Raw genomic sequence first — 57,671 nt, forward strand, 5'->3', positions numbered from 1 at the left:
AAAAACAAAACCGCGGGACACGCGGGGATAGCCTGTTTTAGCTTTGCCTTAAAAGGCAATCGAGCAGGAAGCCCCCATTTCAAAATCGTAAGCTTTAAGTGGTGGGAGCATGTCACAAAGAATAGTTGAGATTTATTTTCGAAAATGCATTGACAAAAAAATGTCAATGTCATATAATATTTAGGAAAAATTTTCTCAGACATTTTATATAAGTGCCTTTCGTAATGGAAAGGATAATAGGGAAATAAGTGAGAAGCTTATGCGATGCCGTCACTGTGAAGGTTTCGCTTCCTGAGAGGCTCTTTGAGCCGCCACTGCATATGCGGGAAGGAGCAGGAAGCATAGGGCCGAAGCCAGGAGACCTGCTTATATAAGGTTAATTCTTTACGGATCATAAAGAATTGCACGGAGATTGTCACTCTTTTTCAGACTTGCGTGGTTTCCGCAGGTCCGTCTGTTTTTTTCTGTGTGATCCATGTTTCGATCGTTTTTGATATCTGATTTCCTGTTTTATAAGAGCTCTGTGTTTTTTTGAGCCTGAGCGGGCAGTCAGGATCAGTTCGGACAAGATCTGGTAAGAATCTATTTACATGCCCATATTGTTAAAAAATTAACAATATAAGAGAAAGGAGTGCTTATGAGCAGCAAAATTACTATCATTGGAGCAGGAAGCGTAGGATCAACCATTGCCTATAATCTTTCAAACAACGACCTCGCTTCCGAGATCGTCCTCATCGACATCAACAAGGAAAAGGTGGAAGGAGAGGTTATGGACATCGTCCAGGGTACCAGCTTCCGCAATCCTATTTCCATCGTTGCAGGCGATTATGAAGATGCCAAGGATTCTGATATTGTCATCATCACTTCCGGTATCGCAAGAAAACCGGGACAGACCAGAATTGAACTGACTCAGACCAATGTCAACATCCTAAAGAGCATTACCCCCCAGATTGTAAAAGAAGCGCCGAATGCCCTTTATATTATTGTAAGCAATCCGGTGGATATCATGACTTATGTATTCACCAAGATCTCTGGACTTCCGGAAAACCAGATCATCGGTTCCGGAACTCTTCTGGACACAGCAAGACTTCGTTTTGGCCTCTCCGAACATTTCGAGGTGGCTCAGAAAAATATTCACGCCTATGTATTCGGTGAGCATGGAGATACCTCCTTTGTTCCCTGGTCCTGCGCGGATGTTTCCGGAGCAAGCCTGGATGATTATGCGGAGATGATGAGACATCTCGGAAAAGAGCCGAAACCTCTTGATAAAGCAGGAATGGAAGAGTATGTACACAAATCCGGCGGAATTGTTATTGCAAAGAAAGGAGCAACCTTCTATGCGGTATCTGTCGCTGTATGCAAACTCTGCGGTATGCTTCTTTCCGCCTACGATTCCATCGCTACCGTTTCTTCCGTTATGCATGGCGAGTACGGCATCGAGGATGTTGCTATCAGCACACTGACGCTGGTAGGACCGAACGGCGTACAGGGAAAAGTCCCCTTAAAGCTTACGGATGAAGAGGTTGCAAAACTCCAGAAGAGCGCAAACTCTCTGAAAGAAGTAATTTCTCAGATTGAGCTGTAAAGACAAAAAGGCTTCTGCTGTTTGTACAGAAGAGGCAGAACCTTCCAGAAACCGCGGAGAAAAAGCTCCGCGGTTTTAAGAGAAAGAAAGGACAACGGAAACCATGAAGTACAGTTATTATCCAGGGTGTACCCTGAAGAACAAGGCGAAAGATCTGGATGCTTATGCCAGAGTTTCCGCCAGGGCGCTGGGTTTTGAGCTGGAAGAAATCGAAGACTGGCAGTGCTGCGGAGGCGTTTATCCCTTAGGCAGCGACGAGATCGCCACAAAGCTTTCTTCCGTCCGTGCTCTCAACGCGGCCAAGGAAAAAGGCCAGGACCTCATCACGGTCTGTTCCGCCTGTCATCATGTGCTGAAACGTGTCAACGACGATATGAAGAACGTGGAAGACATCCGGACCCGGGCAAATAATTACATGAAACTGGATACACCCTACGAAGGTGAGACAGAGGTTCTTCACTTCCTGGAAGTGTTAAGAGACCGCGTCGGTTTTGACAAGGTAAAAGAGAAAGTCGTCAATCCTTTCAAAGGAAAGAAGATCGGCGCCTACTATGGCTGTCTGCTTCTCCGCCCCGGAAAGATCCTTCAGTTTGATGATCCGGAGAATCCGAAGATCATGGAGGATCTGATTCGCGCGTTAGGCGGTGAGCCGGTGATCTATCCCTATCGGAACGAGTGCTGCGGCGGTTATATTTCCCTGAAAGAAAAAGAAATGTCCAAAAATATGTGCGATAAGATCCTTGAGAGCGCAGAAGGCTTTGGCGCAGACATGCTGATCACAGCCTGTCCCCTCTGCATGTACAATCTGAAGAAGAGCACAGTAAACGGAACACCGATCTATTATTTCACCGAGCTTCTTGCTGAGGCTCTCGGCGTGAAAGAGGAGGTGACAGAAGCGTGAGCGATAAAAACAGAGCGGAAGAGATCCGTGAAATCAGCGGAGTCGATCCTTATAAATGCATGAAGTGCGGCAAATGCTCCGCATCCTGTCCGTCCTTCAACGAAATGGATATCAAACCCCATCAGTTTGTCTCCTATGTACTCCGTGACGATATCGAGTCACTGGTACAGTCCAAGTCTCTCTGGAAATGCCTTTCCTGCTTTGCCTGTGTGGAGCGCTGCCCGAGAGATGTAAAACCCGGAAAACTCATTGATGCTGCAAGACAGATCGTGGAGAGGGAAAAAGGCGGCAATTATCTGAGTCCGGATGAGATTCCGTCACTCCTTGATCCGGAACTGCCCCAGCAGCTTCTGGTAAGTGCATTCAGACGATACAGGAGGTGAGAAAATGCAGAGAATAGGAGTTTTTGTCTGTCATTGCGGAAGCAATATCGCCGCAACGGTAGATGTGAAAAAAGTCGTGGAAGTCATCAGCCAGGAGCCTGGCGTGGTCCATGCAGAAGATTATCAGTATATGTGCTCCGAGGCCGGACAGGAGAAGATCATCCAGGCCATCAGGGAGAAAGAACTGACAGGCGTCGTTGTCTGTTCCTGTTCCCCGCGTATGCATGAAGCCACCTTCCGTAAGGCTGTGGCAAAAGCCGGCCTGAACCCCTACATGCTGGAAGTGGCAAACATCCGTGAGCAGTGTTCCTGGATTCACAAGGATATGGAAGAGGCTACCAAGAAGGCCGTGATCCTGGCCCGGGCAGCAGTTGCCAAGGTAAACCTGGACGCTCCCCTTCAGGAGGGCGAGAGCCGCGTAACCAAGAGAGCCCTGGTAATCGGCGGCGGTATCGCCGGTATTCAGAGTGCTCTGGATATCGCAGATGCCGGCTACGAGGTAGATATCGTGGAGAAGACCCCGAGTATCGGCGGAAGAATGTCCCAGCTGGACAAAACCTTCCCGACTCTGGACTGTTCCGCCTGTATCCTGACCCCGAAGATGGTGGAAGCCAATGCCCATGAGAAGATTCATATTTATACATACAGTGAGGTAGAAAAGATTTCCGGTTTTGTCGGCGATTTCACAGTGGAGATCCGCAAGAAAGCCAGAAGCGTGGATATGAGCAAGTGTACCGGCTGTGGTGTCTGTCAGGAGAAATGCCCGAGCAAAAAGATCCCCAGCGAGTTCAACAGAGGTCTCGGAAACCGTACGGCCATCTACACTCCCTTCGCCCAGGCCATCCCGAATGTTCCTGTCATCGACCGTGAGAATTGTATCAAATTTAAGACCGGAAAATGTGGCGTCTGCTCCAAGGTCTGCCAGGCCGGAGCCATCGACTACGACCAGAAGGATGAGATCATCAGTGAGAAGTACGGAGCCATCGTTGTGGCCACCGGTTTCGACACGATCAAGCTGGATAAGTACGATGAGTATGCTTACAGCCAGAGTAAAGATGTCATCACGTCCCTGGAGCTTGAGCGTATCATGAACGCAGCCGGCCCGACCAAAGGTCATCTGGAGCGTCTCTCCGACGGAAGAGCACCGAAGAACATGGTGTTCATCCAGTGCGTGGGAAGCCGTTGTGCAGATACCAGAGGAAAGAGCTACTGCTCCAAGATCTGCTGTATGTACACTGCAAAGCATGCGATGCTGATCCGTGATAAATATCCTGATGTAAACGTGACTGTCTTCTATATCGACGTTCGTACCCCGGGGAAAAACTTCGACGAGTTCTACAGAAGAGCCGTGGAAGAGTACCATGTAAACTATGTCAAAGGTCAGGTAGGAAAAGTCATTCCGCAGCCCGATGGACAGCTTCTCGTTCAGGGAGTTGATCTTCTGGACAATAAGCAGATCCTCGTGAATGCGGATATGGTTGTTCTGGCTACCGCCATTGAGCCGGATCCTTCCGTCAGAAAACTGGCTACCATGCTGACAGCCAGCATCGACAACAACAACTTCCTCACCGAGGCTCATCCGAAGCTTCGTCCTGTAGAGTCCCCCACCGCCGGTGTGTTCCTTTCCGGTGTCTGCCAGGGACCGAAGGATATCCCGGAGACCGTAGCCCAGGCCGGCGCGGCAGCAGTCAAAGCCATTGGCCTTCTCGCCAAGGATAAGCTCCGCACCAACGCATGCACAGCAAAACCGGATCAGCTGCTCTGCAACGGCTGCTCTACCTGTGCAAACGTATGCCCCTATGGAGCAATCTCCTATGAGGAAAAAGAAGTCAACGACCACGGAATCCGTGAGGTTCGCCGGGTGGCAGCAGTCAACAGCGCACTCTGCCAGGGCTGCGGTGCCTGCACAGTGGCCTGCCCGTCCGGAGCCATGGACCTTCAGGGCTTCTCCAACAGACAGATTATTGCGGAGGTGGATGCGATATGTCGATAGAATCAAACGAAGAATTCAGACCGAAAATTGTGGCGTTCTGCTGTAACTGGTGCAGTTACGCAGGAGCCGATCTGGCAGGAAGCAGCCGTCTCTCCTATCCGGCAGACGTAAAGATCATCCGTGTACCCTGTTCCTGCCGTGTCAACCCCATGTTCATCCTCCGGGCCTTTGAGAAAGGTGCGGACGGCGTGATCCTGTGCGGCTGCCACCCCGGTGACTGCCATTACACCACAGGAAACTATTATGCAAGAAGACGTATGACCCTTCTGTTCTCCATGCTGGACTTCATCGGCGTGGAAAACGGCCGTACCCGTGTGGAATGGGTATCCGCCGCTGAGGGCGTGAAATTTTCCCAGACCATGAACGAGTTTGTGGAAAAGGTACGTTCTCTCGGAAAGAATGTAAGACTGGAGGATTTAAGATGCAGGAACTGATCGAACGCGCAAAAGAGCTTCTTGGCGACGGCACCGTAGTTCGTGTGCTGGGATGGAAAGCCGGAGACCTGCCCTACAATCCGGAACCGGCTTACTTCGAGAACGAAGAAGACTTAAAAGATTTCGTATATAATGGCTTCTGCGGAGCCAACTTAAGCAAATATATGATCGAGGCATCCAAAAAGGAAGGAAAGACTCTGGTCTTCCTGAAACCCTGCGATACCTACAGCTTCAACCAGCTGATTAAAGAGCACCGGGTAGACCGGGACAAAGCTTACATCATCGGCGTTGGCTGTAAAGGAAAGCTCGACATCGAGAAGATCAAAGCCCAGGGAATCAAGGGAATCCAGAAGATTACGGGCGCTGAGATCTCCGATGAGTGCGAGACGCTTACCGTGGAGACTCTTTACGGAGAGAAGAGCGTTTCCTATAAAGATGCCATGCTGGGAAGATGCCATACCTGTAAAGGCAAAGAGCACAAGATCTTTGACGAGGAGATCGGCGAGTCCAAGGATACAAAGGATGCAGACCGTTTCGCAGAGATCGAGAAGATCGAGGCTATGAGCCCGGCTGAGAAGTTTGCTTTCTTCCAGAAGGAACTCAGCAAATGTATCCGCTGCAATGCCTGCCGGAACGTCTGTCCCGCATGCAGCTGTCGGAAATGTGTCTTCGACAGCGACAAGTTTGACAGTGCCCAGAAGGCAAATGTGGACTCCTTCGAGGAGAAGATGTTCCACATCATCCGCGCTTTCCATGTGGCTGGCCGCTGTACGGACTGTGGCGAGTGCAGCCGTGTTTGTCCCCAGGGTATTCCCCTTCATCTCTTTAACCGGAAATTTATCAAGGATATCGACAATTTCTATGGCGAGTATCAGGCAGGAGAGGATGCGGTAAGTCCGATGCCTCTGACCTCTTACACCACAGAAGATGTAGAGCCCAGCATTGTGGGAGAAAGGGGATAACGGATGTATAAGATCGCAAAAGAAAACCTTCAGACCCTTTACCGTGAGATCGCGAAAAATCAGGAACTGTTCCTTCCGGAGAAGATCGGCGAGCAGGTGAATTTCGCCCCCTACCGTGAAGAGCTTGAGACGGATCTGACTGTGCTCAAGACAGTCAAATCCCCCAAAGATGTATTTTTTCCTCAGAGTGAGAACCTCTATACCTGCGTAGAGAAGGACCGCAAGATCACCATCGAGCCCGAGAAGCTTCAGGAGCAGAAATTCGTGGTATTCGGCATGCGTCCCTGTGATGTGAAGGGCGTTCAGGTACTGGATAAAGTCTTCCTGGCAGATCCGGTGGATACCTTCTATGCAGCCAGAAGAGAGCACGGAACCATCGTTTCCCTGGCCTGCGGCGAACCCGAGGAGACCTGTTTCTGTAAGGTCTTCGGCGTGGACTGCACCGAGCCGGAGACGGCAGCAGAAGGTTTTGTGGATGTGGCTGCCTGGTTTGTTGAGGATACTCTCTATCTCAAAGCCGTTACGGAAAAAGGAACGGCTCTTCTGGAAGCTGTGAAAGATGTTCTCACAGAGGCAGAGAACACAGACGAAGCAAAGGTGGAGGCTCAGAAAGAGACTGTCCGCGCCATCGTGGAGAAACTTCCCTACACCCATCTTTCCCTGGAAGGCTGGAACGGGGATGACATGATGGAAAGATTCAATTCCCCTGTCTGGGAGGAGCTTTACCATCCCTGCCTGGCCTGCGGTACCTGCACCTTCGTGTGCCCTACCTGTCAGTGCTATGATATCAAAGATTACGATACCGGACATGGCATCCAGCGTTACCGCTGCTGGGATTCCTGCATGTACTCCGACTTTACGATGATGGCCCACGGCAACAACCGTAACAGCCAGATGCAGCGTTTCCGTCAGCGTTTCATGCACAAGCTGGTTTATTTCCCGGCAAACAACAACGGCATGTATTCCTGCGTAGGCTGCGGCCGCTGTGTGGAGAAATGTCCTTCATCCTTAAATATCGTAAAGGTCATCAAGGCCTTTGAAAAACAGGGAGGTGCCAAAGAATGAATGAATGTACCTGTCATACAAACTATACCCTGGACACCCTGATCCCGAAGGTTGGCGTGATCACCGATATCCGTCAGGAGACTCCGGATGTCAAAACCTTCCGCGTGGAAGCACCCGAGGGAGGCAAGCTTTTTGAGCATATGCCGGGCCAGTGCGCGATGATCTGCGTGCCGGGCGTCAGCGAAGGAATGTTTTCCATTACTTCTTCCCCGACGGTAAAAGAGTACCAGGAATTCAGTATCAAAAAATGCGGAAAGCTGACGGATTATCTCCACAGCCTCAATGTGGGCGATGAGATCACCGTCCGCGGACCTTACGGAAATCATTTCCCGGTGGAGACAGAGCTGAAGGGTCAGAACCTTCTCTTCATCGCCGGTGGTATCGGACTGGCTCCGCTCCGTTCCGTTATCAACTATGTGCTTCACAACAGAGAGAATTACGGTACGGTGGATATTTTATACGGTTCCCGTTCTGCAGACGATCTGGTTCAGTTAAAAGAGATCCAGGAAGTCTGGCAGAAAGCTCCGGGTGTCAACGTATACCTGACCATTGACCGGGAGCAGGAGGGCTGGGACGGCCATGTGGGCTTCGTTCCTTCCTATCTGAAAGAGATCGGCTTTTCAACGGACAAAACCGCACTTCTCTGCGGACCGCCAATCATGATTAAATTCGTGCTGGCCGGTTTAAAAGAGATGGGCTTCTCCGAGGAGCAGGTATACACCACACTGGAGCTCCGTATGAAATGCGGTATCGGAAAATGCGGCCGCTGCAATGTAGGCTCCAAATATGTCTGCAAAGATGGCCCCGTATTCCGTTTCGATCAGCTGGACGAGCTTCCGAATGAGTATTGATATAGAAAGGACTGGAACCCAAAATGGAAAATAATATGGTAAACGTATATTTTTTCGGTAAAAAATACAGTGTTCCCGCAGATCTCACCATCATGACCGCCATGGAGTATGCCGGATACACCTTAAAGAGAGGCTGCGGCTGCCGTCACGGCTTCTGCGGCGCCTGTGCAACCATCTACCGCATCAAGGGAGAAAATGAGCTGAAAACCTGTCTGGCCTGTCAGACCCAGGTACAGGAAGGCATGTATGTGGCAAGCATTCCCTTCTTCCCCACCGACAAGAGAACTTACAATATCGAAGATCTGAAACCCAACCAGCAGGTGATGATGGAACTCTATCCGGAGATCTACAGCTGCATCGGCTGTAATGCCTGTACCAAAGCCTGCCCCCAGGATCTGAACGTTATGCAGTATATCGCATACGCCCAGAGAGGCGAGCTTGAGAAATGTGCGGAGGCTTCCTTCGACTGCGTAAGCTGCGGCTGCTGTTCCGTGCGCTGCCCGGCTGGAATTTCCCATCCGATGGTAGGCCTTCTGGCCAGACGTCTGACCGGAAAATACATTGCTCCGGAATCAAAACATCTGACCAAACGTGTGGAAGAGATCCACGAAGGCAAGTATGATGATCTGATCGAGCAGATCATGCAGAAACCGATCACAGAAATGCAGGAACTTTACAACAGCAGAGAGATTGAGAAATAGGGAGGGCGTAAAACATGTATGCACCATATCCAGAAAATATGATGGAATCCATCAAAAAGGTAGAGGCTACAAGAGCGGAGCGTATGGCAACAGAGCCGAGACGTCTCACCGCTGAGGAGAAGGACGCTCTTCTTGAGAAATTCCATCCTGATTATAACCCGAATGCATTTGCAGAGATCAAAGTAGGTCCGAATAAAGGTCAGAAGGCTCCGTTGGAGCTGGCAGAAATGCTTCATTCCACCAGCCGTCTGATGAATGAGAAGATCGATCTTACAAAAATCGATTATGACGTGGATGTGCTGGTGATCGGCGGCGGCGGAGCAGGCTCTTCCTGTGCCATTGAGGCCCACAATGCAGGCACTGATGTTATGATCGTCACGAAGCTTCGTATCGGTGATGCCAATACTATGATGGCAGAGGGCGGCATCCAGGCAGCTGACAAGGAGAATGATTCTCCGGTACAGCATTATCTGGACTGCTTCGGCGGCGGCCACTTCGCAGCAAAACCGGAACTCGTAAAGAGACTGGTTATGGAAGCTCCGGATGCCATCAAATGGCTGAACGGGCTCGGCGTTGAGTTTGATAAAGCAGAAGACGGAACCATGATCACAACTCACGGCGGCGGAACCTCCAGAAAGAGAATGCACGCTGCAAAAGACTATTCCGGATCTGAGATCATGCGTACCATCCGTGACGAGGTCATCAACCTTGGCATTCCGGTGGTTGAGTTTACTTCCGCTGTCGAGCTTCTGAAGGACGAAAAAGGCCAGGTAGCCGGTGCGGTTCTTCTGAACATGGAGACCGGTGACTACTCCGTTGCAAGAGCAAAGACCGTTGTCATCGCAACCGGCGGCGCAGGAAGAATGCATTACCAGGGCTTCCCGACCTCCAACCACTACGGTGCAACCGCAGACGGACTGGTACTTGGTTACCGGGCAGGCGCAGGCCTTCTTTATCAGGATTCCATCCAGTACCATCCGACAGGCGCCATTTATCCGTCCCAGATCCTTGGCGCTCTGGTAACGGAGAAGGTTCGTTCCGTTGGCGCACAGCTGGTCAATGCAAACGGAGAAGCTTACATTCATCCGCTGGAAACCCGTGACGTCAATGCTTCCGGCGTTATCCGTGAGTGCCAGGAAGGCCGCGGCGTGGAAGTACCGGGCGGACTTAAGGGCGTATGGCTCGATACTCCGATGATCGAGATCCTCGGAGGCGAGGGAACCATCGAGAAGAGAATCCCGGCTATGTTCCGTATGTACATGAACTACGGCATTGATATGAGAAAAGTTCCCATCGTGATCTATCCGACCCTTCACTACCAGAACGGTGGCCTGGATATCGACGGAGACGGCTTCTCAACCGCAATCCCGAATCTTCTGGTTGCAGGAGAGGCAGCCGGTGGAATCCACGGAAGAAACAGACTGATGGGCAACTCTCTTCTGGATGTCATTGTATTCGGAAGAAATGCCGGTAAGAAAGCAGCTGCAAAATGCAAAGAGGTAGAACTTGGTACCCCGAACTTGAATCATGTGACAGAATATGCAGAGGAGCTGAAAGAGGCAGGCCTTGACACCCATAAGGTATCTCCGATGCTGCTTCCGAACTATGCCCGTCACGAACAGCGCTAAAAATAGAAAAAAGAAGGGAGCTTACCAAAATGCGTGAAGTAGAAGTAAGCAGACTTACAGATGTCATCGAAAAACTCTGTATCGAAGCAAATGAACATCTTCCCAAAGACGTAAAAGACGCCATTACAACCTGCCGTGCCTGCGAGGACGGCGAGATTGCCAAAGGTGTTCTGGACGATATCATTAAAAACTTTGACATTGCAGATCAGGAGTGTGTACCCATCTGCCAGGATACAGGAATGGCCTGTGTTTTTCTGGAAATCGGACAGGATGTACATTTCGTTGGAGGAGATCTCACCGATGCCATCAACGAGGGCGTACGCCGCGGATATACAAACGGCTACCTTCGCAAATCTGTCGTAAAAGACCCGGTTCGCCGTGGAAACACCGGCGATAACACACCGGCCATGATTTACACAGAGATTGTTCCCGGAGAAAATGTGAAAGTCACCGTTGGCCCGAAAGGCTTCGGAAGCGAGAACATGAGTATGATCCGTATGTTCAAACCCTCCGCTGGCCTTCAGGGAATCAAAGACTTCATTCTGGAAGTGGTAGAGACCGCAGGTCCCAACCCCTGCCCGCCGATGGTAGTCGGCGTTGGTATCGGCGGAACCTTTGATAAATGTGCCCTTCTTGCAAAGAAAGCACTGATGCGTCCGCTGGATTCCCACAATCCGGATCCGTTTTATGCAGATCTTGAGGATGAGATGCTTGAAAAAGTCAACCAGCTTGGTATCGGACCTCAGGGCTTTGGCGGAAAGACCACAGCCATCGGACTGAACATTGAAACCATGCCCACTCATATTGCCGGTATGCCCTGTGCAGTCAATATCAACTGCCATGTGACACGCCATAAAACGGAGGTGATCTGATCATGGAGAGAAGACATATCACTCTTCCTCTGACCGAGGAACTGGCTAAAACCCTTCACGCAGGAGATCAGGTGCTCCTGACAGGTACCATTTATACATCCAGAGACGCAGGCCACAAGAGAATGTGCGAGGCTCTGGCAAGAGGAGAGAAGATTCCCTTTGACCCGACAGACGCGACGATCTACTATGTAGGTCCGACCCCGGCAAAACCCGGCGCAGTCATCGGTTCCGCAGGTCCGACCACCAGCGGACGAATGGACGCTTACGCCCCCACCATGATGTCTGTGGGAGCCAGAGGCATGATCGGTAAGGGAGCCCGTCTTCCAGAGGTTGTGGAAGCCATGAAGAAATACAGCGGCGTTTACTTCGGAGCCATCGGCGGAGCTGGCGCTCTCCTGGCAAAATGTATCAAAAAAGCAGAGCTTATCGCGTATGAAGATCTGGGCGCAGAGGCTCTCCGTAAGCTTTATGTGGAGGATATGCCCCTGGTAGTCATCATTGACTGTGAGGGCAACGACCTTTACAAAGAAGGAAGAGAATCCTACTTGGCAAATAAGAAATAATCGGGTAAAATAAAAAAGCCTGGCTTCCCATTCGGCGGCCAGGCTTAAAAAAAAACAAATGATAGGAGTCTTTATTATGCAACAACATCCTCATCATCATTCGTATGATCCGCTTCATCTTTTTGAGGGGGAGGACGAACAGCAGATGTCCGAGGCTTTCCGAAACAGCGCGTTTCTGGCGCTTTCCGGCGGCTTTCAGGATGCCTACACCTACAATGTCCGAAATGAGGTATTTTCCAATGCCCAGACCGGAAACGTGGTGCTCATGAGCCAGCATCTCATGGCAGGAGAGTGGATGAGCGGTTTAAGGTATCTGCTTCCGCTGATATCTTTTGCCTTAGGCGTCTGGGTAGCGGAAAAGATCCAGGGAAAATACCGGTATGCGAGGAAGCTTCACTGGCGGCAGGGTGTCCTTCTGGCAGAGATCGTTCTTCTTTTTATCGTCGGTTTCGTGCCGAGAGAACTGGATATGCTGGCCACGATCCTGGTGTCCTTTGCCTGTGCCATGCAGGTGCAGAGTTTCCGTAAGGTTCACGGCTATTCCTATGCCAGTACGATGTGTATCGGAAACCTGAGGGGCGGCACGGCAGCCATGTCCTCTTATTTCCGCGAGCACAGGCTGGAAGATCTCAGGAAAGCTTTCTATTACTTCGGCATCATTGTCCTTTTTGCAGTGGGAGCCGGTCTTGGCGGAAATCTTTCCATCCATTATGGCATCCAGATGATCTGGGTATGCTGCGCTTTCTTATTGATAAGTTTCCTCATGATGTTCTACGAAAAGATCTGAGAAGGCGAAAATTTTATAAATTGTTAAAAAAAAATCAAAAAAATTTTATTGCTTTTACGAGTTAAATATGTATAATATAAAAAGGGAAACGAGGGATTTCGTTTTCCGACAAATATTGAAAAACCTGCTTTTGTAGGTGGTCATATTACTATTAAAGAAAAGAGGTTAAATGTAAGATGGCAGAGATCAATTTAAGCAAGTATGGCATTACCGGAACCACAGAGATCGTATATAACCCCTCTTACGAGATGTTATTCGAAGAGGAGACCAAACCGGGTCTGGAAGGATATGAAAAAGGACAGGTCAGTGAGCTGGGCGCAGTAAATGTTATGACTGGCATCTACACAGGCCGTTCCCCAAAAGACAAATTTATCGTTATGGATGAGAACTCCAAAGATACCGTATGGTGGACTTCTGACGAGTACAAGAACGATAACCATCCGGCAAGCCAGGAAGCTTGGAAAGCAGTTAAGGAGATCGCACTGAAAGAACTCTCCAACAAGAAACTGTTCGTTGTAGATGCTTTCTGCGGAGCAAACAAAGATACCCGTATGGCAATCCGTTTCATCGTTGAGGTTGCTTGGCAGGCTCACTTTGTAACCAATATGTTCATCCGTCCGACAGAGGAAGAACTGAAAGACTTCGAGCCGGATTTCGTTGTTTACAACGCTTCCAAAGCAAAAGTAGAAAATTATAAAGAGCTGGGTCTTAATTCTGAGACCGCTGTTATGTTCAACATCACCAGCCGTGAGCAGGTTATCGTAAACACCTGGTACGGCGGAGAGATGAAAAAAGGTATGTTCTCCATGATGAACTACTACCTGCCGCTGAAGGGCATGGCTTCCATGCACTGCTCCGCAAACACCGATATGAACGGTGAGAACACCGCTATCTTCTTCGGTCTGTCCGGAACAGGTAAGACCACCCTTTCCACCGACCCGAAACGTCTTCTCATCGGTGATGACGAGCACGGCTGGGACGACAAGGGCGTATTCAACTACGAGGGCGGTTGCTACGCAAAAGTTATTAACCTGGATAAAGATTCCGAGCCGGATATCTACAATGCCATCAAGAGAAACGCTCTTCTTGAGAACGTAACTCTGGACGAGAACGGCAAGATCGATTTCGCTGATAAGAGCGTAACCGAGAATACCCGTGTATCTTATCCGATCAACCACATTAAGAACATCGTTCGCCCGATCTCTTCCGCACCGGCAGCTAAGAATGTAATCTTCCTGTCTGCAGATGCATTCGGTGTACTTCCGCCGGTATCTGTACTGACTCCGGAGCAGACTCAGTACTACTTCCTGTCCGGCTTCACTGCAAAACTTGCAGGAACCGAGCGTGGAATCACCGAGCCGACCCCGACCTTCTCTGCTTGCTTCGGACAGGCTTTCCTGGAGCTGCATCCGACCAAATACGCAGAAGAGCTCGTTAAGAAAATGGAGAAGAGCGGAGCAAAAGCATACCTGGTTAACACCGGATGGAATGGTACCGGCAAACGTATCTCCATCAAAGATACCCGTGGTATCATTGATGCAATCCTGAATGGAGACATCCTGAAAGCAGAGACCAAGAAGATCCCGTTCTTCAACTTCGAGGTTCCGACAGCGCTTCCGGGTGTTGATTCCCATATCCTTGACCCGAGAGATACCTACGCTGACGCTTCCGAGTGGGAGACCAAAGCTAAGGATCTGGCTGCAAGATTCGTTAAGAACTTCGCTAAATACGAAGGAAACGCAGCTGGTAAAGCTCTTGTTTCTGCTGGTCCGCAGGCTTAATGACAGATCAAACAAAATAGATGATATTTTACCGGGTGCGGAGTTTCCGCACCCGGATTTTGTTATGGCGACGAGGAAAATGCACGCACTTGTGCAAGTGAATTTGACGACCGCTAATCAGAAAGAAATTCGCGTAGCGTATCTCGTCTCTGCAATTGAGGAGGAATATGAAGAAAAAAGCGTTTCAGGCGGCTTTTCCATACACGCTGCCAATCTGTGTGGGCTTTCTCTTCCTGGGGATGTCCTACGGCTTTATGATGCGAAGCAAAGGTTTTTCCTTTCTCTATCCGTTGTTCATGAGTATGTTTATCTTTGCGGGTTCCATGGAATTTGTCACGGTAAATCTACTTCCTGCTGGCTGAGAAGAGAGGAGGGGACAAAAAATGACAATCTTACAGCAGATCATCACCATTGCGGCTGTGGTCCTGGGAGCCATGGTGACACGTTTCCTTCCTTTTATCGTTTTTCCAGAGGGAAAAGAGCCGCCGAAGGCCGTCCGTTATCTCGGAGGTAAGCTTCCCTATGCGGTCATCGGCCTTCTGGTGGTCTATTGCCTCAAAGACGCGCCGGCCAGCTCCACTCACGGTCTGCCGGAAGCCATTGCGATCCTTTTTGTGGGCCTCCTTCACAAGCGGAAAAAGAATACGCTCCTCAGCATCGCAGGAGGCACGATCCTTTATATGTTGCTGGTACAGATGGTATTTTAAGAAAACTTAAACATTAAGTGATAAAAAAACTCAACATCCTGTCTTCCATTGAAAAATAAAATGCGTTACACTGAGTTAGAAACAACTAACAAAAACCTGCACGGCCAGGAAGAGGGAGGATAAGATGTTTCTGGAAATACATGAGTTACGAAAGAGCTTTGGAGCGGGAGAAAACAGGACGGAAGTCCTGAAAGGACTGGATTTTTCTGTGGAAAAAGGCGAGATCTGCGTGCTTCTGGGACCCTCCGGTTCCGGTAAATCCACACTTCTGAATATCATCGGCGGTATTGACGAGGCCGACGGCGGCTATATCAGCATCGATGGGGAAAAGATGGAAGAGATGAAGGAGAAGGCGCTGACGGAGTACCGTCGGAGACACTTAGGGTACGTCTTCCAGATGTATAACCTGATCCCCAACCTGAATGTAAAGGAAAATATTGAGGTGGGCGCTTATTTGAGCGACAGGCCTCTGGACATCGACGAGCTGCTTCACACGCTGGGGCTCTATGAGCACCGTCATAAGCTGCCAAACCAGCTCTCCGGCGGCCAGCAGCAGCGGACCAGTATCGGCCGTGCCATCGTGAAAAATCCGGATATCCTGCTCTGCGACGAGCCCACGGGAGCTCTGGATTACCATACCTCCAAGGAGATCTTAAAGCTCATTGAGGATGTGAATCAGAAATACGGAAACACGGTCATCATGGTCACGCACAACGACGCCATCAAAAATATGGCGGACCGCGTGGTGAAGCTCCGTGACGGTCAGATCCGGAAAAACTATGTGAACGAGACAAAGATTGCCGCCGGCGATTTGGAATGGTGAGGCGGTTATGAAAAAGAAGATGAGAAATCCGCTCTGGAAGCGCCTCCCGCGAGAACTTGTGGGAGATATCGGAAAATATCTGGTGATCTTTCTTTTCATGACGGCCACAATCGGCTTCGTCTCCGGCTTTCTGGTGGCGGATGAGAGCATGCTGGAAGCCTATGACGAGAGCTTTGAGAAATACAGGATCGAGAACGGAAACTTCACGCTGGATAGTCAGGCTACGGAGGAAAAACTGGAGGAGCTGGAACAGGAAGGGGTGACGATCTACGAGAACTTCTACCTGGATGAACCGGTGGATGTGGATCTGGATGGAACCTCAGACGGCACCATGCGTATCTTCAAAAAACGGGAAGAAGTGAACCTGGTCTGCCTGATGAAGGGCACATTTCCGGAGACGGCCGACGAGATCGCCATCGACCGGATGTATGCGGACAATAACTCCCTTGCGGTGGGAGACACCATCACAGTAGGAGGAAAAGAGCTGAAAATCACAGGACTGGTGGCTCTTTCCGATTACAGTGCTCTGTTCTCCGATCCGGGAGATCTGATGTTTGACTCGGTAAAATTCGGCGTGTCCGTGCTGACACCCGAGGGCTTCGCAGCTTTCTCTGATACCCATATGAAATACTGCTATTCCTGGCTTTATGAGAAGGAACCGGCGGACGATACGGAAGAGAAAGAGATGGCCGATGATTTTCTGGAGGTTCTGGCAGCAAAGGCCGATATCAGCGGCTATCTGCCCGGATATCTGAATCAGGCCATCCGTTTCACCGGGGATGATATGGGCGGCGACAAAGCGATGGTGGAGGTTCTACTCTATATCTTGATCGCGATCATGGCCTTCGTTTTTGCCGTGACCACCAACAACACGATCCAGAAGGAAGCCGCTGTCATCGGAACCCTCCGGGCCTCCGGTTATACGAGGAGGGAGCTTCTGCTTCACTATATTTCCCTGCCGATTCTGGTGACGATCCTGGCGGCAGTGATCGGAAATATTCTGGGCTATACGGTATTCAAAGGGATTGTGGCAGACATGTATTACGGAAGCTACAGCCTTCCGACCTATGAGACCCGCTGGAATGCGGAGGCCTTTTATCTGACAACCCTTGTTCCGTTTGTGATCATGGCCATCATCAATGTGGTTCTGATCCGCGGAAAACTGAAAATTTCCCCTCTCCGTTTCCTGAGAAAGGATCTGGGAAGCACCCGGCGGAGCAAGGCTGTGCGTCTTCCGAACTTTAAATTTTTCAACCGGTTCCGCATCCGTATTCTGATTCAGAACCGGGCCAGCTATCTGACCCTTTTCATCGGCATTGTGTTTGCCAACATTCTGCTTCTTTTCGGTATGATGATGAGCCCGCTCCTTTCTCATTACCAGGAGGAGACCATCAACAACATGCTGGCAAAATACCAGTATATCTTAAGTGTTCCCGATGAACTGGATGTGGAGGAAAATTCCCTTCTGGGCATGGTGCAGAAGCTTCTGATGCCTTCCCTTGAGACGGAGAATGAAAATGCGGAAAAGTTCTGTATGGAATCTCTGAAAATGATCCCGGAAAAAGAGGGGAAAGACGGGGAAAGCATTACGATTTACGGCATCGAGCCGGACAGTAAGTATGTGGAAGCTGATTTTTCAGGCCTTTCGGAAAAAGGTGTGCTCTTAAGTGACGGTTTCCAGCAGAAATATGGCATTAAAACCGGCGACACGATCTCGCTGAAGGAACCCTATGGAAGCAAGACCTATGAGTTTCAGGTGGGTGGTTTCTATGATTATCCGGGCGCGTTGGCTTTCTTTATGCCGGCTGAGAATTTCCGGAGGCTTTTCGGTAAGAAAGAGGCCTACTTTAACGGGTACTTCTCTGATGAGGAACTGACAGACCTCGACGATGATTATGTGACCACCACGATCACTCAGGATGATCTGACGAAGGTTTCCCGCCAGCTGGATGTTTCCATGGGAGAGATGTTCCAGCTCTTCAACGTGTTCTCGCTGATCCTCTTTGCCCTGCTGATTTACCTGCTGACCAAGCTCATCATCGAGAAAAATGCCTCCTCGATCTCCATGGTCAAAATCCTGGGCTACAAAAACAGGGAGATCGTGAGCCTTTACCTGGTGAGCACCACCTGGGTTGTGATCTTTTCCGTGCTTGCGAGCTTCTTCTTCGCCACAGAGCTCATCAAAGATATATATATATTTATGATGTCAGAGTACAGCGGCTGGCTGACCCTCTACATCGAGCCGAGTATTTATGGAAAAATGTTTGCGCTTGGCATGCTGGTCTACGCTCTCGTGGCCGTCCTGCAGTTCCGGAGCATCAAGAAGATTCCGATGGATGAAGCACTGAAGAATGTGGAATGAATTGCAAAATAAAAGTTGACAAATCAAACAGATAAGTCTATAATATACATAACAAGGGAGCTGGAAGGTGACTGCATCTCACCTAATCCGGCGTTAATAGTTAAAAAATAGCCGTTGATCTCGCTACAGATTAGGACGGCTATTTTTTATGTGCGTATGTAAGTATGGCTAAGGGTTAAGCGGATATTCGAAATCCGCTTCGCTACTTGCTCATAACCAAATAACTGCAGAACAGTTATTTGGTTAAATTAGCGATGATTAAAATAATCATAAGTGTCTCGTAATCGCTCATAAACTTCACCTCCTCCATAAGGTGTCCGGATTAGGTAAAGAGCACGTCCCCCAGCTCCCTGGGTAAATGTATTATTTTGAATATGCAATGTAAAATTTTGTGTTTATAATATCATACAGGATAAAAATAATCAATGGATTTTTGGGGAAGAAGGATAGACTTTTGCTGTAAAAAGCAAGTAGTATATGATAGAATATATCTGTTATGATAGATCGAAAAAAGCAACAGGAGGATAAATTATGAGACAGATCACACTTGGAAGCACAGGGATCACGGTGCCCCAGAACGCTTTTGGCGCGCTGCCAATCCAGCGGGTAAGTACGGAAATGGCAGTGAAGCTGCTCCGCCGGGCCTATGAGGGGGGCATGCGTTTCTTTGACACGGCGAGAGCCTACAGCGACAGCGAAGTGAAAGTGGGCGAGGCCTTCGACGGCATGAGGGAAAAAGTTTTTATCGCCACGAAGACCGGCGCAAAGACACCGGAAGAGGTACGGGCCCAGGTAGAAACTTCCCTGAAAAATCTTCGGACAGACTACATCGATATCTATCAGTTCCACTGTGCGGATCAGTGCTATCGCCCGGGGGACGGCACGGGAATGTATGAGTGCATGGAAGAGCTGAAAAAAGAAGGAAAAATCCGCCACATCGGCATCACGGCCCATAAGCTCTACATCGCCGAGGAGGCTGTGGAGTCAGGTCTTTACGAGACCCTGCAGTACCCCTTCAGCTACCTTTCTTCTGAGAAAGAGATCGCCCTTGTGAAAAAATGCAAAGAGGCAAACATGGGCTTTATCGCGATGAAAGGACTGGCAGGAGGCCTCATCAACCGTTCCGAGGCAGCCATGGCTTTCATGTCCCAGTTTGACAATGCCCTTCCGATCTGGGGCATCCAGAAAGAAAAAGAACTGGAAGAGTGGCTGAGTTATATGGCTGAGACACCGACCATGAATGAAGAGCTGACCGCTTATATCGAGAAAGAGCAGAAAGAGCTCACCGGCGAGTTCTGCCGCGGCTGCGGTTACTGCATGCCCTGCCCCGCAGGCATCATGATTAACCAGTGCGCGAGAATGTCTCTGATGCTGAGAAGAGCACCTTCCAAGGCCTGGCTGACACCCCAGATGCAGGCAGAGATGAAGAAGATCGAAGTCTGTCTTCACTGCAACCAGTGTATGAAAAAATGTCCCTACGAGCTCAATACACCGGAGCTTCTGAAGAAAAACTATGAAGATTACAAGAAAGTGCTGGCCGGAGAAGTGAAGGTCCAGTAAAGATACGGAGGAGATTATGAGTCTGGCAGTTGTAACTTTAAAAAAAGGCGAAGGCCGCACCCTGAAAGCGGGCGGAGCCTGGGTTTTTGACAACGAGATCGCAAACATTCTCGGTTCCTATGAAAACGGAGATATCGTTCTGGTGCATGATTTTGACGGTTATCCCATGGGACGCGGCTTTATCAATGAACATTCCAAAATCCGGATTCGTATGATGACCCGTCATCAGGACCAGGAGATCGACGAGGCTTTTTTACGGATGCGGGTAAAAGACGCCTGGGAATATCGGAAAAAGACCGTGGACACTTCAAGCTGCCGCCTGATTTTCGGTGAGGCAGATTTCCTGCCGGGATTTGTGGTGGACAAGTTTTCCGATGTGATCGTGGTTCAGTCCCTGGCGTTGGGTATTGACCGGATGAAAGAGAACCTGGTGCGCCTCATCAAGGAAGTGCTGGCGGAGGACGGCGTGATCATCCGCGGCGTCTACGAGCGAAGCGATGCCAAAGAGCGCGAAAAAGAAGGTATGGAGAAGCGAAAAGGTTTCATCGGACCGGAGTTTGACACCGAGGTGGAGATTGTGGAAAACGGCGTCCGCTACGAGGTGGATGTCAAAGACGGCCAGAAGACCGGCTTCTTCCTGGATCAGAAATACAACCGTCTGGCTATCCAGCGCCTGGCGAAAGACGCGAAGGTGCTGGACTGCTTTACCCATACCGGTTCCTTTGCCCTGAATGCAGGCCTTGCCGGGGCAAAAGAGGTGCTGGGCGTGGATGCTTCCGAGCTGGGCGTTCATCAGGCGGAGAAAAACGCGGCCCTTAACGGCCTTTCCGATAAGGTGAAATTCCTCTGTGCCGATGTGTTTGACCTGCTTCCGAAGCTGGAGGCCGAGGGCGAGAAGTACGATCTGGTGATCCTGGATCCGCCCGCCTTCACGAAGTCCAGAAGCTCCGTGAAAAACGCCATCAAGGGCTACCGTGAGATCAATCTGCGCGGCATGAAGCTGGTAAAGGATGGCGGTTATCTGGCTACATGTTCCTGCTCTCACTTTATGAGCTATGAGCTCTTTACGGAGATGCTCCGTCAGGCGGCAAAAAGTGTCCATGTGCGTCTCCGCCAGGTGGAATATCGTACCCAGGCACCGGATCATCCCATCCTCTGGGCTGCGGATGAATCCTATTATTTAAAATTTTATATCTTCCAGGTGGTGCATGAGAAATAAGAACCATGTGGATCAATTCACCATCGTGGGATTTGATAAGAAGAACAGTTCGAACATAGGTATCGGCTGTTCTTTTTTTTCGAGCGTTAAAAGGGTGATGTTTTTCTTGTGTACAGTGGAACATGAGAGTATAATAAAATCAATATTTTTTCATAAATATAAAGAGATGATCAGCAAAGCAGGCGAAAGTCTGTGACGCAAAGCTACAGGGCCTGTAAAATGGCAGCCAGTTGCATGAAAGGATATGCACTGTCTGTTTGGCAGTGTTTTTTTATGGTAGAATGCTCGAATAAGTAATACAGAAGTATTTACTTCATTTGTACAGGCAGACAATTCTGCACGTTCCAATTATAGAGGGACAGGTCTTGGAATGGCAATCGTAAAAAATATGTGGATCTGATGGGCGGCAGCATTGAGGTGGAAAGCCAACCTGGAAAAGGAACCGTATTTACGGTTATGCTGATATATAAAAAGGCTTTTGATGCAGGCATGGATGGACACATTGCAAAACCGATTGATATCGAAAAGCTGGAAGAGGTCATTCTTTCTGTATTGAATAAACAGGAAACCTCACAGATCAGGAAGAACAACAGCAGGAATGGATCATAAGAGGGAATGAATGAACAGAAAGACAGAAAAACGGATAAGAAAAACAGACAGGAAAAAAAGATTCTATTTGAGCATTTTAGCATTTGTCATGCTGCTTTTTGTACCGGTTTTTGTTTATGCGTCGGAAATAAAAAGTGACGGGAAAACAACTCAGGCAATGGAGGAAGAAAATAAAACCGTGAGAGTCGGGTATTTCCCATATGCCAATTTTCAGGAAGGTGGTTTCGGGGAACATAAGCAGGGAGCCGGCTATGAGTATCTCCAGAAATTTCCTACATAACCGGCTGGAAGTATGAATATGTCTATGCTTCCTTTAAAGAGTGTCTGGATATGCTGGCAGATGGAGAAATCCCCCTGCTTATAGCAGAACAGGTACGGACGGAAGAGAATGAAAAGTTAAGGAAAGATATGGATTTACATGGCCTGCATGTTCTTTTGGCAGAGGACAATGATTTAAATGCAGAGATAGCGATCGCCCTATTGGAAGAAAAAGGGATGATTGTAACCAGGGCTGCCGATGGGAAAGCTGCCCTGACACAGTTTTGTAATACAGCTCCGGGGACGTTTGACCTGATTTTGATGGATATTATGATGCCGGAAATGAATGGGTATGAAACGACAAAAGCAATCAGAAATCTGCCGGACCGTCCGGATGGAAAAGAGATCCCCATTATTGCAATGACAGCAAATGCATTTACAGAGGATGTACAGGCCGCTTTGAATGCCGGAATGGATGACCATGTGGTGAAGCCGGTTGATATGAGTATTTTAATATCTGCCATCACAAAATATATCGGACGATGATTTTTTTGTTGTGCATAGTGGAGTGTGGAAGTATAATGAAATCGGTTTTTGGATAACCGTTCAGAACATCAGCGAATGAAGCGAGAGCGCATTGCGCAGACCTGTGGCCTGTTGTTTTGAACGGCCTGAACAGTTACCATTTACAGAAATATTAAACAGCAGCAGGAATGGAAGGAAAATGAAAGGAAAAAGAATGATCGCAGGCATTCTGCTTGCAGGAATTTTAGCTGGCACCCTGACAGGATGCAAAAACACGGATGTCAGTAAAAAAGAAACAGAAAAGCCTGTCATTACGCTCGGCAGCGACAGCTATCCCCCATACAATTATCTGAATGAGGATGGCATATCGACGGGCATAGACGTAGAACTGGCCACAGAAGCTTTCAGAAGAATGGGCTATCAGGTGGACGTTGTCCAGATCAACTGGGAGAAGAAAAAAGAACTGGTGGAGAGCGGAGAGATCGATTGTATCATGGGCTGTTTTTCCATGGAAGGGCGCCTTGACGATTACCGCTGGGCCGGACCGTACATAGCAAGCCGCCAGGTAGTAGCCGTAAATGAGAACAGTGATATTTATAAGCTGAGTGACCTGGAGGGAAAGAACCTTGCCGTCCAGTCCACAACCAAACCGGAAGGCATCTTTCTGAAGCGGACGGATGAAAGGATTCCCAAACTTGGCAATCTGATCAGTCTTGGACACAGGGAACTGATCTATACGTTTCTGGGGAAAGGATATGTGGATGCAGCTGCCGCGCATGAGGAATCTGTTGTCCAGTATATGAAGGATTATGATACAAGCTTCCGTATCCTGGAAGAACCTCTGATGATCGTTGGGATAGGAGTTGCTTTTGCAAAAGAGGATGACAGAGGAATCTGTGAGCAGATGGATCAGACCCTGGAAGAAATGCGTCAGGATGGCACCTCCCTGAAAATCATTGAAAAATATCTGGATGATCCCCAGAAGTATCTGGAGGTGGATGATCTTGGCTATTAAGAGAAAAACAAAAGAAAAACGGATCCAGGTGGTCGGTGGTCTGCTTGGGATCCTTGTGGCTGCAGTCTCTCTGTTTTATTTTTTCCATACGGAAAAGGCGGAAGCAGAGAAACGGATGGTGGAGATTGTAAACTATGTCAAAGTGCAGTGCTCCACTTACACCCATTATAATGAATCTTCGGAATCCAAAAGTCTCCTCCGTGCGATTGAAAGTGCCAGACAGATGAGTACAAATATTAAGATGGAAACAGAAAACGGCGGTCAGCTGAGCCGGGAGTTCCTGAAAGAAAATCTGCAGACTCTATGGGTGGACGGTATCCTTGTACTGGATACCGAAGGAAAGACGGACTGTGAATACAGTATGGATGAATCCCTGACCAGTGAGATCACGGAGTATCTGCAAAAAGACATCATCATGGATTTTACCGGATATGAAGAAAGAAGCTATTCGGAACGGTTTACCAGAGAAGACGGTTCACAAATCGACATTGCAGCCTGTGCCAGAAAAGATGCACCGGGTATCGTAGCGATCTACTATTACACATCTCCCGAATTTGCCAGAAACTATACCCTGACGATACAGGGGCTTTTAAAGGGTTACAATATCCAGAAAGACGGAACGATTATTGTTGCAGACAATGGGATCATTGTTGCCAGCAATGATGAGAAACTGCTGAGGCAGGATACAGCCGGCAACGAGGTCATTCAAGCAATGAAAAAGCATACAGACAGTCAGCACATTTATCATTTGAAGAATGAAGGAACCGGATGCTACGGGATCATGCTGAAGCAGCGTGATTATTATATCTATGCGTATCTTCCGAATACGGAAGTATTCTATAACCTTCCATTAAGCGTGGCAGGTGTCATTTCTCTTTATGTGCTGATATTCGGTATATTCTGGTTCTGTATATCCAGAACCAATCTGGAACATCAGAAGCAGGAACTGGAAAAAGAGGAAAAATATAAAGCAGAACTTCTGATAGCGGCAAAAAAAGCAGAAGCAGCCAACGAGGCAAAAACCGAGTTCCTTCAACGGATGAGCCATGATATCCGGACTCCGATCAATGGGATCTGCGGCATGCTCGATGTGGCAGACCATTATGCAGACGATATGGAGAAACAGATGGAATGCAGGGCAAAGATCAAAGAGGCATCCTATCTGTTACTGGAACTGGTAAACGAAGTCCTGGATATGAGTAAACTGGAGTCGGATGAAGTGATCCTGGAAGAAATTCCGTTTAATCTGAACTGCATTTCCAAAGAAGTGTTTGTTGTGATCGAACAGATTGCCGCAGAACAGAATATCCGGATCGTGTGGGAGAAAAAAGAAATCATACACCGGGATCTGATCGGAAGCCCGGGGCATGTGAAACGGGTGATGATGAATATCTTGTCGAATGCGGTGAAATATAACAGAGCAAACGGACAGATCTATATCAGCTGCAGGGAAATTCCATCCGAACAGCCGGGAATGACGACAATGGAATTTGTCTGCCGGGATACCGGGATCGGGATGACAGAAGAGTTTCAGAAACATATTTTTGAACCATTTGCACAGGAAGATGCCGGAAGCCGCACAAAATTTGCCGGAACAGGACTGGGAATGGCGATTTCAAAGAATCTGGTCGAGAAAATGGGTGGAACGATCACCTTTGAAAGTAAAGAAGGTACAGGGACTACCTTTGTGATCCGTGTCCCGTTCCGGATCGATACAGACAGGAGCGGCAGACCGGAAACCGGAGAAAAAACAGAAGTTTCTATCCGGGGACTGCATATTCTTCTGGCAGAAGATAATGAGCTGAATATGGAAATCGCAGAATTTCTGCTCCAGAATGAGGGAGCTGTCGTGACCAAAGCATGGAATGGCCAGGAAGCAGTTGAGATATTCGAAAAAAGCGGATCTGGTGAGTTTGATGTCATTCTTATGGATATCATGATGCCGGTCATGAATGGGTATGAAGCTGCAAAGCGGATCCGTTCTCTGGACAGAGAAGATGCACAGGTAATTCCGATCATTGCAATGACAGCAAATGCGTTCGTGGAGGACAGAATGAAGGCAAAAGAAGCAGGAATGAATGAGCATATTGGAAAACCGGTTGATGGAAAATTATTGGTAAAGGTCATTCATGAACTGGTGGAATAGAAGGAAACAATTTCGGAAGGGAGATTGTAATGAAAGAGAAAAAATGGCACAGAGTTTTGGCGGTATTTTTCGTGATGGTGACGGTCCTGTCACTTCTGTCAGGCTGTGGCGGGAAGAGCGCGGAAAAAGAAGATGCCGAAACGATCACGGTGTATTTATGGAGTACAAGCCTGTATGACAAATATGCACCATACATCCAGGAACAGCTTCCGGATATCAATGTGGAATTTGTAGTAGGCAATAATGATCTGGATTTCTACCGGTTTCTGAATGAAAACGGAGGGCTGCCGGATATCATAACCTGCTGCAGGTTTTCCCTGCATGATGCCAGTCCGCTGAAAGACAGCCTGATGGATCTTTCCACAACCAATGCGGCCGGTGCTGTCTATGATACTTACCTCAACAATTTTAAGAACGAGGATGGCAGCGTAAACTGGCTTCCGGTGTGTGCGGATGCTCATGGATTTATAGTGAACAAGGATCTTTTTGAAAAGTATGAGATTCCTCTGCCGACCGACTATGAAAGCTTTGTTTCTGCCTGCCAGGCGTTTGAAAAAGTGGGGATCCGTGGCTATACCGCAGACTATTATTATGATTATACCTGTATGGAAACCCTGCAGGGGTTATCTGCGTCAGAACTGTCTTCTGTAGACGGACGCAAGTGGCGCACGACTTACAGTGACCCGGATCATACAAAGAGAGAAGGTCTGGACAGTAACGTCTGGCCGGAAGCTTTTGAACGTATGGAGCAGTTTATCCAGGATACCGGCCTGAGCCGGAACGATCTGGATCTGAATTATGATGATGTGGTTGAGATGTACGGAAGTGGTAAGCTTGCTATGTACTTCGGCAGTTCTTTCAGTGTAAAAATGTTTCAGGATCAGGGCATCAACACAACCTTTCTGCCATTCTTCCAGGAGAACGGTGAAAAGTGGCTGATGACTACGCCATATTTTCAGGTGGCCTTAAACCGTGACCTGGCACAGGATGAGACACGCCGGAAGAAAGCAATGAAGGTGCTGGACACCATGCTTTCAGAGGATGCACAGAGCCGGATCATTTCTGACGGGCAGGATCTGTTGAGTTACAGCCAGGATGTGGATCTTAAGCTTACGGAATATCTGAAAGATGTGAAACCGGTGATCGAAGAAAACCATATGTATATACGCATTGCATCAAATGATTTTTTCTCTGTTTCCAGGGATGTGGTTTCCAGGATGATCTCAGGAGAATACGATGCAGCGCAGGCTTACCAGTCATTTAACACGCAGCTTCTTGAGGAAGAAGCTACTTCTGAGAATATCGTATTGGATTCACAGAAGTCCTATTCCAACCGCTTCCATAGCAGTGGAGGCAATGCAGCTTATTCGGTTATGGCAAATACGCTGCGCAGCATTTACGGGTCGGATGTGCTGATCGCAACCGGAAACAGCTTTACGGGAAATGTGCTGAAGGCCGGTTATACGGAAAAACAGGCGGGTAATATGATCATGCCAAACAGTCTTTCCGCTTACATCAGCAAGATGAGCGGGGCGGAACTGAAGGAGACGGTCAGAAACTTTGTGGAAGGCTACCAGGGAGGCTTCATCCCCTTTAATCGTGGTTCTCTGCCTGTAGTCAGTGGCATTTCTGTGGAGATTAAGGAAACAGAGGATGGTTATATATTAAAGAAAGTCAAAAAAGATGGAAAAACTGTTCAGGACAAAGATACTTTTACAGTAACCTGCCTGGCGATACCAAAACACATGGAAGCCTATCCGGCAGATGATACTGTGGTATTTGATGGAGCGGATACCACCGTAAAAAATACCTGGACAGGATATGTTTCAGATGGTGATGCCGTTCTTGCAGAGCCTGAAGACTATATAACTCTGAGGTGAGAAGAATGGACAGTAAAAAGCATAATGCAAAAAGAAAGAAGCGTGTTGTGAGGAAACGGGTAAGGATAGCTGTCTTTATTGCTTTCTTCATTGGAATTATTTTGTCTGTTTTCCAATATTTCAGATTTGTGTCGAAAACGGTTTATGAAGAAAGTGTTTCTCATCTGACGGAGATTTTTCACCAGTCTGATCATATGTTAAAGGAACTGACAGATAAGAACCTGACTTATCTTCATATGTGGGGAGAGTATCTAAAGAGCACTTCCGGTGAAAGCGAAATCCGTGATTATATAGAGAAAGCACAGGAAGATGCAGGTTTTTTAAATTTCTATTTTCTGTCAGCCGATGGCAACTATAAGATGGTGACAGGGGAAAACGGGTATCTCGGGTTACAGGAAAATATGGAAGAAGAGATCCGGCAGGGGAATGATGTGATCACAAATGTAGCGGTTCCCGGAAAATCCCAGATGCTTGTTTTTGCCACTCCAAGGGCTCATGGAAGCTATCAGGGCTTTGAATATGATGCGATCGCGATCGCCTATGAGAACTCTGATATCATAAAGGTACTGGATATCTCTGTTTTCAATGGAAATGCCCAGAGTTATGTTGTTCATCCGGACGGCCGTGTTGTGGTCGATCATTCTTCTGAGTCATGGGGGAAGGTATATAATTTCTTTGGCATTCTGAGAGAGCATTCCAATATGTCTGAAGAAGAGATCCTTTCCATTTCGGAGAAGTTTAATGCCGGACATACCGATGCGATGCTGGTAAATCTGGATGGAAGAAACTATTATCTGGTCTATGAAAAATCAGATATTCAGGACTGGATATTCTTAGGGCTTGTAAAGGCGGATATCGTCAATGCCAGTATGAACCGCCTGCAGCTTAGCACGATGCTCCTTGCCAGTGTGGTCGTGCTCTGTATCGCCGCCTTCCTGATCAGCCTGATCATTCAAAAAAGCAGGATAAACCTTAAGAAAAAGGATAGCGAGATCCTGTATCGGGATGAGCTGTTTCAAAAGCTGTCGATGAATGTGGATGATGTTTTCCTGATGCTGGATGCCAGAACCTATCAGACAGATTACGTCAGTCCGAATGTGGAAAAACTGCTTGGTATTACAGTAGAACAGATCCGGAAAGATATTTGTGTTCTGGAAAAACTGAATCCCGGTGACTCTGAAGATCCGGAGAAGAATTATCTGGAGGGGATCCGGGTAGATGAACAGCAGGAATGGGATTTTGAATATGTTCACCAGAAAACCGGGGAACAACGATGGTTTCATAACATTGCCATGGGCAGTGAAGTAAACGGAAAAAAGAAATACATCCTGGTTCTGTCGGATCGTACCTCTGACAAAAAAATGAATCAGGCACTTTCCGAGGCAGTTCATGCTGCGGAGACAGCAAACCGGGCAAAGAGTACCTTCCTTTCCAACATGTCTCATGATATCCGGACGCCAATGAATGCGATCATCGGCTTTACGACACTGGCTGTAAGCAATATTGATGATATAAAAAAGGTACGGGATTATCTGGGTAAGATCCTTTCGTCCAGTAATCATCTGCTCTCACTGATCAACGATATCCTGGACATGAGCCGTATTGAAAGTGGAAAGATCAATCTGGAAGAAACGGAGGTCAGTCTGTCGGATGTGCTTCATGATCTGAAGACGATCGTCAGTGGACAGATTCATGCGAAGCAGCTGGAGCTTTATATAGATGCCATGGATGTGACGAATGAGGATGTCTATTGTGATAAGACGCGGCTGAACCAGGTGCTGCTGAATCTTTTGTCCAATGCGGTCAAGTTTACTCCGGCAGGAGGAACGGTTTCTGTCCGGCTGAAACAGTATCCGGGTACAAAGAGCGGCTGTGAACGGTATGAGATCCGGGTAAAGGATAACGGAATCGGCATGAGTCCGGAATTTGTACAGAAGATCTTTTCTCCTTTTGAACGGGAGCGGACTTCCACTGTCAGCAGGACCCAGGGGACAGGGCTTGGCATGGCCATTACCAAGAACATCGTGGATATGATGGGCGGAACCATTGAAGTTCAGACGGAACAGGGCAAAGGCACCGAATTTATTGTCCGTCTGCCGTTCCGCGTCCAGCCTGAGAACCATCGTGTAGAGAAGATCGCAGAGCTGGAAGGCCTTAAGGCACTGGTGGTAGACGATGATTTCAATACCTGTGACAGTGTGACGAAGATGCTCGTAAAGGTCGGAATGCGTTCCGAATGGACACTTTCCGGTAAAGAGGCTGTTCTCCGTGCACGGCAGTCGATGGAACTCGGGGATGCCTTTCATGCGTATATCATCGACTGGCGTCTGCCGGATATGAATGGTATTGAAGTCACCCGTCAGATCCGCAGTCTTGGCGACGATACACCGATCATTATCCTGACTGCTTATGACTGGTCAGATATCGAAGTGGAAGCCAGAGCAGCAGGGGTAACTGCATTTTGCGCAAAACCTCTGTTTATGTCAGATATCAGAGAGACTTTGATGGCTGCTATCGGTCAGAAACAGGCCGAGGCAGAGCATCCGATCCTTCCGGCGGCAGGCTCGGATTTCAGAGGAAGGCATATATTGCTTGTGGAAGACAATGAGCTGAACAGTGAAATAGCAGTGGAGATCCTGAATGAATACGGCTTTCTGGTTGATACCGCAGAAAATGGAGCAGAGGCAGTGGAGAAGGTTCAGCATTCGAAACCGGGCGATTATGATCTGGTACTGATGGATGTGCAGATGCCGGTCATGAACGGATACGAAGCCACAAAGCAGATTCGTGCACTGGAGAATCCGGCTCTGGCGGGAATCACCATCCTTGCCATGACTGCCAATGCTTTTGACGAAGACAGAAAGAAAGCGCTGGAATGTGGTATGGATGGATTTTTATCCAAGCCGATCATTATGGAAGAACTGATCGGTACCTTACAGAAGAATCTGGAACATGGGACAGGAACATCAGAAAAACCACGCGGATAAGGGAAACAGAAAAAGGAACAAAAGGCAGAAACTACTGATTCGAACAGCAATGGAAATGATTCTGAGAAGTTGTGGAGAAAAGAACAATGTACAAAATTAGAGAAAGATCAGCCGTATTATGTATAGCGATATTCATGGTTTTGGGAATGTGGGGGATGTTATCAGCACACTGCCTGGCTGTTGAAACAAATAACGATGAAACACAGCCGCAGACCATCCGTATCGGTTCCTTTGAGGATACTTTCGATTATGTTGATCAAAACGGTGTCAGACGAGGCTATGGCTACGAACTTTTACAGGCTTTGGCAGGTTATACCGGATGGAAATTCGAGTATGTGAAATGTGACTGGTCCAACTGTTTTGATAAGCTTGAAAATGGCGAGATCGATATCATGGGTGATGTCTCTTACACCGATGAACGTGCGGAAAAGATGCTTTTTTCAGAGGAACCGATGGGTGAGGAAAAATATATTCTTTATGCGGATTTGTCAAATATGGACATTGAGATATCGGATTTCGAGTTCCTGGACGGGAAACGTGTAGGCGTGCTCTTAGGTACAGAGCCTGAAATCATGCTGACAGAGTGGGAAAACAGGAATGGGATACAGACAGAGCATGTAAATGTGTATAATAATGATGATGTCGAAAAGAAATTAGCAAATCATGAGATCGATGCTTTTGTATCTCTGGAGGAATCCTTCTGGTCTGAACAGGGAATCTCATCCGTTACCACGATTGGCAAATCAGGCATCTATTTTGCGATAAATAAAGAGCGCAGTGATATCAAGGAGGAGTTGGATCATGCGATGCGCCAGTTGGATCAGGACAGTCCTTTTTTCAAGGCAGATCTGTATAAGAAGTATTTTACACTTGATTACAAGCAGAGTCTTACTGGCAAAGAAAAGTCCTGGGTAGAGGAGCATGGTGGTATCCGGATCGGATTTTTGGACAATGATCCGGCAATCTTTTCCATGAGTGAAGAGACGGGAGAACTTACCGGTATGCTGGCAGAATATTTTTCCTATGCCAAAGACTGTCTGGGGAATCAGATACTGGAATTTCATGTGCAGGCATATGATGATTATGACGAAATGCTTCAGACTTTGCAGGATCGTGAAATTGACATGATTTTTTATGTCGGCAGAAATCCTAATCTTGCAGAAAAGAATGGCTATGCACTTACCAATACAGCCTGGACCTACAGCCTGATGGCGGTAACAGATGAAGAATATTTCAATGAGGACGAGGTGTATAGCGTAGCTGTGCCAAAGGAAAAAGAAGCCTTAAAACAGCATATTGCGTTCAGTTATCCCCAATGGAAGCTGGTAGATTATGAATCATTTGCGGATGCGGCAGATATGATCCTGAATGGAGAAGCAGACTGTTTTCTCATGGGAACCAGCCAGGCACTGAAATATGATAACAAACGAAATTTCAAAAGTGTACCACTTACAAAAACAATGGAAGCATGCTTTGCCGTCAAAGGCGGAGAGACCACTTTTTTATCGATACTGAATAAAACCTTAAAGGCCATGCCGTCTGATATGCTTACCAGTGCACTTGCTATCTATGACAGTACGGCAGATAAGGTGACACTTTCAGACTTTGTAAAAGACAATCTGGCTGTTGTTTTTGTCACTGCGGGATTATCTATGATCAGCATCCTTGGCATGATCCTTATACTTTTAAGAAAGGCAAGAAAAGCAGAAGCTGCCGCAAAGCTTGCAGCGAATGATACACAAAAGCTCAATGACAAGCTGGAGATCGCTTTGAAAAAAGCAGAGGATGCCAGTCTCGCAAAGACCCGTTTCCTTAACAATATGTCGCATGACATCCGTACTCCCATGAATGTGATCCTGGGCTATGCACAGCTTATGGAGGATGAACTGAAAGGAAAAGAGCTGCCGGAAGCTTCTGAACATCTGAAGAAGCTGCAGCAGGCTGGAAACCTTCTTCTGTCGATCATAAACAATGTGCTTGACATGGCCCGGATCGAGAGTGGAAGGATGGAGATTGATGAGAACTGTACCCGGATCGAGGATATCCGGCAGACTTTGTTTGAAATATTTGAGGATGAAGCAAAGAAAAAGAAGATTGCACTTCGTTGCACGGTAAACGTAGAGCATGAGCATATACTGACAGATATTACCAAGGTAAAGGAAATATTTGTCAATATCCTGAGCAATGCTATAAAATACACTCCGACCGGTGGCTCTGTTATGGTAAACATAGAGGAATTACCCTGCGATGAGCCGGGATACATGAGCGTGAGGACCAGGGTGAGCGATACCGGGATCGGTATGAGTCAGGATTATCAGACAAAGATTTTCGAAGCCTTCACACGTGAGCAGAATACCACAAAGAGCAAGATCGCAGGAACCGGACTGGGCATGTCGATCGTCAGGAAATATGTGGATCTGCTTGGCGGAACCATAGAGGTAGAGAGTGAGCCCGGGAAGGGCAGCACCTTTACTGTCACACTGAAACACAGGATAGCGGATGAAAGCTATTATGTAAAAAAGCACATGGAAGAGTCTGGAACAGGCAGAGAAATCCTTGAAGGCAGGAAGATCCTTCTGGCAGAAGACAATGATCTGAATGCAGAGATCGCGGAAGCAATCCTTGGGCGTGCCGGCATTGAAACAGAACGTGTGGAGGATGGCCTTCAGTGTGTAAAACGGATAACGGAAATGCCGGCGGGAACATATGATATGATCCTCATGGATATCCAGATGCCCCAGATGGACGGTTATAAGGCAACACGGGTGATCAGAGACCTGCCAGATCCGGAGAAGGCCGGCATACCGATCGTTGCCATGACGGCAAATGCATTTGAAGAAGATAAGAGAGAGGCTGCTGCAGCCGGAATGAATGCCCACATAGCAAAGCCGATCCAGGTCGAACAGCTGCTCTCGACATTAGCGGAAATCATAAGGCAACAGGAATAAGGTCAAAGCCAAACCACCGGTTTAGCAGGTGGTTTGGCTTTTTTACTTTATAGGAAAGACCGCCTTCGGTGCTCTCTTGAATTGAAGTTCTTCCTCGCTCATGCGGCGAATGTCCCTGGAAGACATTCCTTCTGGTGGGTTATCCATGTATTTTTTGCGTAGTTTCTCGATATCTGGTTTCATGGCGTTTTTCTTTTGAAACTGCCAGGTAAAGATTTAAAAAAACAGGCGGAAACTTGCCGATCCTCTGTCGGATCAACGCAAGTGATGAGGTTGAGGGAGAACAAAGCGTACAAGACGCAGCAGCAGTAGCTGCATACCTGGAACAGGAATACGGTGTAAATGCTCTCCATGTAACCCGTGTGGTACACCTCCACGATGAATTTATGTGGGCGCCTGGCCTGGTCCATGGCGGTTTTAACGGGGATCTTGTAACAGAGATCAAACGTGCAGTTTCTGTTCCGGTGATCGCAGTTGGCCGTTTCACAGAGCCGCAGTACGCAGAACTTCTGGTAAAACAGGGACGGGCAGATCTGATCGCCTTTGGCCGTCAGAGTATTGCAGATCCGGATCTTCCAAATAAAGCACTCAATGGGCAGTTGGAAAGTCTGGCTCCCTTGATGAAATAATAATGAAAAAAGCTTCTCTTTTGGATATCATAATATCTGAAGGGAAGCTTTTTATATGACAAGATATGTATCATAATTGACAGAAGAAATAAGTCGAATTAAAATGAAAGATAAGATATGTTCCGCAGAGTATCTGCCGGAGCGGGAGTTGTCATAAAACCGTAACGGTTGTGACGCGTACCAAGAGAAGAAAGGATGGAAATTAAAAATGGATTTGAGAGAGCAGATGAACGGGATCCAGCACGTTGGAGTTCCAACAAATGATATGGAAACCACTGTTAAATTTTATGAAGCACTTGGATTCGAGGTGGCATTTCAGACGGTAAACGAAGCTGCCAATGAGAAGGTCACTTTTCTAAAACTGGGCAATCTTGTGATCGAGGCATATGAAAATAAGGCCGCAAAGCTGGAATCCGGTGCGATCGATCATGTAGCCATTGATGTGAAAAATATTGAGAAAGTGCATGAGATGGTTACTGCCGCAGGCCTGAACACCACCAGGGATGAGATCCATTTCCTGCCGTTCTGGGAGAATGGAGTAAAGTTCTTTACCATTGAAGGTCCGAATAAAGAAAAGGTCGAGTTCAGCCAGCATCTGTAGAGAAAATGCGCCTGTTGAATGTTCTGAAAAATGGTGTAAAATAAAAGAAGGTGAAAACTTGAAGAACGAGCTTTATCAAAGCTGTACGCTTTGTCCGAGAGAGTGTCATGCAGACCGCCTTTCCGGAAAAAAAGGAGCCTGCGGGGAAAATTCCGTGCTCCGTGTGGGAAGGGCAGCACTCCATATGTGGGAAGAACCCTGTATTTCCGGAACCAGAGGCTCCGGGACGGTATTTTTTTCCGGCTGTTCTCTGGGCTGCATTTTCTGTCAGAACCGGGAACTTTCTTATGGCGGTCTTGGAAAAGAGATCAGCGAAGAACGGCTTGCAGAGATTTTTCTGGAACTTCAGGAAAAAGGGGCGGCCAATATCAACCTGGTGACGGGAGAGCATTTTGTTCCCGGGATCCTGGAGGGGCTGACACTTGCAAAAGAACAGGGACTGACACTTCCGGTAGTCTATAATTCCAGCGGCTATGAAAAGCCGGAAACGATCCGTCTTCTGAAGGGTTCCGTAGATATCTGGCTTCCGGATTTTAAATACTGGGATGATGAACTGGGACTTCGTTTTTCCGGAGTACCGGATTACCGGGAACGGGCAATGAAGGCCATTGACGAGATGGTCTGTCAGACAGGGGCGTGCGTGTTTGATGAGGAAGGCTATCTCAGGAAAGGGGTCGTTGTCCGTCATCTTCTCTTGCCCGGGCATGTGAAAAATTCCAGAGAAGTGCTTCGTTATCTTCATGACACCTATGGAAACCGGATCTATATCAGCATTATGAGCCAGTATACGCCGCTTTCGAAGGACCTGCCCTTTGAGGAACTTAACCGGAAAGTGACCAGGCGGGAGTATGAGCGGCTTTTGGATTATGCCCTGGAACTGGGAATCGAAAATGGATTTTTCCAGGAAGGGGAAGCAGCAAAAGAGAGCTTTATCCCTGATTTCAACGGGGAAGGCGTCTGAAAAACAGAAAAACGAGGGGGGATTGGCATGTTTTCATTTGTAAAGAAAAAAGAAAATCAGGAACCGGAAAGACTTACCGCTTTTCTTGATGGAAAGGTCATTCCGATCGCAGAAGTGCCGGATCAGGTATTTTCCGCAGGGATCATGGGTGACGGCGTGGCGATCGAGCCGGAAAACCATGTGGTGACAGCACCGGCAGCAGCAGAAGTAACCGCAGTCATGGAAGATTCCAGACATGCGCTGGGGCTGAAATTTGCCAATGGCGTGGAGTGTCTGATCCATGTAGGTCTTGATACGGTCGATATGAAGGGGAAAGGTTTTCAGCTTCATGTAAGTCTGGGAGAAAAAGTGGAAAAAGGAGCGCCGCTCATCACCTTTTCACCGGAAGAGATCAAAAAGGCGGGTCATATGGCTCTGACGATCCTGGCAGTGACGGATGAAGCCGGGGTAAAGAAGATCCATTTTCACACGGGGATCCATGCAACGGCGGGAGAAACGGTGATCGCAGACTTTGAATAAAGGAAAGACTTCGGGAAACGGAACAGGAAAAGCGTTTTCCGGGGTCTTTTTTTGATACGATGCTTTCTGAAAAACTTATCTGGAGGAAGAAAAATGGAAAGTATGTTTCAAGAAATGGCAGAGCTCTGGCTGGGGAACATCCGCTGCCGGGATGAGGAACTTACCACCCGCTGCATAGAGAGCGGTGTGGACATCAAAGCATTGAGTGAGATCCTCGGTCATGCAAGCGTCAATATTACGCTGAACCGCTATGTCCATTCCTCGCCGGAAATGAAGAGACGGAATATGGAGAAGGTACGGCCTTTGTGCAGGTCTGACAAAGTGACGGAAGAAGTCTCCCCAATATTGGCAGATTAGTAGAAAAATACAATGATGGTGAAAAAAGACAGAGAAACCGGAATTTGGCAGTTGACAAGCAAAGAAAAGAATGTTAATTTTAGGAAAGATGTTTTAACTAAATATTTAGGAGGATGTATAATTATGAAAAAGCGTATCGTAGCAGTAATGTTGACCGCAATCATGGCAGTCGTTCCGATGGCAGCTTATGCTTCCGAGACCGAGACCGAGACTGAGACAGCAGCAGCGGAGACAGAGGGTGCCTCCGAAGCAGAAAGCGAGACTGAGAAAAAAGTAGATCTGACCGGCCTGACCATCGGCGTACAGCTGGGAACCACGGGAGATCTTTCCGTTACCGACGAGTACGGCGACGATGCAGTAGAGCGTTACAATAAAGGTTTTGAGGCCGTGCAGGCTCTGGTACAGGGCAAGATCGATGCCGTTGTCATCGACGAGCTTCCGGCTGAGGAGTTTGTAAAATCCGTTGACGGTCTGAAAATCCTGCAGAGTGCATACAGCCAGGAGGATTACGCCATCTGCTTTAAAAAGGACAATACAGACCTCTGCGACAAGGTAAACGAGGCCATCAAAGAGCTGAAAGACGAGGGAACCTTCGATCAGATCGCCAATTCCTACATCGGCGACAGCGCCGGAGAGAATTACTACGAGTCTCCGGAAGATGTTGACCGTTCCAACGGTACCCTGACCATGGCTACTAACGCAGAGTTCCCGCCCTATGAATATTATGAGAGTGAAGAGATCACCGGTCTCGATGTAGACTTCGCTCAGGCTATCTGTGATAAACTGGGTATGGAGCTTGAGGTTGAGGATATGGCTTTCGATTCCATCATCCCGGCAGTCAACAGCGGAAAAGCAGATATGGGTGTTGCAGGTATGACCGTAACTCCGGACCGTGAGAAAGAGGTTCTGTTCTCCGACAGCTACTACAGCTCCAAACAGGTTATCATCGTAAAGGAAGACTTCGAGGAGTAAGGTTTCACGAAATCTGATAAGAAAGCAGGCAGGGGAGCCGGAATGTACGGTTCCCCTGCTTTTGCAGTAAAAGGATGTGAGGTAAAATTATGGAATGGCTGCTTGGGCAGATTTATAGCAACTTTATTGAGGATCACCGGTGGCGTTACCTGACCAACGGCTTGAAGGTTACTTTGGAAGTCACCTTCTTTGCCGTGATCATCGGTATCGTCCTGGGTCTTCTGATCGCCGTTGTGCGGTCCACTTACGTCAAGACCGGCAAACTGAAGATTGCCAATTTCCTCTGCGGGCTCTATATCACCGTGATCCGTGGAACGCCGGTTGTGGTACAGCTTTTGATTATTTACTTTGTTGTGTTCGGTTCTGTGAAGATCGACAAGGTTCTGGTGGCTATCATGGCCTTCGGCCTGAACTCCGGCGCTTATGTGGCTGAGATCTTCCGTTCCGGTATCATGTCCATTGACAACGGACAGTTTGAGGCAGGAAGAAGCCTGGGCTTCAGCTACTGGAAGACGATGCTTTACATTATCATGCCCCAGGCCTTCAAGAACGTGCTTCCGGCTCTCGGAAACGAGTTCATCGTTCTCCTGAAAGAGACCTCCGTTGCCGGTTACATTGCCCTGGAGGATCTGACCAAGGGCGGCGATATCATCCGAAGCCGTACCTTCAGCGCATTTTTCCCGCTGATCACGGTAGCGCTGATTTATCTTATCATGGTGACGATCTTCACCAAACTGGTAGGTATTCTGGAAAGGAGGCTGCGTAACAGTGACCACTAACAAAGGAGAGGTCCTGATCCGGACCGAAAATCTGAAAAAAGTATTCCCGGGCGGCCTGCATGCCTTAAACGGGGTGAACCAGGAGATCCGAAAAGGTGAGGTAGTCGTTATTGTAGGTCCTTCCGGAAGTGGAAAATCCACGTTTCTCCGTTCTTTGAACCTTCTGGAGGTTCCCACAGAGGGCCATATCTATTTCGACGGTACGGACCTGACAGGAAAAAAAGTGGATCTGGACAAACACAGACAGCGTATGGGAATGGTGTTCCAGCACTTTAACCTGTTCCCGCATATGACGATCCTGAAAAATATGACGCTGGCGCCGATGAAGCTTCAGAAGCGCCCGAAGGAAGAAGTGGAAAAACAGGCCATGGAGCTTCTTCAGAGAGTCGGCCTGGCAGACCGGGCCAACGCTTATCCGAGCCAGCTGTCCGGTGGCCAGAAACAGCGTATCGCGATTGTCCGGGCGCTCTGCATGAACCCGGAGGTCATGCTTTTTGACGAGCCCACTTCCGCTCTGGACCCGGAGATGGTAGGCGAGGTCTTAACGGTTATGAAGGAACTGGCGAAAGAGCATATGACGATGGTGGTTGTCACTCATGAGATGGGCTTTGCCCGGGAGGTGGCAGACCGGGTGCTCTTCATGGCGGACGGCCAGGTACAGGAAGAGAACGATCCGGAAACCTTCTTCGAGCATCCGAAGAGCGAACGCCTCCAGACCTTCTTAAGCAAAATCATCAAATAATGACGAGAGGAGTTCCGATAAACGGGGCTCCTTTTCTTGTGAAATCAAGGCTTTTGGCGGTTTTTGCGAAAAAATTTTCTTGCATAAATTGGTGGCTATACTATAATAAGACCTGGATACCAGAATTGCGTGAGCTGCTTTGCAGCGGAGCAATTCGTAGGTATAATCTAACCCTACAGAAAGAAAAGGTGACAATTTTGAATTACACGGAAGCAGTTGAATATATATACAATATTCCCAAATTTACGACGAAAAACAAACCGGAGCACACGGTAGAATTTTTAAACCGTCTGGGCCATCCGGAGCGTTCGATGAAGATCATCCATGTGGCGGGGACCAACGGAAAAGGTTCCGTCTGTGCCTTCCTCTCCACGATGCTGACCGAGGCGGGAAAGCGGACAGCCCTCTTTACATCCCCCCATCTGGTGAAGATCAACGAGCGGTTCCAGATCAACAACGAGATGGTTTCCGATGAGGAATTTCTCTCCGCTTTTTTGAAGGTTCTCGATGTGGTAAAGGGCATGCAGGCGGACGGTCTTCCTCATCCGACCTACTTTGAACTGCTCTTCGGCGTGGCCATGATGCTCTTTGAGGAGCTGAAAGCCGAGTATGTGGTGCTGGAGACCGGCCTGGGCGGCCGCCTCGATGCCACCAACACCGTGGAGCATCCGCTGGCGACGGTCATCACGTCTATCAGCCTGGATCACACGGAGATCCTGGGCGATACCATCGAGAAGATTGCCTTTGAGAAGGCCGGCATCATCAAGCCCGGCGTGCCTGTGATCTATGACGGAAGTTCTCCCGAGGCCGAAAAAGTCATCCTCGCCCGAGCCAAAGAGTTGGGAAGCCCGGCTTATCCGGTCTATCCTTCCATGTGTGAAGTTTTCCTTAAGTCGGACAAAAGCATTGATTTTTACCTGAATTGTGGGTATTATGAACATACGGCTGTCGAGGTGCCCTATCTGGCAGACTACCAGATGATGAACAGTTCTCTGGCTCTTGTGGCGCTGGACACCATTGATAAAGACCATGAGATTTCTCTCAAAACCCGTCTTGCAGGCATCAGAAAGACCCGCTGGCAGGGACGCATGGAGACCGTTATGCCCGGCGTGGTGCTGGACGGCGCTCACAATGCAGCCGGTGTAAAAGAGTTTGTCCGGACGGTGAAGGAGATCGAGGGAAGCCGCCGGGTGGTGATGCTTTTCGCTGCCGTTGTGGAGAAAAACTTTGAAACCATGATCGAGACCATCTGCCATGAGACTAACCTTTCCGCGGTTGTGGCCACCGAGATCAAAGGCGACCGGAATGTGCCCGCCGAGGATCTGGCAGCCATTTTCCGAAAATACACGGACGCTCCGGTGACAGCAGTCTCTGGGATCAGCGATGCTTTCGAGGAGGCCTTAAAAGAGAAAGAGGACGGCATGCTTTTCTGCGTGGGATCCCTCTATCTGGTGGGCGAGCTGAAGGCGATTCTGGCAGAGCGGAAAAAGAAGGAGTCATAAATGATCAATTACGAAGAAGAATTAAAGAAATTTCATCCGAGCCTTGATGTGAACGAGGCCGAGGATGCCATCTACAACAGAGATTTCACGGATGTCACTGATATCTTGAAAGAACTGATCAACGATGAAAAGAAAAAGCGACAGAAATCATAAGGGGAATTTATGAGATGTATATACTGTGGAACTCCGCTGTCATCCATTGACTACTGTACGGGCTGTGGCGCTGATGTGACTCTCCAGAAGAGGATTGCGAGAATCTCAAACCTTCTTTATAATGAAGGACTTGAGAAAGCGCAGGTGCGGGACCTGTCAGGAGCCATTGCCTGTCTGAAACGGAGTCTGAAGTTCAACAAGGAAAACGTAGCAGCAAGGAACCTTCTGGGCCTTGTGTATTTTGAGACCGGTGAGGTGGTATCTGCCTTAAGCGAGTGGGTCATCAGCAAAAATCTGAATGTGCCCGATAATGTGGCAGATGTGTACATAGCCAAGCTGCAGGCAAATAAAAACAAACTGGATACGATCAACCAGACCATCCGGAAATATAACCAGGCGCTTCTCTATTGCCGTCAGGACAATGAGGACATGGCTATGATCCAGCTGAAAAAGGTTCTCGTCCAGAATCCGAAGTTCATCAAGGCCTATCACCTTCTGGCTCTTCTCTATCTGAAACGCCAGGAATATGAGAAGGCAAGAAAGCTTCTCAAGAAAGCGGCCTATATTGATAACACGAACACGACTACGCTTCGTTATCTGAAGGAAGTGGAGCTGGCAACGGGAATGTCCACGAGTCTGGAGACGAAGCACAAGAAGAAATACGCGAGAGAAGAGACCGTGAACCGGCTGACCGGAGCCACCACCTACATGAGCGGCAACGAGATGATCATTCAGCCGGCCACTTTCCGGGAGAGTTCGGCCGTGGCTACGTTCCTGAATATCTGCCTGGGACTGATCCTGGGCGGAGCGATTGTCTGGTTTCTCGCTGTTCCGGCCACCCGGCAGAGCGTCAACGCTTCTGCGAATAAACAGGTGACGGACGCCAACACGAAGATGGCCCAGCAGGTGGCGCAGGTTCAGGGCCTGGAGGACCAGATCGAGACCTACCAGAGCGAGGTGGAAGAGGCCAACAAGACCAGAGACGACGCTAACAAAAAAGTAGACTCCTATGACCAGCTTCTGAAAGCCACCCAGACCTATCTGAGCGGGGATCAGTCCTCGGCGGCTTCCCAGCTTACGGAGGTGGACGGCGATTCCATGACCGGCGAGGGAGAAAAACTCTACACCAGTCTGAATACCCTGCTTCAGGACTATGTGTTTAATGAAGCTTACAATAAGGCGGGCACCGCTTACATGGCGGGAGATTATGCCACAGCGATCACCGAGTACACCAAGGCGGTGGCGGCAAATCCGGATTCCTTCGATGCCATCAATTATCTGGCATGGTCCTACAAAAATTCCGGGGACGCGGTCAACGCAGATAAGACCTTTAAAGAAGCACTGCAGAAATTCCCGGCGAAGGCTTCCGAAATCCAGCCCTACATCACCAACGCCTCCTCAGGGACAACGACCCAGACGGCGGAGACGGATGCAGACGGAAATCCGATTGACCAGACCCAGGAAACAGATGCCAACGGGAATCCGATCGACCAGATAGCAGAGACAGACGCGGAGGGAAATCCGATCGATCAGACAGCAGAGACAGACGCGAACGGCAATCCCATCAGTCAGACCCAAGAGACGGATGCGAACGGCAACCCCGTCACCACGATCCAGTAAACAAAAAGAGAAACCTCGGAGCAGAGGACGTATGGAAAAATCCATGCGTCCTTTTTCTATGGAAAAAATGTCATTTTAAAAGGAAGGAGCCGAAAGAGAATGGAGAAAATTTTTGTGATTAAAGGAACAAATCTGACGATCCATATGCCAAAGGAGCTGGATCATCACAACGCGGAGGAGATCAAACGGGAGGCAGACCGCCTGCTTGGAACGAGAAATATCCGGAGCATCATTTTTGATTTCGAGAAGACCAGCTTTATGGACAGCTCCGGCATCGGCATGATTATGGGGCGTTACAAAAACATCCGCTTCGCCGGGGGAACGGTGCTGGCGGTACGGGTCAACGAGCGCATCCGCCGGATTCTGACTCTCTCCGGCGTCTACAAGTACATCGATATCTATGAGGATTTGCCGAAACATTCGGAAGTATTTTGAGGAGGAAAAAAGATGGAGTATGAAAACAGAATGAAACTGGAATTTGACAGCCGGTCTGCAAACGAGGGATTTGCCCGGGTGGCGGTGGCCGCTTTTTTGAGCCAGATGAATCCGACCCTTGAGGAGGTGGCGGACGTGAAGACTGCCCTTTCCGAGGCCGTGACCAACTGTGTGGTCCACGCCTACGAGGGAAAGGTGGAAAAAATCACCGTGGAGTGCATGATCCGCGGCCAGGAGCTGACGGTTCTTGTGGAGGACAAAGGCTGCGGCATTGCGGACGTCCGTCAGGCCATGGAGCCGCTTTTCACGACAAAGCCGGATTCCGAGCGCTGCGGCATGGGCTTTGCCTTTATGGAGGCTTTCATGGATTCCGTGGAGGTGGAGTCAAAGCCCGGCGAGGGCACGAAAGTGGAGATGAGAAAAAAGATCGGAAGAATTCTGAATAAATTTGAACAGTGAAAGGAAGCCTATGGAACGAACCCTGGCGTTAATCGCAAAAGCACACCAAGGGGATAAAGAGGCGAGAAATACACTGGTAGAGGAAAACATCGGCCTGGTCTACACCATTGTACGGCGATTCTTAGGCCGGGGTATCGAGATGGAGGATCTGGTGCAGATCGGGAGCATCGGTCTTATCAAGGCCATCGACAAGTTTGACCTGAGTTTTGAGGTCCGTTTTTCAACCTATGCAGTGCCGATGATAGCCGGAGAGATCAAAAGATTTCTCCGGGACGACGGCATGATCAAGGTGAGCCGGAGCCTGAAAGAAAATGCCCTGAAGGTCTTTACGGCCCGGGAACGGCTGGAAAAACGCCTCGGGAGGGAACCGGCCATGCAGGAGCTCTCGGAGGAGACCGGGCTTTCCGGCGAGGACATCGTCATGGCGATAGAATCAGCCACGGAGGTGGATTCCATCTACCGGACGATCTATCAGGGGGACGGAAATGCGATTTCCCTGGCGGACCGGCTGGAGGAGAAGGACAATCCTAATGAGCGGCTGTTGGATCATATGGTGCTGCAGGAGGTGATGGCGACCCTCGAGGAGAGGGAAAAACGCCTGATTGAGATGCGCTATTTTGAGGAGAAGACCCAGAATCAGGTGGCGGCGGCCCTCTCGATGACCCAGGTCCAGGTCTCCCGGATGGAAAAAAAGATACTGAAAAAAATGCGGGGAAGGTTTTTCTGATTCCCCGTATATTTTTTGCTCAGAACGGCACAATAATCTCCAAAAGGGAGGTGTTTTGCATGAGCGGGACCGTTTATCTGAAGCTTGAAAAAAATGTGCAGATCCACAGCCGCATCGTTTCCTTCAAAGACATTGCCCAGATTGTGGCCGATGACAGCGCCCTGGAAAATAAGATCAGGGTGCTGAAGCTTCCTCCGGACACGGTGCAGGGGCCGGGCCGCTATCCGGTCTCGGTGATGACGCTGATTGAGTTGATTCAGCAGGAATTTCCCGGAATCGAAGTCAACAACATCGGCGAGGCGGACTTTATCCTGACGCTTGAAAAAAAGAAACAGCCCGGGGGCCTGTATGCCTGGTGCAAGACCGCGCTGGTGGCGCTCATCGCTTTTTTCGGGGCGGCCTTTGCCATCATGACCTTCAATAACGATGTGGATATTCCGAAGCTCTTTGGCCAGCTCTACGAACAGTTCACCGGGCGGCCCTCCAATGGTTTTACGATTCTCGAAGTGACCTATTCCATCGGCATCGGCCTGGGTGTGCTGATCTTTTTCAATCATTTTATGGGGAAAAAGCTGACTGCGGACCCGACGCCCATGGAGGTGGAGATGCGGGCATATGAGGATCAGGTGGATACCACGGTTCTGGAGGCAAGCAGGAGAGCACCGAAGGGAGAAAAGAAGTGAAGGAACAGATTTTTCTGGGGGTCATTGGGTTTTCAGGCGGCCTGGTGATCGCAGGCGGCGTCATTGCCCTGATGGTGGGCCTGGGTGTCATCACCCGCTTTATCGGGATCAGCCATACGGCCAAACATGTGCGGATTTTTGAAGATGCGATTCTTCTGGGCTCGGTCTTCGGGACGTTGATGACGGTCTATCAGCCCACGATTCCGCTGGATGCGGCGGGGCTTGCGGTGCTGGGACTTTTCTCCGGGATTTTTGTGGGAGGCTGGATTCTGGCGCTGGCGGAGATCGTCAACATTTTCCCGATTTTGACCCGCCGCATCGGTCTCACCAAAGGCTTAAGCCTTGTGGTCATCGCGATCGCCCTGGGAAAAATGAGCGGAAGCCTGATACATTTTTACTTCAGATGGTAAGAAGGAGGTCTTAACGTGGACAAAAACGAACAGAAAAAGCAGCAGTACAACGATTATGTGGAACAGATCACGCCGAAGCATAACCTTCTCAAAAATATGCTCTGTGCCTTTCTGGTGGGGGGCCTGATCTGCGTCCTGGGACAGGTGATTTTAAATATCTGCGGAAATTTAGGGCTTGATAAAGACGCTTCGGGAAGCTGGTGTTCCCTGCTTCTCGTGCTTCTGAGCGTGGTCCTCACGGGCTTTAATATTTACCCGAAGATCGCCAAATTCGGCGGGGCCGGGACTCTGGTGCCGATCACGGGCTTTGCCAACTCCGTGGCGGCTCCGGCCATCGAGTACCAGAAGGAAGGCCAGGTTTTCGGTATCGGCTGCAAGATTTTTACGATTGCAGGGCCGGTGATTCTCTACGGCATCATCATGAGCTGGGCTCTGGGGCTGCTCTATTGGGCCTGGAGCTTCCTGAGAGCATAAGGAGGCAGAAAGATGGAAAAAACAGTGGGAAAACAGAGCATCCGCTTTGAGGAGGCAATACATCTCATCAGCGCCGCCAGCATCGCGGGGAAAAAAGAAGGGGAAGGCCCCTTGGGAAAACTGTTTGATAAGATCTCGGCGGATCCCTGCTTCGGGATGGAGACCTGGGAGAAGGCGGAGAGCGCCATGCAGCGGTCTGCCGTGGAGACTGCCCTTGAAAAGGCGGAAATGGAGTCGAAAGCGGTACGTTTCCTTTTTGGAGGGGATCTTCTGGGTCAGCTCATTGCCACCTCCTTCGGGGCGGAAGAGCTGGGGATTCCTTTTTTCGGCCTCTACGGGGCCTGCTCCACCTGCGGAGAGTCCCTGGCCCTGGCGGCTATGACTGTGGCGGCGGGCTTCGGCGATCCGGTGATGGCCGTCACCAGCAGCCATTTCGGCGGGGCAGAAAAGCAGTTCCGTTTTCCGCTGGAGTACGGAAACCAGCGGCCGCTGTCTGCCACCTGGACAGTGACCGGGGCGGGCGCTTTTCTTCTGAGCAAAAAAGGAGGCAGGGTGCGGATCCCCGAAGTGACGATCGGAAAGGTTGTGGATTACGGCGTCAAGGATTCTCTTAATATGGGGGCCTGCATGGCTCCGGCGGCTGCGGACACGATCGAGAGAAACTTAGAAGATCTCGGGCGGGAGCCGGAGGACTACGACCGGATCATCACCGGGGATCTCGGCTATGTGGGAAAACAGATTCTGCTGGACCTGTTGAAAGGAAGAGGCATCGATATCAAGGAGCAGCATATGGACTGCGGCATCGAGATTTTCGACAGGGAGAGCCAGGACACCCATTCCGGAGGAAGCGGCTGCGGCTGTTCCGCCGTGACCCTGGCGGCCTTGATTCTGCCAAAACTCACCTCCGGAGAGTGGAAACGGGTGCTTTTCGTGCCGACAGGCGCCCTTCTCTCCACCGTGAGCTACAACGAGGGCCAGAGCGTGCCGGGCATCGCCCATGGCGTGGTGCTGGAGCATTGTTAGGAGGAAAAAATATGGACTATCTGAATGCATTCTGGGTGGGCGGCCTGATCTGCGCGCTGGTGCAGATCCTTCTGGACCGGACGAAGCTGATGCCGGGCCGGGTCATGGTGATGCTGGTCTGTTCCGGGGCGGTCTTAGGCTTCCTGGGGATCTATGAGCCCTTTCGGGATTTCGCCGGAGCCGGGGCGGGAGTACCGCTTCTGGGCTTCGGAAACACGCTCTATCAGGGCATCCGAAAAGCCGTGGATGAGGATGGTTTCCTGGGGCTTTTCATGGGAGGCTTCACGGCCAGCGCCGTGGGAATTTCCGCCGCGCTGATCTTTTCCTATCTTGCAAGTCTCATTTTCCAGCCGAAAATGAAGGAGTGAGACAAAAAAGCCGCAGGACCGATCGTGATCCTGCGGTATTTTCAGCGGTTCTTTTCATATTTGTCCAGCTCCTTTAAGGCCTGTCCCGAGAGGGGATAAAGAGCGATGATATTGAAGATGGTCATAAGACCGATTCCCACATCTCCGAGATCCCAGACGAAGGTGTAGGCGGCGATGCCCCCGATAAAGAGCATGACCAGAGCCAGAATTTTATAAAGGGTCTGCCAGCACCATTTGTCCCCGAAAAGGTAGGCCACGTTGCTTCTCGCATAGAAAAGGATGCCGAGGAACGTGGAAAAGCTGAAGAGGAACAGGGTGACGGCGATGAAGATCACGCCGAATTTTCCCAGGTGGTAATCCATGGCGGTCTGGAGAAGCGTCATGCCGGAGAGGCCGGAGAGGAGATTTTCCGGGACCAGAAGCATGATCATGGCGGTGCAGCTGCAGATCACAATGGTGTCGATGAAGACACCGAAGGCCTGAACAAGACCGGCCTTTGCGGGTTGCTCACATTCTGCGGCGGCAGCGGCACAGGGGGCGGAGCCGGAGCCGGCTTCGTTGGAGAAAAGACCACGCTTGACTCCGTTCATCAGCACAGCGCCGAAACCGCCGGCCGCTGCCTGACGGAGCCCGAAGGCTTCCTCAAAGATCCGGGCAAAAACGCCGGGAATCTGCCGGTAATTGACGGCGATGATAAAAAGCGTGATGAAAAAGTAGCAGACAGCCATGATGGGAACAATGGTATCCAGTACCTTCACCGTGGCATTTTTCCGAAGGACGATGACAGCGGAAATGATGACCAGAAGAATGCTCGTGTAAAGGGGCGGGATCGAAAAGGCATTTGCGAAGGAAGAGGCCACGGAATTGCTGATGACCTGGCTGATGCCACACCAGCAGATCAGGCCGGAAACAGCGAAGAGCACGGAGATCAGTACATAACGCTTTTTCCGTCCAAGTCGTTCTTCGACCAGATGATGGATATAGTAGGCGGGCCCGCCGCGGTAGCCGCCGTAGAGAGGATCCTCTTCCTTATGGAGCTGAGCCAGGGTGGCTTCAATGAAGGCGGTGGAGGAACCGATGATGGCGGTAATCCACATCCAGAATACAGCTCCCGCGCCGCCGGCGGAAACTGCAGCCACGACACCCACCAGATTGCCCATGCCCACTCTTGTGGCGGTAGAGACTATAAGAGCCTGGAAGGAGGAAAGACTGTTTTTGCTGTTCTTTTTCTCCGTAAGAGCTTTCAGCATATCCGGAAAAAGCCGGATGGGAAGAAAATGGGTCCGGATGGTGAAAAAAATTCCCGTGGGAATCAGAAGCAGGATTAGAAGCGAGATACCGAGACTGCTGCCGCCGGGGAGCGGAATCCGGATGAGATCGCCCCAGAGAAATTGGTAGATGGTATTGATTAGCTGAATGATCATAAAGTATCCTCGTTTCTCAAAACTTTTCTTTATTATGCCATAAGAAGAGCGCAGTGTAAACCTCCGTTTTCCGTGAACAAAAAATGCAACTTTGTGTACAAAAAGCGCAAAAATTCTTTCACTCGTTGTTTTGGTCAGGTGCTTATGATAAGATTCATAGGTAGAAAACCTATTATGTGCGGGCCAGGGAATTTTCCCTGGCTTTTGGCCGGAACCGCACGGAAGGGAGAACATAAGGATGGCTACAGAAGGCAGAACCACTGTACAGCTTTCACTGAAAAATCTGTACCGCCTGCTTACAGTGAAGGATTACCCGGTCTATTCCACAGGGATCCTTCGGAGAAAAAATAAAAAGGGACTCACTCTGGTCCGCTTCTGGGATGAGTACCTTTCCTATGAGTGGAGAAATACCGTTCACGGACGGCTGATATGGAGAATCAGCGGCAGCAGAAACCGCTATCATTCGGAAATCTGCAATCGCCGGGCTGATTTCCCGCTGTATGAGGTCTACATCCAGGAGGTGCTGGACGGGCTGACGGCGGAGAGCTTTGGCAAACAGCTCCGGCTTTTTGAAAAATTTCTGACGGAACGGGAATACGATCATTCGGTCTTTATCATTAAACTAAAAGAATTTCTTCTGGAAGCGGAAAAAGAAGATCCCTGGCTTTCGAAAGACTGTGCGAAGCTTCTTCTCTCCTGGGTCAGCGACGTGGAGAAGAACCGGAAGAAGCTGCCGGAACGCTTTCAGGCGGGCTGGCTTCTGACGATGCTCTCGCTTCACGCGATGGCGGGAGACCAGATGGATACGGAAAAAATGAGGGAGCTTAGGAAACGGAAGGATCTGGCACCGGAGCTTCTCTGGAGAAAACTGGAACAGGAGCAGGAGAAACGCCAGCCCGTCTTTCTGACCTCGAGAAACAGCGAACTCTGTGTGGCACCCCTGGAGGGAGAACATTTCTTCGGCCGGGAGGAGGAGCTCTACGATCTCAAGGAGATGCTGGAAAACGGTGGAAAATTTCTGCTCACAGGCCTGGGCGGCATAGGAAAAACCGAGCTCTTAAGACAGCTTCTGATCTGGTGTGAGCGGGAAAGAAAAGCGAGAAAAATCGCCGTGGTCCAGTACACAGGCAGTCTTTCCGACAGCCTGAACCGGAGCTTTTTCGAACTTAATGCGGCGGATCAGGAGGTACGCTTTCATGAGTGTCTCTATCGCCTTTCCGGAAAGAAAACGGTTCTTTTTCTTGACAACGTGGATCGCACGGAGGAGGAAGATCCGGGGCTTCTGGAATTAAAGGAGCTCTCCTGTACGGTCTTTGTCTCCAGCCGTATCAAGAAGCTGGAAGGTTTCCGGAATTTCTCGGTGGGAACCCCGAGAAAGAGCGCTCTGGGGTTGATTTTCCGGGATAACTATGAGCGGACTTTAAATATGGAAGAACGGGAGAACTTGAATCAGCTGCTTGAAAAAAAGCTCTTTCAGCACCCGTTGACACTGCGGCTTCTGGGAAAAGCAGCCGGGGCAAGGCTCTGGACGCTGGAAGAACTGGAGCGGGAGCTTGAGACTGCCTGGGCGGAAACAGCCGGGGACGCGGGGCTTCGGGATATGTACCGGAGGCTCTATCAGCTGTCCGGGGCAACTGCCGCCGGAGAAAAGCTGGTGCGGATCTTCGCAATCCTGCCCTACCGGAAGATTACGAGAACTTTCACAAAAATGTTTTTCCAGGGCTTTTTGAAAAAAGGAGAGCTTCTGGCGGAGGAACTTGGAAAACTTACGGGCCTTGGGTGGCTTGAGGATACTGGGGACGGCTACCGCATGCATCCGGTGATCGCCGAGAGCATCCGGATGAAGGCACCTCTGGAGGAAGAGTTTCTTCCCTTCTGGGAACGGGCGGAAAAATGTTTCTTTGACGGGCAGCCGGGGGCTGCGGAGGATCCGGCGATGGAGGAGCTAGCCTGGATGATCTGGAACGCCGTATCCAGCATCAGCGGAGAAGTCAGCGACCGGCTGGTAGGCTTGGGCCTGAAAGCTCTCTTCTACATGAGGAGCCGTTACCGGGCCGGGGAGAAGCTTCAGAGTCTGATCGAGCGGTGTCCGGAGCTTTCGGATGAGCATCTCTTTATGGTGAGAAGCCTTCAGTTGGAATTTATGACGGAGTTCGGTGATTACGGAAAGCAGTTTGCTTTTTACATGGAAAAAGGCCTCCTCTCGGAGGAACAGCTTCTGAACGCCCTAACCAACTATGGGCAGCGTCTCCTTGCATCAGGAAAACTTACGGAGACAGAAACTCTCGTCTCGGAAGTTTTCCAGTGGACGGAGAGTCTGACCTTCAGGGTTTACGGAGAATTTCTGCTGGGCCAGTGCTGTTACTACCGGGCGAAATTTCCTGCGGCCATCGCTGTTTTTGAAAAGGCGATCTGGCTGATTCTCTGCCGCAAGTCGGCTTCCAGGGCGGAAGAGGAAAACATAAGAATCCAGAGAGCTGTGGATGAGGGCCTGGGCGAGTTTCTCGGAGATATTCTCTATATGAAAGGCATGACTCATCTCGGAATCGGGGAGCGGAAAGAGGCCGATCAGAGCCTGGCCGTTCTGGAAGAGGTGGTAAAGGCTCTGGGAAATCCGCCTACCCTGCTGCTCTGTCTGGAACAGCTTCGGGGACAGGCCGCGAGCTGCCGGGGAGAAGCGGAGGAAGCCCTTACTTTCATGGAACGCCACAAGAGAATGGTGGAAGAATTTGCCGGAAAGAACCATATCAACTATCTGGCGGCCTGCGGTGAGCTGGGAACCGCCTACAACCGGGTGGGCAACCGCAAAAAAGCTCTGGAAAACCAGCTTCTGATGCGGGAAGGCCTTCTCAAAACCGCTTACGATCAGGGAAATACGCTTTCCCTCGCGGACAACAACATCGGCGTGACCTGCATTGACGATGGAAGGCCGGAGGAAGCCGTTATATATCTTACGGAGGCCTATCAGCTGGCGGAGGAAAAGAACCTCGGCGAGATCGCCTGTGCGGAACCGGCCTGGAATCTGGCCCGGGCTTACCGGCTTCTGGGGGATGAGGAGAAGGAAAAAGAGTTCCTCACAAAAGCCCTCCAGGGCTTCCGGAACAACTACGCGCCGGAGCATCCGAAGAGGCTGGCTGCAGAAAAACGGGAGCAGGAACTGAACGAAAAGAGAGACTGAATGAGATGCGTCTGAGGGAAAAATTCCTTCAGGCGCATTTTTTTCTGGTAAAGGGGGCGGGAAGATGATAAAATAAAATCTGATTGCTGCCTGACCGGCAAAAACGGACAGGCAGGAGAAACACGAGATTGAAGGAAATTTTATGGAAGATAAAGAAAAACTGACACTGGGCATTCTTGCCCATGTGGATGCGGGAAAGACAACGCTGGCGGAGAGCATTCTCTATCTTAGGGGCAGCATCCGAAAAATCGGCCGGGTGGACCACGGCGATGCCTTTCTCGATAACTATGAGCTGGAGCGATCCAGAGGAATCACAATCTTCTCCAAACAGGCAAGGCTGACCTTGGGGAACCGGGAAGTGACCCTTCTCGATACCCCGGGCCATGTGGACTTTTCTGCGGAGATGGAGCGGACGCTTCAGGTACTGGATGCGGCGGTGCTGGTCATCAGTGGGGCCGACGGCGTTCAGGGCCATGTGGAGACCCTCTGGAAGCTTTTGAAATATTATCAGATTCCGGTCTTTCTCTTTGTGAACAAGATGGATCAGGAAGGGACGGACCGGGAAAAACTCCTCTCGGAGCTCAAGAAACGGCTGGATGGAAACTGTGTGGATTTCAATCAGGAAGAGACGGATTATGCGGCTTTCGCGGAAGAGGCGGCCATGAGCGATGAAAAGCTTCTGGAAGAATACCTGGAGAGCGGAAGCGTGGATCGTAAGCTTTTGAAAAAAGCCATCGCCGATCGTAAGCTTTTCCCCTGCTTTTTCGGCTCCGCCCTTAAAATTCAGGGGGTGGAGGAGCTCTTAAAGGGCCTTGAAACCTATGCGAGCACCAGTCCTTACCGGAAAAATTTTTCTGCCAGGGTTTATAAGATCAGCCGCGACGAGGCCGGAAACCGTTTGACGCATCTCAAAGTGACGGGCGGTGTCCTGAAGGTGAAAATGCCGCTGACCAACCGGCGGGAAGGCCTGGAGGAGAGCGAGATCTGGGAGGAAAAAGCGGACCAGATCCGGCTCTACTCCGGAGCAGGCTATCAGGCCGTAAACGAGGCCGGGCCGGGAAGCATCTGCGCCGTCACAGGCTTAAGCAGAACCTTTGCCGGGGAAGGTCTGGGCGAGGAGGCGGAAGGAAATCTTCCGATTCTGGAGCCGGTGCTGACCTACCGCATCGAACTTCCGGAGGGGACGAACGTTCATGAGACCTTTTTAAAGCTTCTCAAGCTGGAGGAGGAGATCCCTGAGCTTCACATTGTCTGGAATGAACGACTCGGCGAGATTCATGCCCAGGTTATGGGAGAGGTGCAGATCGAGATCCTGAAAAGTCTGATTCGGGACCGCTTCCGGCTGGATGTGGAGTTTGGCGACGGAAACATTGTCTACAAGGAGACGATTCTGGAACCTGTGGAGGGCGTAGGCCATTTCGAGCCTCTGCGCCATTACGCCGAGGTGCATCTTCTCCTGGAACCGGCGGAGCGGGGCAGCGGCCTGAGCTTCGATACGGTCTGCAGCGAGGATGTGCTGGACCGGAACTGGCAGCGGCTGATTCTCACCCATCTGGAAGAGAAAAAGCACCTGGGCGTACTCACAGGTTCCGAGATTACGGATATGAAGATCACGCTTCTGACCGGCCGGGCCCATATCAAGCACACCGAGGGCGGCGATTTCCGGCAGGCGACCTACCGGGCCGTACGCCAGGGCCTTCGGAAGGCAAAGAGCATCCTTCTGGAGCCGGTGTATGAGTACCGGCTGGAGGTACCGGCTGACCTGGTGGGCCGGGCCATGGCGGATATCCAGCGCATGAACGGCAAATTTTCCGGGCCGGAGCTGGAGGGAGAGATGGCAGTTCTCACCGGAACCGCGCCGGTTTCCGCGATGCGGGGCTACCCGAGGGAAGTGACAGCCTACAGCCGCGGCAGAGGCAGGATTTCCGTGGCTCTTTCCGGCTATGAGTCCTGCCACAACGGCGAGGAGATCGCGGCTCTTTCCGGCTACGACCCCGACGGAGATATGGAAAATCCCACCGGTTCCGTTTTCTGCGCCCACGGAGCCGGCTTCGTGGTGGACTGGGACCAGGTGGAGGATTATATGCACCTTGAGAGCGCCTGGGGAAACGGCGGAGAGAAAACGGAACCCGAGGGCCTGCCCGTGACGGAGAGCATCCGAAGACAGCGGGCGGCGGAGGCCGAAACCTATGCCTCCGAGGAAGAGTTGAAGGCGATTTTCGAGCGGACCTACGGGCCGGTGAAAAAGGAGAGAGGAAGCTTTGAAAAAAGAGTCCGCCGCTCTTCCTCCGATAGTGTCTCTGCCTACCGACCGATAAAGAAAGAGATGCCTCAGGAGCAGTATCTTCTGGTGGATGGCTACAACATCATTTTCTCCTGGGAGGATTTAAACGAGCTCTCCAGGGTGAACATGGAAGGGGCCAGAAGCAAGCTGGCGGATCTTCTCTGCAACTATCAGGGATACCGGAAATGCCATGTGATCCTGGTTTTTGACGCCTACAAGGTGGAAGGAAACCACGGGGAAGTCGTGAAATATCACAACATTCACATCGTTTATACGAAAGAGGCGGAGACCGCCGACCAGTACATTGAGAAGACAGTCCACGCCATCGGCCGGAAATACGGGGTGACGGTGGCGACCTCCGACGGTCTGGAGCAGGTTATCATCCTGGGACAGGGAGCAAGACGCCTCTCGGCCAGAGGTTTACGGGAAGAGATCGAGGCTGCCAGCACCGAGATCCGCGGCGACTACCTGAACCGGCAGGGGCCGACGAAAAATCTCCTGATTCATCAGCTTCCCGGGGAAATGGCGGAGCTTATGGAGGATGTGCGTCTGGGCCGGCGTACCATGGAGGACGGAAAGAAAAAGGGGAGTAAATAACTTAAGAAGGGACGAATAATGGACGATACACTGATTTACCGCAAGATAGAACTGGAAGAGCTGAACCTGGATCTCTTCCGGAAATTTGAGCGCCGGCAGAACGTGGCCCGGCAGCTTCAGAAACAGGGGGATGCCTGGGTGGAAAAGCCGGTCTCTCTGGTGGAGGAATGGTCAAGAGAAGACTATGAATTTCTGCTGACCTGCCTTCAGAATACGATTCAGGAGGGCGGCGTGGTCTTCGGAGCCTTTGAAGGAAACGCTGTAAAAGGCTTTGCCTCGATCTCCGGAAAGCCCTTCGGCTACGCCGGAACCTACCGAGATCTCACAAGCCTTCATGTCTCAAGAGAGCTTCGGGGCCGGGGAATCGGCACCCGCCTCTTCCATCTGGCCGCCGGCTGGGCTCTGGCCATGGGCGGACAGAAACTCTACATCGCCGCCAATCCGGCCATCGAAAGCCAGCTCTTTTACCGGGCTTTGGGCTGCACCGACGCCATGGAGCTCAACGAGGAGCATGTGAAAAACGGGCCGACGGACCGGCAGATGGAGTATGTGCTGTAAAAAAACTCCTTGACAGCCTCTTTCTCTTTGTGATATAAAGAATGCAATTCATTTCGGAGTAAAGAGGCTGTGATAAGAAAGAGTAGCAGGAAGGATGCCAGACAGAAAGCTGCCGGCTGATGAGAGGCGCGTGGATAGTTCCTGTGAATACGTCTTTGAGCTTCACACCAAAAGAGAGGTTCTCGAGTAGGCTGTGACGGAGATCCCACCGGAAAAAGCAAGGGCCTGATCCAGAGCAGAAATGAATTTTTGCGGTTGTTAAAACAGGGCGGCGTACAGCTGGACGGCGAGAAGATCGGCATGGAGGCCCTCGAACAGGAAGTGGCAGCGGGAAGCGTGCTTAAGATTGGAAAAAAGAAATTTTTAAGGTTTGTGAAAGCTTAACTAGAAAAAACTTGCAGAGTATGATAACATAAACCAGAATGTGTCCCGATTTGGGGCATAAATAAAAAAAGAAAATTTGGACAGACTGTTCCAATAGAAAAGCCTGTGGGCGGAAGATAAGAGAGGAGCAACAGAAGATGAAGATCGTACCGGCAAGCATAGAGATCATCAGCACAGAACCTTACGAGGAGATGTTAAAAAGAGTAGAGAGGGCAGGCCGTGTCTGCTACAAGAGCGAGGGCAGCATCGAGGATGGTTCCGCAGAGCGTTTTATCCGAAACATCCTGAAAAGAGGCCACGAATCCGTGATCGAGCATGCGGGAATCACCGTGAAAGTGACCTGTGACCGGGGCGTGACTCACGAGATCGTCCGCCATCGTCTGGCCAGCTACAGCCAGGAGAGCACCCGTTACTGCAACTATTCCAAGGATAAATTTGAAAATCAGATTTCCTGCATCGACATTGCCAACGGCTTCTCCTATGACCTGAACAAAGAGGAAGACCGCCAGAAATACCTTCTCTGGCAGGAGGCCATGGAATCCGCAGAAAAATATTACTTCAAAATGCTGGAGCTTGGAGCCCGGGCCGAAGAAGCCAGAAGCATCCTCCCGAACTCCCTGAAGACCGAAATCGTCATGACCATGGACCTTCGTGAGTGGAGACACTTCATCTGTCTCCGCGGTTCCAAAGCCGCCCACCCCCAGATCCGCGAGATCACCCGCATGATCCTCAAAGAATTTCAGGAGAGATATCCGCTGTTCTTTGAAGATCTGACAGCGGAATAAAACATACGGGAGGAACTTATGGAGACACATCACAACAAACGAAGTACCTTTTCAGGAAAGCTGGGATTTGTGTTGTCGGCAGCGGGGGCTTCCGTTGGCCTTGGTAACATCTGGCGCTTTCCTTATCTGGCGGCAAAGTACGGCGGAGGAATCTTTCTCCTGATCTATATCATTCTGGCCCTGACCTTTGGCTATACGATGATCATGGCGGAGACTACGCTGGGCCGCATGACGCGAAAAAGTCCTGTGGGAGCCTATGCTTCCTTTGGAAAATCAAAATGGCTGTCTTTCGGCGGCTGGATCAATGCTATTATTCCGGTGCTGATCGTTCCTTATTATTCCGTTATCGGCGGCTGGGTCATCAAATATCTTTTCAGTTATGTCATCGGCCAGGGGTCGGAGCTTGCAGCGGACGGATATTTTTCAGCCTTTATCTCTGACGGAGTTTCAACAGAGATTTGCTTTGTGATCTTTGCGCTGCTGACGGTGGGAATCATTTATGCAGGCGTCCGGAACGGTGTGGAGCGTGTATCTAAATTCATGATGCCGATTCTGGTGGTACTTTCCGTGATTATTGCTGTTTATTCCGTGACGAGACCGGGAGCTCTGGAAGGCGTAAAATATTTCCTGATCCCAAATGTGGAAAACTTTTCCTGGATGACGGTAGTGACAGCCATGGGCCAGATGTTCTATTCTCTGTCCATCGCTATGGGAATCCTGATAACGTTTGGATCTTATATGAAAAAAGATATTTCCATCGAAGGTTCTACCAGGAACGTGGAGATCTTTGATACGGCCATTGCCATTATGGCGGGGCTTATGATCATTCCGGCAGTTTTCGCTTTTTCCGGTGGGGATGCGGAAAGCCTGCAGGCGGGACCGGCGCTGATGTTTATTACGATTCCGAAAGTCTTTGCCAGCATGGGATTTGGTAACTTTGTAGGAATCCTGTTTTTCCTGCTGGTTCTCTGTGCGGCGCTCACAAGCTCCATTGCCCTGACAGAGAGTGCAGTTTCCACCTTCCAGGACGAGCTTGGCTGGAGCCGAAAAAAAGCCGCCCTCATCGTAGGCGTGATCATGATAGCTTTGGGAACTCTTTCTTGTCTGGGCTACGGCCCGCTGGCTGGAGTGCAGATCCTGAAGATGCAGTTTCTGGATTTCTTTGATTTCCTGACCAATTCCGTGATGATGCCCATCGCCGCCATTGCTACCTGCCTTCTGATCTCAAAAGTAGTGGGTACGAAAAAGATCGAGGAAGAAGTGCTTCTTGAAAACGGTACCTTCCGCAGAAAAAGAATCTTCAATTTTATGATCCGCTACCTTTGCCCCATTTTTGCAGCGATCATTCTGATCAGCTCTGTGGCGAATGCGTTTGGATGGATTTCCATGTAAAAAAAGACTCCCATAAAGACCATACAAAAAGCTGGTTTTTATGGGAGTTTTTTGTGTCAGAGAATTATTTCAGTTTAAATTTCAGGTACACCGGATCATGGTCCGAGTAA

The 57,671-nt window shown here is 49.8% G+C and carries 53 protein-coding genes, 2 pseudogenes and 2 riboswitches (1 of these 57 running past the window's edge); of the genes and pseudogenes, 53 read left to right on the top strand and 2 right to left on the bottom strand.

Annotated elements, in window-relative coordinates; genetic code table 11:
- Positions 1 to 193: 193 nt before the first annotated feature.
- Positions 194 to 384, top strand: a riboswitch (cobalamin riboswitch).
- 253 nt (positions 385 to 637) lie between these two features.
- From LKD71_RS09065 to spoVAE, 47 genes and pseudogenes are all read left to right on the top strand, one after another.
- Entirely contained in the window at positions 638 to 1,585 is a 948-nt protein-coding gene (locus LKD71_RS09065) for an L-lactate dehydrogenase (RefSeq protein WP_227615159.1), read from the top strand.
- Between the two features lie 103 nt (positions 1,586 to 1,688).
- Positions 1,689 to 2,486: a CoB--CoM heterodisulfide reductase iron-sulfur subunit B family protein gene (locus LKD71_RS09070; protein ID WP_178045603.1), complete on the top strand. Its 798-nt coding sequence runs from the start codon at positions 1,689 to 1,691 to the stop codon at positions 2,484 to 2,486.
- On the top strand, positions 2,483 to 2,869 hold the full coding sequence (locus LKD71_RS09075; protein WP_178045604.1) for a 4Fe-4S dicluster domain-containing protein: 387 nt from the start codon (positions 2,483 to 2,485) through the stop codon (positions 2,867 to 2,869). The genes LKD71_RS09070 and LKD71_RS09075 overlap by 4 nt, the downstream gene beginning before the upstream one ends.
- A 4-nt stretch (positions 2,870 to 2,873) precedes the next feature.
- Positions 2,874 to 4,862, top strand: coding sequence for a CoB--CoM heterodisulfide reductase iron-sulfur subunit A family protein (locus LKD71_RS09080; RefSeq protein WP_227615160.1), 1,989 nt, complete (start codon positions 2,874 to 2,876; stop codon positions 4,860 to 4,862).
- The gene (locus LKD71_RS09085; RefSeq protein WP_117765248.1) at positions 4,853 to 5,296 is read left to right on the top strand and encodes a hydrogenase iron-sulfur subunit; all 444 of its coding nucleotides are present in this window, start codon (positions 4,853 to 4,855) and stop codon (positions 5,294 to 5,296) included. The genes LKD71_RS09080 and LKD71_RS09085 overlap by 10 nt, the downstream gene beginning before the upstream one ends.
- On the top strand, positions 5,284 to 6,258 hold the full coding sequence (locus tag LKD71_RS09090) for a 4Fe-4S dicluster domain-containing protein (protein WP_227615161.1): 975 nt from the start codon (positions 5,284 to 5,286) through the stop codon (positions 6,256 to 6,258). The genes LKD71_RS09085 and LKD71_RS09090 overlap by 13 nt, the downstream gene beginning before the upstream one ends.
- Positions 6,259 to 6,261: 3 nt before the next feature.
- Entirely contained in the window at positions 6,262 to 7,323 is a 1,062-nt protein-coding gene (locus tag LKD71_RS09095; RefSeq protein ID WP_227615162.1) for a 4Fe-4S dicluster domain-containing protein, read from the top strand.
- The gene (locus LKD71_RS09100; protein ID WP_227615163.1) at positions 7,320 to 8,174 is read left to right on the top strand and encodes an FAD/NAD(P)-binding protein; all 855 of its coding nucleotides are present in this window, start codon (positions 7,320 to 7,322) and stop codon (positions 8,172 to 8,174) included. Before LKD71_RS09095 ends, LKD71_RS09100 begins: the two co-directional genes overlap by 4 nt.
- Positions 8,175 to 8,209: 35 nt before the next feature.
- A complete protein-coding gene (locus LKD71_RS09105) occupies positions 8,210 to 8,875 on the top strand; it encodes a 4Fe-4S dicluster domain-containing protein (RefSeq protein ID WP_331466424.1) in 666 nt (221 codons plus the stop codon).
- Between the two features lie 14 nt (positions 8,876 to 8,889).
- Positions 8,890 to 10,503, top strand: a complete 1,614-nt coding sequence (locus LKD71_RS09110) for an FAD-dependent oxidoreductase (RefSeq protein WP_227615165.1) — start codon at positions 8,890 to 8,892, stop codon at positions 10,501 to 10,503.
- A 29-nt stretch (positions 10,504 to 10,532) separates the two neighbouring features.
- The gene (locus LKD71_RS09115; protein ID WP_117765236.1) at positions 10,533 to 11,375 is read left to right on the top strand and encodes a fumarate hydratase; all 843 of its coding nucleotides are present in this window, start codon (positions 10,533 to 10,535) and stop codon (positions 11,373 to 11,375) included.
- 2 nt (positions 11,376 to 11,377) lie between these two features.
- Complete coding sequence (locus LKD71_RS09120; protein ID WP_227615166.1) at positions 11,378 to 11,938, top strand: Fe-S-containing hydro-lyase; 561 nt, start codon at positions 11,378 to 11,380, stop codon at positions 11,936 to 11,938.
- Between the two features lie 145 nt (positions 11,939 to 12,083).
- A complete protein-coding gene (locus tag LKD71_RS09125) occupies positions 12,084 to 12,725 on the top strand; it encodes a YoaK family protein (protein WP_227615230.1) in 642 nt (213 codons plus the stop codon).
- A gap of 176 nt (positions 12,726 to 12,901) precedes the next feature.
- Entirely contained in the window at positions 12,902 to 14,506 is a 1,605-nt protein-coding gene (pckA, locus tag LKD71_RS09130; RefSeq protein ID WP_178045611.1) for a phosphoenolpyruvate carboxykinase (ATP), read from the top strand.
- Between the two features lie 167 nt (positions 14,507 to 14,673).
- Positions 14,674 to 14,856 (top strand): annotated as a pseudogene (locus LKD71_RS09135) (AzlC family ABC transporter permease); the annotation flags it as partial.
- A 33-nt stretch (positions 14,857 to 14,889) separates the two neighbouring features.
- Positions 14,890 to 15,213 (top strand): branched-chain amino acid transporter permease, encoded by a 324-nt coding sequence (locus LKD71_RS09140; protein ID WP_227615167.1) that lies wholly within the window; start codon positions 14,890 to 14,892, stop codon positions 15,211 to 15,213.
- A 124-nt stretch (positions 15,214 to 15,337) separates the two neighbouring features.
- The gene (locus LKD71_RS09145) at positions 15,338 to 16,036 is read left to right on the top strand and encodes an ABC transporter ATP-binding protein (protein WP_227615168.1); all 699 of its coding nucleotides are present in this window, start codon (positions 15,338 to 15,340) and stop codon (positions 16,034 to 16,036) included.
- 7 nt (positions 16,037 to 16,043) lie between these two features.
- The gene (locus LKD71_RS09150) at positions 16,044 to 18,398 is read left to right on the top strand and encodes an ABC transporter permease (RefSeq protein ID WP_331466427.1); all 2,355 of its coding nucleotides are present in this window, start codon (positions 16,044 to 16,046) and stop codon (positions 18,396 to 18,398) included.
- 531 nt (positions 18,399 to 18,929) lie between these two features.
- The gene (locus LKD71_RS09155) at positions 18,930 to 19,958 is read left to right on the top strand and encodes an aldo/keto reductase (RefSeq protein ID WP_227615169.1); all 1,029 of its coding nucleotides are present in this window, start codon (positions 18,930 to 18,932) and stop codon (positions 19,956 to 19,958) included.
- A gap of 16 nt (positions 19,959 to 19,974) precedes the next feature.
- Positions 19,975 to 21,177, top strand: a complete 1,203-nt coding sequence (locus LKD71_RS09160; protein ID WP_227615170.1) for a class I SAM-dependent rRNA methyltransferase — start codon at positions 19,975 to 19,977, stop codon at positions 21,175 to 21,177.
- A gap of 162 nt (positions 21,178 to 21,339) precedes the next feature.
- Positions 21,340 to 21,415, top strand: a riboswitch (cyclic di-GMP riboswitch).
- 63 nt (positions 21,416 to 21,478) lie between these two features.
- Positions 21,479 to 21,640 (top strand): annotated as a pseudogene (locus LKD71_RS18685) (ATP-binding protein); the annotation flags it as partial.
- 156 nt (positions 21,641 to 21,796) lie between these two features.
- A complete protein-coding gene (locus LKD71_RS09170) occupies positions 21,797 to 22,066 on the top strand; it encodes a hypothetical protein (RefSeq protein WP_227615172.1) in 270 nt (89 codons plus the stop codon).
- A gap of 50 nt (positions 22,067 to 22,116) precedes the next feature.
- Complete coding sequence (locus LKD71_RS09175) at positions 22,117 to 22,590, top strand: response regulator (protein ID WP_227615173.1); 474 nt, start codon at positions 22,117 to 22,119, stop codon at positions 22,588 to 22,590.
- Positions 22,591 to 22,768: 178 nt separating this feature from the next.
- Positions 22,769 to 23,584: a substrate-binding periplasmic protein gene (locus LKD71_RS09180; RefSeq protein WP_227615174.1), complete on the top strand. Its 816-nt coding sequence runs from the start codon at positions 22,769 to 22,771 to the stop codon at positions 23,582 to 23,584.
- Positions 23,568 to 25,730, top strand: a complete 2,163-nt coding sequence (locus LKD71_RS09185) for an ATP-binding protein (protein WP_227615175.1) — start codon at positions 23,568 to 23,570, stop codon at positions 25,728 to 25,730. Before LKD71_RS09180 ends, LKD71_RS09185 begins: the two co-directional genes overlap by 17 nt.
- Positions 25,731 to 25,759: 29 nt before the next feature.
- Positions 25,760 to 27,610 (top strand): ABC transporter substrate-binding protein, encoded by a 1,851-nt coding sequence (locus LKD71_RS09190; protein ID WP_227615176.1) that lies wholly within the window; start codon positions 25,760 to 25,762, stop codon positions 27,608 to 27,610.
- Between the two features lie 5 nt (positions 27,611 to 27,615).
- Complete coding sequence (locus LKD71_RS09195) at positions 27,616 to 30,597, top strand: hybrid sensor histidine kinase/response regulator (protein ID WP_227615177.1); 2,982 nt, start codon at positions 27,616 to 27,618, stop codon at positions 30,595 to 30,597.
- Positions 30,598 to 30,752: 155 nt separating this feature from the next.
- The gene (locus LKD71_RS09200; RefSeq protein WP_227615178.1) at positions 30,753 to 33,545 is read left to right on the top strand and encodes an ATP-binding protein; all 2,793 of its coding nucleotides are present in this window, start codon (positions 30,753 to 30,755) and stop codon (positions 33,543 to 33,545) included.
- A 236-nt stretch (positions 33,546 to 33,781) separates the two neighbouring features.
- Positions 33,782 to 34,174: an oxidoreductase gene (locus LKD71_RS09205; protein ID WP_331466430.1), complete on the top strand. Its 393-nt coding sequence runs from the start codon at positions 33,782 to 33,784 to the stop codon at positions 34,172 to 34,174.
- A gap of 208 nt (positions 34,175 to 34,382) precedes the next feature.
- Positions 34,383 to 34,775 (top strand): VOC family protein, encoded by a 393-nt coding sequence (locus LKD71_RS09210; protein WP_227615179.1) that lies wholly within the window; start codon positions 34,383 to 34,385, stop codon positions 34,773 to 34,775.
- 58 nt (positions 34,776 to 34,833) lie between these two features.
- Positions 34,834 to 35,736, top strand: a complete 903-nt coding sequence (locus LKD71_RS09215; protein ID WP_227615180.1) for a radical SAM protein — start codon at positions 34,834 to 34,836, stop codon at positions 35,734 to 35,736.
- A 27-nt stretch (positions 35,737 to 35,763) separates the two neighbouring features.
- A complete protein-coding gene (locus LKD71_RS09220; protein WP_178046743.1) occupies positions 35,764 to 36,255 on the top strand; it encodes a PTS sugar transporter subunit IIA in 492 nt (163 codons plus the stop codon).
- 93 nt (positions 36,256 to 36,348) lie between these two features.
- Positions 36,349 to 36,612 carry a tyrosine-type recombinase/integrase gene (locus tag LKD71_RS09225; RefSeq protein WP_227615181.1) on the top strand — a complete coding sequence of 88 codons (264 nt, stop codon included), beginning with the start codon at positions 36,349 to 36,351 and terminating at the stop codon, positions 36,610 to 36,612.
- Between the two features lie 123 nt (positions 36,613 to 36,735).
- Entirely contained in the window at positions 36,736 to 37,584 is an 849-nt protein-coding gene (locus LKD71_RS09230) for a transporter substrate-binding domain-containing protein (protein WP_227615182.1), read from the top strand.
- A gap of 89 nt (positions 37,585 to 37,673) precedes the next feature.
- A complete protein-coding gene (locus LKD71_RS09235) occupies positions 37,674 to 38,363 on the top strand; it encodes an amino acid ABC transporter permease (protein ID WP_227615183.1) in 690 nt (229 codons plus the stop codon).
- Positions 38,353 to 39,105 (top strand): amino acid ABC transporter ATP-binding protein, encoded by a 753-nt coding sequence (locus LKD71_RS09240; protein ID WP_331466431.1) that lies wholly within the window; start codon positions 38,353 to 38,355, stop codon positions 39,103 to 39,105. The genes LKD71_RS09235 and LKD71_RS09240 overlap by 11 nt, the downstream gene beginning before the upstream one ends.
- A 188-nt stretch (positions 39,106 to 39,293) precedes the next feature.
- The gene (locus LKD71_RS09245; protein WP_334302586.1) at positions 39,294 to 40,607 is read left to right on the top strand and encodes a bifunctional folylpolyglutamate synthase/dihydrofolate synthase; all 1,314 of its coding nucleotides are present in this window, start codon (positions 39,294 to 39,296) and stop codon (positions 40,605 to 40,607) included.
- Positions 40,608 to 40,760: a hypothetical protein gene (locus LKD71_RS09250; protein WP_178046747.1), complete on the top strand. Its 153-nt coding sequence runs from the start codon at positions 40,608 to 40,610 to the stop codon at positions 40,758 to 40,760. It begins immediately after the preceding gene.
- A 9-nt stretch (positions 40,761 to 40,769) separates the two neighbouring features.
- Complete coding sequence (locus LKD71_RS09255; protein ID WP_227615185.1) at positions 40,770 to 42,380, top strand: tetratricopeptide repeat protein; 1,611 nt, start codon at positions 40,770 to 40,772, stop codon at positions 42,378 to 42,380.
- A gap of 99 nt (positions 42,381 to 42,479) precedes the next feature.
- Entirely contained in the window at positions 42,480 to 42,815 is a 336-nt protein-coding gene (locus tag LKD71_RS09260; protein ID WP_227615186.1) for an STAS domain-containing protein, read from the top strand.
- A 12-nt stretch (positions 42,816 to 42,827) separates the two neighbouring features.
- The gene (spoIIAB, locus tag LKD71_RS09265) at positions 42,828 to 43,274 is read left to right on the top strand and encodes an anti-sigma F factor (protein ID WP_178045445.1); all 447 of its coding nucleotides are present in this window, start codon (positions 42,828 to 42,830) and stop codon (positions 43,272 to 43,274) included.
- Between the two features lie 10 nt (positions 43,275 to 43,284).
- Positions 43,285 to 44,001 (top strand): SigF/SigG family RNA polymerase sporulation sigma factor, encoded by a 717-nt coding sequence (locus tag LKD71_RS09270; RefSeq protein ID WP_227615187.1) that lies wholly within the window; start codon positions 43,285 to 43,287, stop codon positions 43,999 to 44,001.
- Between the two features lie 59 nt (positions 44,002 to 44,060).
- Positions 44,061 to 44,684 (top strand): stage V sporulation protein AA, encoded by a 624-nt coding sequence (locus LKD71_RS09275; protein ID WP_227615188.1) that lies wholly within the window; start codon positions 44,061 to 44,063, stop codon positions 44,682 to 44,684.
- Positions 44,681 to 45,094, top strand: a complete 414-nt coding sequence (locus LKD71_RS09280) for a stage V sporulation protein AB (protein ID WP_227615189.1) — start codon at positions 44,681 to 44,683, stop codon at positions 45,092 to 45,094. The genes LKD71_RS09275 and LKD71_RS09280 overlap by 4 nt, the downstream gene beginning before the upstream one ends.
- A gap of 15 nt (positions 45,095 to 45,109) precedes the next feature.
- On the top strand, positions 45,110 to 45,568 hold the full coding sequence (locus tag LKD71_RS09285) for a SpoVA/SpoVAEb family sporulation membrane protein (RefSeq protein ID WP_227615190.1): 459 nt from the start codon (positions 45,110 to 45,112) through the stop codon (positions 45,566 to 45,568).
- 12 nt (positions 45,569 to 45,580) lie between these two features.
- Positions 45,581 to 46,591 carry a stage V sporulation protein AD gene (gene spoVAD, locus LKD71_RS09290; RefSeq protein WP_227615191.1) on the top strand — a complete coding sequence of 337 codons (1,011 nt, stop codon included), beginning with the start codon at positions 45,581 to 45,583 and terminating at the stop codon, positions 46,589 to 46,591.
- 11 nt (positions 46,592 to 46,602) lie between these two features.
- The gene (gene spoVAE, locus LKD71_RS09295) at positions 46,603 to 46,959 is read left to right on the top strand and encodes a stage V sporulation protein AE (RefSeq protein ID WP_178045451.1); all 357 of its coding nucleotides are present in this window, start codon (positions 46,603 to 46,605) and stop codon (positions 46,957 to 46,959) included.
- 41 nt (positions 46,960 to 47,000) lie between these two features.
- On the opposite strand, the gene LKD71_RS09300 is transcribed toward spoVAE, so the two are convergent.
- The gene (locus LKD71_RS09300) at positions 47,001 to 48,383 is read right to left on the bottom strand and encodes an alanine/glycine:cation symporter family protein (protein ID WP_227615192.1); all 1,383 of its coding nucleotides are present in this window, start codon (positions 48,381 to 48,383) and stop codon (positions 47,001 to 47,003) included.
- 238 nt (positions 48,384 to 48,621) lie between these two features.
- Between LKD71_RS09300 and LKD71_RS09305 the strand changes: the two genes are divergently transcribed.
- The 6 genes from LKD71_RS09305 (at position 48,622) to LKD71_RS09325 (ending at position 57,561) form a co-directional block, all read left to right on the top strand.
- Positions 48,622 to 51,561 carry a tetratricopeptide repeat protein gene (locus LKD71_RS09305; RefSeq protein ID WP_227615193.1) on the top strand — a complete coding sequence of 980 codons (2,940 nt, stop codon included), beginning with the start codon at positions 48,622 to 48,624 and terminating at the stop codon, positions 51,559 to 51,561.
- 142 nt (positions 51,562 to 51,703) lie between these two features.
- Complete coding sequence (locus LKD71_RS09310; RefSeq protein ID WP_227615194.1) at positions 51,704 to 54,442, top strand: translation factor GTPase family protein; 2,739 nt, start codon at positions 51,704 to 51,706, stop codon at positions 54,440 to 54,442.
- Between the two features lie 18 nt (positions 54,443 to 54,460).
- Positions 54,461 to 55,000 carry a GNAT family N-acetyltransferase gene (locus tag LKD71_RS09315; RefSeq protein WP_227615195.1) on the top strand — a complete coding sequence of 180 codons (540 nt, stop codon included), beginning with the start codon at positions 54,461 to 54,463 and terminating at the stop codon, positions 54,998 to 55,000.
- 249 nt (positions 55,001 to 55,249) lie between these two features.
- Positions 55,250 to 55,384 (top strand): hypothetical protein, encoded by a 135-nt coding sequence (locus LKD71_RS18145; protein WP_255632971.1) that lies wholly within the window; start codon positions 55,250 to 55,252, stop codon positions 55,382 to 55,384.
- 137 nt (positions 55,385 to 55,521) lie between these two features.
- Positions 55,522 to 56,169 (top strand): FAD-dependent thymidylate synthase, encoded by a 648-nt coding sequence (gene thyX / locus LKD71_RS09320; RefSeq protein ID WP_227615196.1) that lies wholly within the window; start codon positions 55,522 to 55,524, stop codon positions 56,167 to 56,169.
- A gap of 18 nt (positions 56,170 to 56,187) precedes the next feature.
- Positions 56,188 to 57,561: a sodium-dependent transporter gene (locus LKD71_RS09325; protein WP_178046933.1), complete on the top strand. Its 1,374-nt coding sequence runs from the start codon at positions 56,188 to 56,190 to the stop codon at positions 57,559 to 57,561.
- A 64-nt stretch (positions 57,562 to 57,625) separates the two neighbouring features.
- Here LKD71_RS09325 and LKD71_RS09330 read toward each other — a convergent pair whose 3' ends face one another.
- Positions 57,626 to 57,671 carry the end of an endonuclease/exonuclease/phosphatase family protein gene (locus LKD71_RS09330; RefSeq protein WP_227615197.1) on the bottom strand. Its footprint extends 1,073 nt past the window's final position, so 46 of the gene's 1,119 nt are visible here — the last part of the coding sequence; its start codon lies beyond the right edge, outside the window — the gene reads right to left on this strand; it ends in the stop codon at positions 57,626 to 57,628.

The sequence above is a fragment of the Fusicatenibacter faecihominis genome (assembly GCF_020686945.1).
Classification (GTDB): domain Bacteria; phylum Bacillota; class Clostridia; order Lachnospirales; family Lachnospiraceae; genus Limivivens; species Limivivens faecihominis.

Bases quoted from the DNA above. Each gene is read 5' to 3' on its own strand.
- LKD71_RS09260 (WP_227615186.1), top strand. From the start codon at position 42,480: ATGGAGAAAATTTTTGTGATTAAAGGAACAAATCTGACGATCCATATG.
- LKD71_RS09115 (WP_117765236.1), top strand. From the start codon at position 10,533: ATGCGTGAAGTAGAAGTAAGCAGACTTACAGATGTCATCGAAAAACTC.
- LKD71_RS09090 (WP_227615161.1), top strand. From the start codon at position 5,284: ATGCAGGAACTGATCGAACGCGCAAAAGAGCTTCTTGGCGACGGCACC.
- LKD71_RS09220 (WP_178046743.1), top strand. From the start codon at position 35,764: ATGTTTTCATTTGTAAAGAAAAAAGAAAATCAGGAACCGGAAAGACTT.
- LKD71_RS09120 (WP_227615166.1), top strand. From the start codon at position 11,378: ATGGAGAGAAGACATATCACTCTTCCTCTGACCGAGGAACTGGCTAAA.
- LKD71_RS09200 (WP_227615178.1), top strand. From the start codon at position 30,753: ATGTTATCAGCACACTGCCTGGCTGTTGAAACAAATAACGATGAAACA.
- LKD71_RS09325 (WP_178046933.1), top strand. From the start codon at position 56,188: ATGGAGACACATCACAACAAACGAAGTACCTTTTCAGGAAAGCTGGGA.
- LKD71_RS09190 (WP_227615176.1), top strand. From the start codon at position 25,760: ATGAAAGAGAAAAAATGGCACAGAGTTTTGGCGGTATTTTTCGTGATG.
- LKD71_RS09250 (WP_178046747.1), top strand. From the start codon at position 40,608: ATGATCAATTACGAAGAAGAATTAAAGAAATTTCATCCGAGCCTTGAT.
- LKD71_RS09125 (WP_227615230.1), top strand. From the start codon at position 12,084: ATGTCCGAGGCTTTCCGAAACAGCGCGTTTCTGGCGCTTTCCGGCGGC.
- LKD71_RS09100 (WP_227615163.1), top strand. From the start codon at position 7,320: ATGAATGAATGTACCTGTCATACAAACTATACCCTGGACACCCTGATC.
- LKD71_RS09110 (WP_227615165.1), top strand. From the start codon at position 8,890: ATGTATGCACCATATCCAGAAAATATGATGGAATCCATCAAAAAGGTA.
- LKD71_RS09140 (WP_227615167.1), top strand. From the start codon at position 14,890: ATGACAATCTTACAGCAGATCATCACCATTGCGGCTGTGGTCCTGGGA.
- LKD71_RS09230 (WP_227615182.1), top strand. From the start codon at position 36,736: ATGAAAAAGCGTATCGTAGCAGTAATGTTGACCGCAATCATGGCAGTC.
- thyX (WP_227615196.1), top strand. From the start codon at position 55,522: ATGAAGATCGTACCGGCAAGCATAGAGATCATCAGCACAGAACCTTAC.
- LKD71_RS09105 (WP_331466424.1), top strand. From the start codon at position 8,210: ATGGTAAACGTATATTTTTTCGGTAAAAAATACAGTGTTCCCGCAGAT.
- LKD71_RS09095 (WP_227615162.1), top strand. From the start codon at position 6,262: ATGTATAAGATCGCAAAAGAAAACCTTCAGACCCTTTACCGTGAGATC.
- LKD71_RS09160 (WP_227615170.1), top strand. From the start codon at position 19,975: ATGAGTCTGGCAGTTGTAACTTTAAAAAAAGGCGAAGGCCGCACCCTG.
- LKD71_RS09235 (WP_227615183.1), top strand. From the start codon at position 37,674: ATGGAATGGCTGCTTGGGCAGATTTATAGCAACTTTATTGAGGATCAC.
- LKD71_RS09080 (WP_227615160.1), top strand. From the start codon at position 2,874: ATGCAGAGAATAGGAGTTTTTGTCTGTCATTGCGGAAGCAATATCGCC.
- LKD71_RS09310 (WP_227615194.1), top strand. From the start codon at position 51,704: ATGGAAGATAAAGAAAAACTGACACTGGGCATTCTTGCCCATGTGGAT.
- LKD71_RS09300 (WP_227615192.1), bottom strand. From the start codon at position 48,383: ATGATCATTCAGCTAATCAATACCATCTACCAATTTCTCTGGGGCGAT.
- pckA (WP_178045611.1), top strand. From the start codon at position 12,902: ATGGCAGAGATCAATTTAAGCAAGTATGGCATTACCGGAACCACAGAG.
- LKD71_RS09255 (WP_227615185.1), top strand. From the start codon at position 40,770: ATGAGATGTATATACTGTGGAACTCCGCTGTCATCCATTGACTACTGT.
- spoIIAB (WP_178045445.1), top strand. From the start codon at position 42,828: ATGGAGTATGAAAACAGAATGAAACTGGAATTTGACAGCCGGTCTGCA.
- LKD71_RS09150 (WP_331466427.1), top strand. From the start codon at position 16,044: ATGAAAAAGAAGATGAGAAATCCGCTCTGGAAGCGCCTCCCGCGAGAA.
- LKD71_RS09085 (WP_117765248.1), top strand. From the start codon at position 4,853: ATGTCGATAGAATCAAACGAAGAATTCAGACCGAAAATTGTGGCGTTC.
- LKD71_RS09065 (WP_227615159.1), top strand. From the start codon at position 638: ATGAGCAGCAAAATTACTATCATTGGAGCAGGAAGCGTAGGATCAACC.
- LKD71_RS09175 (WP_227615173.1), top strand. From the start codon at position 22,117: ATGCTGGCAGATGGAGAAATCCCCCTGCTTATAGCAGAACAGGTACGG.
- LKD71_RS09225 (WP_227615181.1), top strand. From the start codon at position 36,349: ATGGAAAGTATGTTTCAAGAAATGGCAGAGCTCTGGCTGGGGAACATC.
- LKD71_RS09305 (WP_227615193.1), top strand. From the start codon at position 48,622: ATGGCTACAGAAGGCAGAACCACTGTACAGCTTTCACTGAAAAATCTG.
- LKD71_RS09070 (WP_178045603.1), top strand. From the start codon at position 1,689: ATGAAGTACAGTTATTATCCAGGGTGTACCCTGAAGAACAAGGCGAAA.
- LKD71_RS09145 (WP_227615168.1), top strand. From the start codon at position 15,338: ATGTTTCTGGAAATACATGAGTTACGAAAGAGCTTTGGAGCGGGAGAA.
- spoVAD (WP_227615191.1), top strand. From the start codon at position 45,581: ATGGAAAAAACAGTGGGAAAACAGAGCATCCGCTTTGAGGAGGCAATA.
- LKD71_RS09315 (WP_227615195.1), top strand. From the start codon at position 54,461: ATGGACGATACACTGATTTACCGCAAGATAGAACTGGAAGAGCTGAAC.
- LKD71_RS09185 (WP_227615175.1), top strand. From the start codon at position 23,568: ATGATCTTGGCTATTAAGAGAAAAACAAAAGAAAAACGGATCCAGGTG.
- LKD71_RS09195 (WP_227615177.1), top strand. From the start codon at position 27,616: ATGGACAGTAAAAAGCATAATGCAAAAAGAAAGAAGCGTGTTGTGAGG.
- LKD71_RS09180 (WP_227615174.1), top strand. From the start codon at position 22,769: ATGAAAGGAAAAAGAATGATCGCAGGCATTCTGCTTGCAGGAATTTTA.
- spoVAE (WP_178045451.1), top strand. From the start codon at position 46,603: ATGGACTATCTGAATGCATTCTGGGTGGGCGGCCTGATCTGCGCGCTG.
- LKD71_RS09270 (WP_227615187.1), top strand. From the start codon at position 43,285: ATGGAACGAACCCTGGCGTTAATCGCAAAAGCACACCAAGGGGATAAA.
- LKD71_RS09170 (WP_227615172.1), top strand. From the start codon at position 21,797: ATGAACAGAAAGACAGAAAAACGGATAAGAAAAACAGACAGGAAAAAA.
- LKD71_RS09155 (WP_227615169.1), top strand. From the start codon at position 18,930: ATGAGACAGATCACACTTGGAAGCACAGGGATCACGGTGCCCCAGAAC.
- LKD71_RS09275 (WP_227615188.1), top strand. From the start codon at position 44,061: ATGAGCGGGACCGTTTATCTGAAGCTTGAAAAAAATGTGCAGATCCAC.
- LKD71_RS09210 (WP_227615179.1), top strand. From the start codon at position 34,383: ATGGATTTGAGAGAGCAGATGAACGGGATCCAGCACGTTGGAGTTCCA.